This window comes from Pseudoalteromonas sp. P1-25 (assembly GCF_001401805.1).
In the GTDB taxonomy this organism is placed as follows: domain Bacteria; phylum Pseudomonadota; class Gammaproteobacteria; order Enterobacterales; family Alteromonadaceae; genus Pseudoalteromonas.
Map to the genome: position 1 here is coordinate 1 of NZ_LKDW01000013.1, position 56,917 is coordinate 56,917.

Annotated in this window: 62 protein-coding genes (1 of these 62 cut by a window edge); 19 read left to right on the plus strand and 43 right to left on the minus strand. The window is 41.9% G+C overall.

What is annotated here, in order from left to right; genetic code table 11:
* Positions 1-439: 439 nt before the first annotated feature.
* From rplQ to AN393_RS09880, 18 genes are all read right to left on the minus strand, one after another.
* Positions 440-841 carry a 50S ribosomal protein L17 gene (gene rplQ / locus AN393_RS09795; RefSeq protein WP_004589197.1) on the minus strand — a complete coding sequence of 134 codons (402 nt, stop codon included), beginning with the start codon at positions 839-841 and terminating at the stop codon, positions 440-442.
* Between the two features lie 39 nt (positions 842-880).
* Complete coding sequence (locus tag AN393_RS09800) at positions 881-1,867, minus strand: DNA-directed RNA polymerase subunit alpha (RefSeq protein ID WP_004589198.1); 987 nt, start codon at positions 1,865-1,867, stop codon at positions 881-883.
* Between the two features lie 24 nt (positions 1,868-1,891).
* Entirely contained in the window at positions 1,892-2,512 is a 621-nt protein-coding gene (gene rpsD / locus AN393_RS09805) for a 30S ribosomal protein S4 (RefSeq protein WP_002959461.1), read from the minus strand.
* Positions 2,513-2,533: 21 nt separating this feature from the next.
* On the minus strand, positions 2,534-2,920 hold the full coding sequence (rpsK, locus tag AN393_RS09810) for a 30S ribosomal protein S11 (RefSeq protein WP_002959471.1): 387 nt from the start codon (positions 2,918-2,920) through the stop codon (positions 2,534-2,536).
* A gap of 12 nt (positions 2,921-2,932) precedes the next feature.
* On the minus strand, positions 2,933-3,289 hold the full coding sequence (rpsM, locus tag AN393_RS09815; protein ID WP_004589200.1) for a 30S ribosomal protein S13: 357 nt from the start codon (positions 3,287-3,289) through the stop codon (positions 2,933-2,935).
* 125 nt (positions 3,290-3,414) lie between these two features.
* Positions 3,415-3,528 (minus strand): 50S ribosomal protein L36, encoded by a 114-nt coding sequence (rpmJ, locus tag AN393_RS09820; RefSeq protein ID WP_002959476.1) that lies wholly within the window; start codon positions 3,526-3,528, stop codon positions 3,415-3,417.
* 22 nt (positions 3,529-3,550) lie between these two features.
* Positions 3,551-4,879 (minus strand): preprotein translocase subunit SecY, encoded by a 1,329-nt coding sequence (gene secY / locus AN393_RS09825; RefSeq protein WP_055015418.1) that lies wholly within the window; start codon positions 4,877-4,879, stop codon positions 3,551-3,553.
* 10 nt (positions 4,880-4,889) lie between these two features.
* The gene (gene rplO, locus AN393_RS09830) at positions 4,890-5,324 is read right to left on the minus strand and encodes a 50S ribosomal protein L15 (protein ID WP_004589202.1); all 435 of its coding nucleotides are present in this window, start codon (positions 5,322-5,324) and stop codon (positions 4,890-4,892) included.
* A gap of 4 nt (positions 5,325-5,328) precedes the next feature.
* On the minus strand, positions 5,329-5,511 hold the full coding sequence (rpmD, locus tag AN393_RS09835) for a 50S ribosomal protein L30 (RefSeq protein ID WP_004589203.1): 183 nt from the start codon (positions 5,509-5,511) through the stop codon (positions 5,329-5,331).
* A 2-nt stretch (positions 5,512-5,513) separates the two neighbouring features.
* Positions 5,514-6,020, minus strand: a complete 507-nt coding sequence (rpsE, locus tag AN393_RS09840; RefSeq protein ID WP_004589204.1) for a 30S ribosomal protein S5 — start codon at positions 6,018-6,020, stop codon at positions 5,514-5,516.
* 9 nt (positions 6,021-6,029) lie between these two features.
* The gene (gene rplR, locus AN393_RS09845; protein WP_004589205.1) at positions 6,030-6,380 is read right to left on the minus strand and encodes a 50S ribosomal protein L18; all 351 of its coding nucleotides are present in this window, start codon (positions 6,378-6,380) and stop codon (positions 6,030-6,032) included.
* Positions 6,381-6,389: 9 nt separating this feature from the next.
* Positions 6,390-6,923: a 50S ribosomal protein L6 gene (gene rplF / locus AN393_RS09850; protein ID WP_055015419.1), complete on the minus strand. Its 534-nt coding sequence runs from the start codon at positions 6,921-6,923 to the stop codon at positions 6,390-6,392.
* Positions 6,924-6,936: 13 nt separating this feature from the next.
* On the minus strand, positions 6,937-7,329 hold the full coding sequence (rpsH, locus tag AN393_RS09855; protein WP_004589207.1) for a 30S ribosomal protein S8: 393 nt from the start codon (positions 7,327-7,329) through the stop codon (positions 6,937-6,939).
* A 21-nt stretch (positions 7,330-7,350) separates the two neighbouring features.
* Positions 7,351-7,656 carry a 30S ribosomal protein S14 gene (gene rpsN, locus AN393_RS09860; protein WP_004589208.1) on the minus strand — a complete coding sequence of 102 codons (306 nt, stop codon included), beginning with the start codon at positions 7,654-7,656 and terminating at the stop codon, positions 7,351-7,353.
* 10 nt (positions 7,657-7,666) lie between these two features.
* Positions 7,667-8,206 (minus strand): 50S ribosomal protein L5, encoded by a 540-nt coding sequence (rplE, locus tag AN393_RS09865; protein ID WP_010392500.1) that lies wholly within the window; start codon positions 8,204-8,206, stop codon positions 7,667-7,669.
* A 16-nt stretch (positions 8,207-8,222) separates the two neighbouring features.
* Positions 8,223-8,537 (minus strand): 50S ribosomal protein L24, encoded by a 315-nt coding sequence (rplX, locus tag AN393_RS09870; RefSeq protein ID WP_004589210.1) that lies wholly within the window; start codon positions 8,535-8,537, stop codon positions 8,223-8,225.
* Positions 8,538-8,547: 10 nt separating this feature from the next.
* Positions 8,548-8,916, minus strand: a complete 369-nt coding sequence (rplN, locus tag AN393_RS09875) for a 50S ribosomal protein L14 (protein WP_004589211.1) — start codon at positions 8,914-8,916, stop codon at positions 8,548-8,550.
* Between the two features lie 279 nt (positions 8,917-9,195).
* Positions 9,196-11,166: an AsmA family protein gene (locus tag AN393_RS09880; RefSeq protein ID WP_055017953.1), complete on the minus strand. Its 1,971-nt coding sequence runs from the start codon at positions 11,164-11,166 to the stop codon at positions 9,196-9,198.
* A 311-nt stretch (positions 11,167-11,477) separates the two neighbouring features.
* On the opposite strand from AN393_RS09880, the gene AN393_RS09885 reads away from it, so the two are divergent.
* Together AN393_RS09885 and AN393_RS09890 are read left to right on the plus strand one after the other, a co-directional pair.
* The gene (locus AN393_RS09885; RefSeq protein ID WP_055015421.1) at positions 11,478-12,641 is read left to right on the plus strand and encodes a hypothetical protein; all 1,164 of its coding nucleotides are present in this window, start codon (positions 11,478-11,480) and stop codon (positions 12,639-12,641) included.
* Positions 12,642-12,920: 279 nt separating this feature from the next.
* Entirely contained in the window at positions 12,921-13,607 is a 687-nt protein-coding gene (locus AN393_RS09890) for a TorF family putative porin (protein WP_055017994.1), read from the plus strand.
* Between the two features lie 400 nt (positions 13,608-14,007).
* Here the strand turns inward: AN393_RS09890 and AN393_RS09895 are convergent, their stop codons facing one another.
* A complete protein-coding gene (locus AN393_RS09895; RefSeq protein ID WP_055017954.1) occupies positions 14,008-17,586 on the minus strand; it encodes a M1 family aminopeptidase in 3,579 nt (1,192 codons plus the stop codon).
* Between the two features lie 9 nt (positions 17,587-17,595).
* Positions 17,596-18,477, minus strand: coding sequence for an ABC transporter ATP-binding protein (locus AN393_RS09900; RefSeq protein ID WP_055017995.1), 882 nt, complete (start codon positions 18,475-18,477; stop codon positions 17,596-17,598).
* A 179-nt stretch (positions 18,478-18,656) separates the two neighbouring features.
* On the opposite strand from AN393_RS09900, the gene AN393_RS09905 reads away from it, so the two are divergent.
* Complete coding sequence (locus AN393_RS09905; protein ID WP_055017996.1) at positions 18,657-19,334, plus strand: nitroreductase family protein; 678 nt, start codon at positions 18,657-18,659, stop codon at positions 19,332-19,334.
* 6 nt (positions 19,335-19,340) lie between these two features.
* Here AN393_RS09905 and AN393_RS09910 read toward each other — a convergent pair whose 3' ends face one another.
* Positions 19,341-19,649 carry a helix-turn-helix transcriptional regulator gene (locus tag AN393_RS09910; protein ID WP_055017955.1) on the minus strand — a complete coding sequence of 103 codons (309 nt, stop codon included), beginning with the start codon at positions 19,647-19,649 and terminating at the stop codon, positions 19,341-19,343.
* A 98-nt stretch (positions 19,650-19,747) separates the two neighbouring features.
* Between AN393_RS09910 and AN393_RS09915 the strand changes: the two genes are divergently transcribed.
* From AN393_RS09915 to AN393_RS09925, 3 genes are all read left to right on the plus strand, one after another.
* Positions 19,748-19,936 carry a DUF2892 domain-containing protein gene (locus tag AN393_RS09915; RefSeq protein ID WP_055017956.1) on the plus strand — a complete coding sequence of 63 codons (189 nt, stop codon included), beginning with the start codon at positions 19,748-19,750 and terminating at the stop codon, positions 19,934-19,936.
* Positions 19,936-20,280, plus strand: coding sequence for a rhodanese-like domain-containing protein (locus tag AN393_RS09920; protein WP_055017957.1), 345 nt, complete (start codon positions 19,936-19,938; stop codon positions 20,278-20,280). Before AN393_RS09915 ends, AN393_RS09920 begins: the two co-directional genes overlap by 1 nt.
* A gap of 66 nt (positions 20,281-20,346) precedes the next feature.
* Entirely contained in the window at positions 20,347-22,125 is a 1,779-nt protein-coding gene (locus AN393_RS09925) for an alkaline phosphatase (RefSeq protein WP_055017958.1), read from the plus strand.
* Here the strand turns inward: AN393_RS09925 and AN393_RS09930 are convergent.
* Positions 22,122-22,661 (minus strand): PH domain-containing protein, encoded by a 540-nt coding sequence (locus AN393_RS09930; protein WP_055017959.1) that lies wholly within the window; start codon positions 22,659-22,661, stop codon positions 22,122-22,124. The genes AN393_RS09925 and AN393_RS09930 overlap by 4 nt on opposite strands.
* A gap of 231 nt (positions 22,662-22,892) precedes the next feature.
* Here AN393_RS09930 and AN393_RS09935 point away from each other — a divergent pair, with 231 nt between their 5' ends.
* On the plus strand, positions 22,893-23,642 hold the full coding sequence (locus tag AN393_RS09935; RefSeq protein WP_055017960.1) for a MipA/OmpV family protein: 750 nt from the start codon (positions 22,893-22,895) through the stop codon (positions 23,640-23,642).
* Positions 23,643-23,665: 23 nt separating this feature from the next.
* Here AN393_RS09935 and AN393_RS09940 read toward each other — a convergent pair whose 3' ends face one another.
* From AN393_RS09940 to AN393_RS09950, 3 genes are all read right to left on the minus strand, one after another.
* Positions 23,666-24,283 carry a LysE family translocator gene (locus AN393_RS09940; protein ID WP_055015430.1) on the minus strand — a complete coding sequence of 206 codons (618 nt, stop codon included), beginning with the start codon at positions 24,281-24,283 and terminating at the stop codon, positions 23,666-23,668.
* Positions 24,284-24,466, minus strand: a complete 183-nt coding sequence (locus AN393_RS09945) for a hypothetical protein (RefSeq protein WP_055017961.1) — start codon at positions 24,464-24,466, stop codon at positions 24,284-24,286. It lies immediately after the preceding gene.
* A gap of 119 nt (positions 24,467-24,585) precedes the next feature.
* A complete protein-coding gene (locus AN393_RS09950; protein ID WP_055017962.1) occupies positions 24,586-24,984 on the minus strand; it encodes a DUF3224 domain-containing protein in 399 nt (132 codons plus the stop codon).
* 91 nt (positions 24,985-25,075) lie between these two features.
* On the opposite strand from AN393_RS09950, the gene AN393_RS09955 reads away from it, so the two are divergent.
* On the plus strand, positions 25,076-26,854 hold the full coding sequence (locus AN393_RS09955) for an ABC transporter transmembrane domain-containing protein (RefSeq protein ID WP_055015433.1): 1,779 nt from the start codon (positions 25,076-25,078) through the stop codon (positions 26,852-26,854).
* On the opposite strand, the gene AN393_RS09960 is transcribed toward AN393_RS09955, so the two are convergent.
* A complete protein-coding gene (locus AN393_RS09960; protein ID WP_004587548.1) occupies positions 26,851-27,483 on the minus strand; it encodes an OmpA family protein in 633 nt (210 codons plus the stop codon). The two genes, AN393_RS09955 and AN393_RS09960, sit on opposite strands and share 4 nt — an antisense overlap.
* Before the next feature lie 214 nt (positions 27,484-27,697).
* Here AN393_RS09960 and chrA point away from each other — a divergent pair, with 214 nt between their 5' ends.
* Positions 27,698-28,849, plus strand: coding sequence for a chromate efflux transporter (gene chrA / locus AN393_RS09965; protein ID WP_055017997.1), 1,152 nt, complete (start codon positions 27,698-27,700; stop codon positions 28,847-28,849).
* Here the strand turns inward: chrA and AN393_RS09970 are convergent.
* The 4 genes from AN393_RS09970 to speA all read right to left on the minus strand — a co-directional run bounded on the left by AN393_RS09970 (position 28,821) and on the right by speA (position 33,832).
* Positions 28,821-30,065 (minus strand): mechanosensitive ion channel family protein, encoded by a 1,245-nt coding sequence (locus tag AN393_RS09970; RefSeq protein WP_055015434.1) that lies wholly within the window; start codon positions 30,063-30,065, stop codon positions 28,821-28,823. The genes chrA and AN393_RS09970 overlap by 29 nt on opposite strands.
* Complete coding sequence (locus AN393_RS09975) at positions 30,062-30,982, minus strand: acetyltransferase (RefSeq protein WP_055015435.1); 921 nt, start codon at positions 30,980-30,982, stop codon at positions 30,062-30,064. Before AN393_RS09975 ends, AN393_RS09970 begins: the two co-directional genes overlap by 4 nt.
* A 26-nt stretch (positions 30,983-31,008) precedes the next feature.
* Positions 31,009-31,887: an acyltransferase gene (locus AN393_RS09980; RefSeq protein WP_055015436.1), complete on the minus strand. Its 879-nt coding sequence runs from the start codon at positions 31,885-31,887 to the stop codon at positions 31,009-31,011.
* A gap of 64 nt (positions 31,888-31,951) precedes the next feature.
* Complete coding sequence (gene speA / locus AN393_RS09985; RefSeq protein ID WP_055015437.1) at positions 31,952-33,832, minus strand: biosynthetic arginine decarboxylase; 1,881 nt, start codon at positions 33,830-33,832, stop codon at positions 31,952-31,954.
* Between the two features lie 197 nt (positions 33,833-34,029).
* Between speA and speE the strand changes: the two genes are divergently transcribed.
* Positions 34,030-34,893 (plus strand): polyamine aminopropyltransferase, encoded by an 864-nt coding sequence (gene speE, locus AN393_RS09990; RefSeq protein WP_055015438.1) that lies wholly within the window; start codon positions 34,030-34,032, stop codon positions 34,891-34,893.
* A 59-nt stretch (positions 34,894-34,952) separates the two neighbouring features.
* On the opposite strand, the gene AN393_RS09995 is transcribed toward speE, so the two are convergent.
* Both AN393_RS09995 and AN393_RS10000 read right to left on the minus strand, forming a co-directional pair.
* Positions 34,953-36,179 carry a hypothetical protein gene (locus tag AN393_RS09995; RefSeq protein WP_055015439.1) on the minus strand — a complete coding sequence of 409 codons (1,227 nt, stop codon included), beginning with the start codon at positions 36,177-36,179 and terminating at the stop codon, positions 34,953-34,955.
* The gene (locus tag AN393_RS10000; protein ID WP_055015440.1) at positions 36,169-36,792 is read right to left on the minus strand and encodes a methylamine utilization protein; all 624 of its coding nucleotides are present in this window, start codon (positions 36,790-36,792) and stop codon (positions 36,169-36,171) included. The genes AN393_RS09995 and AN393_RS10000 overlap by 11 nt, the downstream gene beginning before the upstream one ends.
* A gap of 159 nt (positions 36,793-36,951) precedes the next feature.
* Here AN393_RS10000 and AN393_RS10005 point away from each other — a divergent pair, with 159 nt between their 5' ends.
* On the plus strand, positions 36,952-38,994 hold the full coding sequence (locus tag AN393_RS10005) for a glycoside hydrolase family 97 protein (protein WP_055017963.1): 2,043 nt from the start codon (positions 36,952-36,954) through the stop codon (positions 38,992-38,994).
* 45 nt (positions 38,995-39,039) lie between these two features.
* Here AN393_RS10005 and envZ read toward each other — a convergent pair whose 3' ends face one another.
* Together envZ and ompR are read right to left on the minus strand one after the other, a co-directional pair.
* Positions 39,040-40,356: a two-component system sensor histidine kinase EnvZ gene (gene envZ / locus AN393_RS10010; protein ID WP_055015442.1), complete on the minus strand. Its 1,317-nt coding sequence runs from the start codon at positions 40,354-40,356 to the stop codon at positions 39,040-39,042.
* A 5-nt stretch (positions 40,357-40,361) separates the two neighbouring features.
* A complete protein-coding gene (gene ompR / locus AN393_RS10015) occupies positions 40,362-41,081 on the minus strand; it encodes a two-component system response regulator OmpR (protein WP_055015443.1) in 720 nt (239 codons plus the stop codon).
* Between the two features lie 185 nt (positions 41,082-41,266).
* Here ompR and greB point away from each other — a divergent pair, with 185 nt between their 5' ends.
* From greB to AN393_RS10035, 4 genes are all read left to right on the plus strand, one after another.
* The gene (gene greB, locus AN393_RS10020) at positions 41,267-41,740 is read left to right on the plus strand and encodes a transcription elongation factor GreB (protein ID WP_055015444.1); all 474 of its coding nucleotides are present in this window, start codon (positions 41,267-41,269) and stop codon (positions 41,738-41,740) included.
* Positions 41,741-41,872: 132 nt separating this feature from the next.
* Entirely contained in the window at positions 41,873-42,184 is a 312-nt protein-coding gene (locus AN393_RS10025) for a hypothetical protein (RefSeq protein ID WP_055015445.1), read from the plus strand.
* A 50-nt stretch (positions 42,185-42,234) separates the two neighbouring features.
* Complete coding sequence (locus AN393_RS10030) at positions 42,235-42,816, plus strand: CBS domain-containing protein (protein WP_055015446.1); 582 nt, start codon at positions 42,235-42,237, stop codon at positions 42,814-42,816.
* A gap of 211 nt (positions 42,817-43,027) precedes the next feature.
* Positions 43,028-45,349: a Tex family protein gene (locus AN393_RS10035; RefSeq protein ID WP_055017964.1), complete on the plus strand. Its 2,322-nt coding sequence runs from the start codon at positions 43,028-43,030 to the stop codon at positions 45,347-45,349.
* Between the two features lie 245 nt (positions 45,350-45,594).
* Here the strand turns inward: AN393_RS10035 and AN393_RS10040 are convergent, their stop codons facing one another.
* The 3 genes from AN393_RS10040 to bioH all read right to left on the minus strand — a co-directional run bounded on the left by AN393_RS10040 (position 45,595) and on the right by bioH (position 47,596).
* Entirely contained in the window at positions 45,595-46,455 is an 861-nt protein-coding gene (locus tag AN393_RS10040) for a putative metalloprotease CJM1_0395 family protein (protein WP_055015448.1), read from the minus strand.
* 5 nt (positions 46,456-46,460) lie between these two features.
* Positions 46,461-46,769 carry a hypothetical protein gene (locus tag AN393_RS10045; protein WP_055017965.1) on the minus strand — a complete coding sequence of 103 codons (309 nt, stop codon included), beginning with the start codon at positions 46,767-46,769 and terminating at the stop codon, positions 46,461-46,463.
* Between the two features lie 89 nt (positions 46,770-46,858).
* Complete coding sequence (bioH, locus tag AN393_RS10050) at positions 46,859-47,596, minus strand: pimeloyl-ACP methyl ester esterase BioH (protein ID WP_055017966.1); 738 nt, start codon at positions 47,594-47,596, stop codon at positions 46,859-46,861.
* A gap of 73 nt (positions 47,597-47,669) precedes the next feature.
* Between bioH and AN393_RS10055 the strand changes: the two genes are divergently transcribed.
* The gene (locus AN393_RS10055; RefSeq protein ID WP_055017967.1) at positions 47,670-48,347 is read left to right on the plus strand and encodes a ComF family protein; all 678 of its coding nucleotides are present in this window, start codon (positions 47,670-47,672) and stop codon (positions 48,345-48,347) included.
* A gap of 8 nt (positions 48,348-48,355) precedes the next feature.
* On the opposite strand, the gene AN393_RS10060 is transcribed toward AN393_RS10055, so the two are convergent.
* A complete protein-coding gene (locus AN393_RS10060; RefSeq protein WP_055017998.1) occupies positions 48,356-50,911 on the minus strand; it encodes a M14 metallopeptidase family protein in 2,556 nt (851 codons plus the stop codon).
* A 146-nt stretch (positions 50,912-51,057) separates the two neighbouring features.
* Here AN393_RS10060 and nfuA point away from each other — a divergent pair, with 146 nt between their 5' ends.
* Positions 51,058-51,633 carry a Fe-S biogenesis protein NfuA gene (gene nfuA, locus AN393_RS10065; RefSeq protein ID WP_055015452.1) on the plus strand — a complete coding sequence of 192 codons (576 nt, stop codon included), beginning with the start codon at positions 51,058-51,060 and terminating at the stop codon, positions 51,631-51,633.
* A 6-nt stretch (positions 51,634-51,639) separates the two neighbouring features.
* Positions 51,640-51,909 carry a hypothetical protein gene (locus AN393_RS10070; protein WP_029774191.1) on the plus strand — a complete coding sequence of 90 codons (270 nt, stop codon included), beginning with the start codon at positions 51,640-51,642 and terminating at the stop codon, positions 51,907-51,909.
* A gap of 9 nt (positions 51,910-51,918) precedes the next feature.
* On the opposite strand, the gene AN393_RS10075 is transcribed toward AN393_RS10070, so the two are convergent.
* Positions 51,919-53,190 (minus strand): MATE family efflux transporter, encoded by a 1,272-nt coding sequence (locus tag AN393_RS10075; protein WP_055017968.1) that lies wholly within the window; start codon positions 53,188-53,190, stop codon positions 51,919-51,921.
* Between the two features lie 42 nt (positions 53,191-53,232).
* On the opposite strand from AN393_RS10075, the gene AN393_RS10080 reads away from it, so the two are divergent.
* A complete protein-coding gene (locus tag AN393_RS10080; RefSeq protein WP_055017999.1) occupies positions 53,233-54,258 on the plus strand; it encodes a polysaccharide deacetylase family protein in 1,026 nt (341 codons plus the stop codon).
* 22 nt (positions 54,259-54,280) lie between these two features.
* On the opposite strand, the gene AN393_RS10085 is transcribed toward AN393_RS10080, so the two are convergent.
* The 4 genes in view from AN393_RS10085 to AN393_RS10100 are tightly spaced (at most 60 nt apart) and all read right to left on the minus strand, a layout consistent with a single transcriptional unit that may run on beyond the window.
* The gene (locus AN393_RS10085; protein WP_055017969.1) at positions 54,281-55,312 is read right to left on the minus strand and encodes a chemotaxis response regulator protein-glutamate methylesterase; all 1,032 of its coding nucleotides are present in this window, start codon (positions 55,310-55,312) and stop codon (positions 54,281-54,283) included.
* Between the two features lie 8 nt (positions 55,313-55,320).
* Positions 55,321-55,944, minus strand: coding sequence for a chemoreceptor glutamine deamidase CheD (cheD, locus tag AN393_RS10090; protein WP_055017970.1), 624 nt, complete (start codon positions 55,942-55,944; stop codon positions 55,321-55,323).
* Positions 55,928-56,758 carry a protein-glutamate O-methyltransferase CheR gene (locus AN393_RS10095; RefSeq protein WP_055017971.1) on the minus strand — a complete coding sequence of 277 codons (831 nt, stop codon included), beginning with the start codon at positions 56,756-56,758 and terminating at the stop codon, positions 55,928-55,930. Before AN393_RS10095 ends, cheD begins: the two co-directional genes overlap by 17 nt.
* A gap of 60 nt (positions 56,759-56,818) precedes the next feature.
* Positions 56,819-56,917, minus strand: the end of a protein-coding gene (locus tag AN393_RS10100; RefSeq protein ID WP_055015509.1) for a methyl-accepting chemotaxis protein. The gene runs 2,607 nt beyond the window's last position; only the last 99 of its 2,706 coding nucleotides appear in the window; its start codon lies off the right edge, out of view; it ends in the stop codon at positions 56,819-56,821.

Below are 56,917 nucleotides of genomic sequence, written 5' to 3' on the forward strand. Positions count from 1 at the left end.
CTTGCTTGCCTCGCTAAGCGTTGCCTGCTCTGCCGTCTCAGTGGGGTCGCATTATAGGGAGATCCGAAAACAGATCAACCCTTTTTTTAAGAAAACTTAAAATAAATGACTGTTCGCTGCGTATTTGAGCTAAACGCTCAAAAACACAACTAAAAGTAGCCTTTATTTAGATGATAGTAGTGCTTTTATGTAAATGAATGCTGTGATTGCGCTTATTTATAACTTACCCATTAAGTAAAGCTCTATAATAAGTTTATAAGTACTATTAAAGCTTACTAGATAGGCCCATTCATTTCTTAAGCTAAAAATTCTTAAAATTGATAAGTAGATAAGTAGATAAGTAGATAAGTAGATAGAATAACTCAAACAATTTGTTTATCAAATCTTTGGTATTAAAAAGCCGAGCATAAGCTCGGCTTTTTGGTGTCTCTTTAAAGACTTACTCTGCAGACTGCGCGTCTTCTTGAACTTCTTCGTTAGTCGCTGGGCGACCCACTAGTTCAATATAAGCCATTGGTGCATTATCACCAGCACGGAAGCCACACTTAAGAATACGAGTGTAACCACCTGGACGGTCTGTATTACGAGGACCGATTTCGCTGAACAATTTACCAACTACTTCATTATCACGCGTGCGAGCAAACGCTAAACGGCGATTTGCTACACTGTCAGTCTTAGCCAGTGTGATTAAAGGTTCAATTACACGGCGTAACTCTTTCGCTTTAGGCAAAGTAGTTTTGATGATTTCATGTTTCACCAAAGAACCTGCCATATTGCTGAACATCGCTTTACGATGGCTACTGTTACGGTTTAATTGACGACCACTCTTACGATGGCGCATGACCCTATCCTTCTAACTAAACTAATATAGTGATTTAGATTATTCAGCTAGGCTTGCAGGCGGCCAATTTTCTAGGCGCATGCCTAGAGAAAGACCACGTGAAGCTAGCACGTCTTTTATTTCAGTTAGAGACTTCTTACCTAGATTAGGCGTTTTAAGAAGCTCAACTTCAGTGCGCTGAACTAAATCACCGATATATTGAATTTGCTCGGCTTTCAAACAGTTTGCTGAACGTACTGTTAGTTCAAGATCATCAACTGGACGAAGTAGAATAGGATCGAATTCTGGCTTCTCTTCTTTCTCTTCTGGCTCAGTTACATCACGTAAATCTACGAATGCATCTAATTGCTCAGCTAAGATAGTAGACGCACGGCGGATCGCTTCTTCAGGATCTAAAGTGCCGTTTGTTTCCATATCAATGATTAACTTGTCTAAGTCTGTACGTTGCTCAACACGGGCTGATTCAACCGAGTACGCAATACGTTCAACTGGGCTGAATGATGCATCAAGCAGCAATCGACCAATTGGACGCTCATCGTCATCAGAGGATAAACGACTAGATGCCGGCACATAACCACGACCACGCTCAACACGAATACGCATGCTGATCTCGCTGCTATCTGTCGTTAAATGACAAATAACGTGATCTGGATTAGCAATTGTTACATCGCCATCGTGCTGAATATCAGCCGCAGTCACAGGGCCTACACCAGATTTAGTCAGGGTCAGAAAAACTTCATCTTTGCCTTCTAACGTTACTGCTAGACCTTTTAGGTTTAGTAGTATTTCAATGATGTCTTCTTGTACGCCTTCTTTCGCGCTGTACTCATGCAATACACCGTCGATTTCAACTTCAGTTACTGCACATCCAGGCATAGATGATAACAGTATACGGCGTAAGGCATTACCCAGAGTATGACCAAAGCCACGCTCTAGTGGTTCTAAAACTACTTTAGAACGCGTTGGGTTGATAGCGTCGATATCGACTAACCTTGGTTTTAGAAATTCTGTAACAGAACCCTGCATTTTATCCTCTCTTAACTCTTAACTTTACTTAGAGTAAAGTTCGACGATTAGTTGTTCATTAATGTCCGCAGACAGATCTGAACGCTCAGGTAGGCGCTTAAAGCTACCTTCCAATTTCTTACCGTCAACTTCAACCCAAGTCGGCTTTTCACGTTGCTCAGCCAACTCTAGAGCAGCGATGATACGTGCTTGTGTTTTAGACTTCTCACGGATTACTACAGTATCTTCTGGAGTAATTACGTATGAAGGAATATTCACAACACGACCATTAACTAAAATCGCTTTGTGGCTTACTAACTGACGTGCTTCAGCGCGTGTGCTAGCAAAACCCATGCGATATACAACATTGTCTAAACGTTGCTCTAAAAGCTGTAACAAGTTTTCACCTGTATTACCTTTAAGGCGAGCAGCTTCTTTGTAGTAATTACGGAATTGCTTTTCTAATACACCGTAGATACGACGTACTTTTTGCTTTTCACGTAATTGTAAACCGTAATCAGATAAGCGACCTTTACGAGCGCCGTGCTGACCAGGTGCAGTCTCAAGTTTACACTTAGAGTCGATAGCTCTTACGCCGCTCTTAAGGAACAGGTCAGTACCTTCACGACGACTCAGCTTGAGCTTAGGGCCCAAATATCTTGCCATGTTATTTCTCCTAACCTATTGTTAAACGCGACGTTTCTTCGGTGGACGACAACCATTATGTGGTATTGGCGTCACGTCAGTAATGTTGGTGATACGGTAACCAGCAGCATTCAAAGCACGTACAGCAGATTCACGACCTGGACCTGGACCTTTAATGAAAACTTCTAGATTTTTTAAACCGTATTCTTGAGCAGCAGTACCTGCACGCTCTGCAGCAACCTGAGCAGCAAATGGTGTAGATTTACGTGAACCACGGAAACCTGAACCACCGGCAGTTGCCCATGATAATGCATTACCTTGACGGTCGGTAATTGTTACAATAGTGTTGTTGAAAGACGCATGAACATGAGCCATACCATCAGCAACTTGCTTTTTAACCTTTTTACGACGAATTGGTGTCTTAGCCATAATACTATCCCCTTATCGCTTAATAGGCTTACGAGGACCCTTACGGGTACGCGCATTAGTCTTTGTTCTTTGACCACGTAGTGGTAAAGAGCGACGGTGACGTAGGCCACGGAAACAACCAAGGTCCATAAGGCGCTTGATATTTAGAGTAACTTCACGACGAAGGTCACCTTCTACAGTGTACTTGCCAACTGCATCACGCAGTACGTCAAGAGTTTCGTCTGAAAGTTCACCGATTTTTGTGGTCTCGGCGATACCAGTCGCTTCTAAGATAGCCTTAGAGCGAGTCTTACCTATGCCATAAATTGCTGTTAAACCAATAACTGCATGTTTATGATCAGGGACGTTAATGCCAGCGATACGGGCCACTAACACATCTCCTATATTTGAATTTGGTAATCAAAAGTTTGAAAAGCCCGTAAGGATACTCAAACGAAGACCAAATCACAACTAAAAACACAGGCCGAGAAATCTCAGCCTGCACGACTGTTTACTTAGCCTTGCCTTTGCTTATGCTTAGGCTCACTGCAAATTACGCGTACTACACCAGCACGTTTAATAACTTTACAGTTACGGCATATTTTCTTAACGGAAGCACGTACTTTCATTGCTCAACTCCGTAAACTGACCTTATCGGCCGTAGCCTTTAAGGTTCGCTTTTTTCAGCACAGAATCATACTGATGTGACATCAGGTGAGTCTGTACTTGTGCCATAAAGTCCATGATTACTACAACGATAATCAAAATTGATGTACCGCCGAAATAGAATGGCGTTTGCCATGCCATAGTCATGAATTCGGGCACCAGACAGATAAAGGTTATATACAAAGCACCTGCCAATGTCAGGCGTGTCATCACTTTATCAATGTATTTAGATGTCTGCTCACCTGGACGAATACCTGGGATAAATGCGCCAGATTTCTTCAGGTTGTCTGCTGTTTCACGCGGGTTAAAAACCAACGCTGTGTAGAAAAAGCAGAAGAAGATGATAGCTGCAGCTAATACCATCGCATACAAAGGTTGACCAGGAGTCAACGTTGTTGCAATAGCTTGTAGCACATCAGCGACCGGACCTTCACCCTGGCCGAACCAGCTTGCAATTGTACCAGGGAACAGAATTATACTGCTAGCAAAGATTGGTGGAATAACACCCGCCATATTTACTTTTAGTGGTAAATGCGTGCTTTGAGCAGCAAATACTTGACGACCTTGTTGGCGTTTAGCGTAGTTAACAACGATACGACGTTGTCCTCGTTCGAAAAACACTACAAGATAAGTAACAGCGAATACTATAACCGCAACCATCAACAGTACAAAAACATTCAAATCACCTTGGCGCGCCATTTCGGCTGTCGAACCAATAGCAGACGGCAGGTTAGCTACAATACCAACAAATATTAGAACTGAGATACCGTTACCGATACCACGTTCAGTTATTTGCTCGCCCAACCACATTAGGAACATAGTACCTGTAACCAAACTCACCACAGCGGTGAAGTAGAAACCGATACCAGGGTTAACAACTAACCCTTCCATCATGCCCGGTAAGCTAGTCGCAATACCGATTGATTGGATAGTAGCAAGCACAAGCGTGCCATAGCGTGTGTACTGGCTAATTTTTTTACGCCCTTGCTCGCCTTCTTTCTTAAGCTCTATAAACGGAGGATACATATGCGTTAATAGTTGCGTAATAATCGAAGCCGAGATATACGGCATAATACCCAGTGCTAACACTGAAGCTCGCTCAAGCGCACCACCGCTAAACATGTTGAACATCTCAACAATGGTGCCCTTTTGTTGCTCGAAGAAATCGGCAAGTACAGCGGCGTCAATCCCAGGGATTGGCACAAATGAACCTAGACGGTAAATAATGATAGCACCTAAAACAAATAGTAATCGACGCTTCAATTCCGAAAGTCCACTTTGTGCACTTTGTGTATCTTGACCTGGTTTAGCCATCAGTACTTCCTTAGTCTTCTACCTTGCCTCCGGCAGCTTCAATAGCTTCGCGAGCACCTTTAGAAGCCTTAAGGCCTTTAACGGTAACAGCGCGTGAAACTTCGCCAGATTTAACAACTTTAACGAACAGAACGTTCTTTTTAACTAGACCAGCTGCTTGTAACGCGTTTAGGTCTACCACATCGCCTTCAACTTTAGCGATTTCAAAAAGGTTTACTTCTGCAGATACTAACGATTTGCGTGAAGTGAAACCAAATTTAGGTAGACGACGTTGCATAGGCATTTGACCGCCCTCAAAACCAACGCGTACTTTACCGCCAGAACGTGATTTTTGACCTTTGTGACCACGGCCACCAGTCTTACCAAGACCAGAACCGATACCACGACCAACACGTTTTGGAGCAGTTTTAGAACCTGCAGCAGGTGAAAGTGTATTCAAATGCATGAAATTAACCCTCTACCTTTACCATGTAAGAAACTCGGTTGATCATACCACGTACACATGCTGTGTCTTCTAACTCAACAGTGTGGTTGATACGACGTAAACCAAGACCGCGTAATGTAGCTTTATGCTTCGGTAAACGACCGATAGAGCTCTTTACTTGTGTTACTTTTACAGTTTTATTTGCCATGGTTACCCCAGAATTTCGTCTACGCGCAGACCACGTTTAGCAGCGATTGACTCTGGAGAGTTCATGTTCTCTAGAGCTTGAATCGTTGCACGTACTACGTTGATCGGGTTGGTAGAACCGTAACATTTAGAAAGTACGTTCTGCACACCAGTAACTTCTAGTACTGCACGCATAGCACCACCTGCGATGATACCAGTACCTTCTGATGCTGGTTTCATGAACACTTGTGAGCCAGCATGACGTCCTTTAACAGGATGCTGTAATGTGTTGCCATTTAGGTCTACATTGATCATGTTGCGACGTGCTTTTTCCATTGCTTTTTGAATAGCAGCTGGAACTTCACGTGCTTTACCATAACCAAAACCTACTTTACCTGCGCCATCACCAACTACAGTTAGTGCAGTGAAGCTAAAGATACGACCACCTTTAACTACTTTAGACACACGGTTTACCGCGATTAGCTTTTCAGCTAAATCAGGCTGTTGTTGCTTTGCTTCTACGTTAGCCATTGTCTACTCCTAGAATTGCAAACCGGCTTCACGCGCAGCATCAGCTAGCGCCTTCACACGGCCGTGATATTTAAAGCCACTGCGATCAAAAGCAATCTTTTCGATGCCTTTGTCAGCCGCACGTTCTGCAACCGCTTTACCAACTGCTTGTGCAGCTGAAACGTTGCCTGTGCCTTTAACTGTTTCGCTAATAGCTTTCTCAACAGTAGAAGCAGCAGCCAGTACAGTACCCTCAGCATTAACTACTTGAGCGTAAATGTGACGTGGCGTGCGGTGGATAACAAGACGCGTTGTGCCTTGTTCAATATAATTTCTACGAGTGCGTTTAGCACGACGTAGACGAGCTGTTTTTTTATCCATCGTCTTACCTTACTTCTTCTTAGCCTCTTTACGGCGTACATTCTCATCTGCGTAACGAACACCTTTACCTTTGTAAGGCTCAGGTTTACGGTATGCACGAATGTTAGCAGCTGTTTGACCAACTAACTGCTTATCTACGCCCTTAACTAGAACTTCTGTTTGGCTTGGAGTTTCAATCGTAATTCCTTCAGGAACTTCGAAATTAACTGGGTGCGAGAAACCAAGTGTTAAGTCTAAAACTTTACCCTTAGCTGCTGCACGGTAACCAACACCTACTAACTGAAGTTTCTTCTCGTAACCTTCATGCGTACCAACAACCATGTTGTTGATAAGAGCGCGAGCAGTACCTGCTTGTGCCCATGCATTAGCTACGCCTTCACGAGGTAAAGTTGTAATAACGTTGTCATTAATTTGTACTTCAACTGCATCGTTGATAGTACGCGTTAATTCACCGTTTTTGCCTTTAACTGTGATGTCCTGGCCTTTTAATGTAACTTCTACACCGGCAGGAACATTGATTGGTGCCTTTGCTATGCGAGACATAGTTCCCCTCCGATTAAGCTACAAAGCCAATGATTTCACCACCAACACCAGCACTACGTGCTGCGCGGTCTGTCATTAGGCCTTTAGAAGTTGATACGATAGCGATACCAAGACCACCCATTACCTTCGGTAATTCGTCACGTTTCTTATAGATACGTAGACCAGGGCGGCTAACACGCTGGATATTTTCAATTACAGCTTTGCCTTCGAAGTATTTCAACTCGATAGAAAGCTCAGGTTTCGCTTCGCTGTTTACTGCGAAATCTGCGATGTAACCTTCGTCTTTTAATACTTTAGCTACTGCTACTTTCAGCTTTGAAGTTGGCATCGTTACTGATACTTTCTTCGCTGATTGACCGTTACGGATACGTGTGAACAAATCCGCGATAGGATCTTGCAAGCTCATAGTCTTACTCCCGTGATACTATTACCAGCTAGCCTTTTTAAGGCCAGGAATTTCACCGCGCATAGCTGCTTCGCGAACTTTAATACGGCTCATGCCGAATTTGCGAAGGAAACCATGTGGGCGGCCCGTAATGTTACAACGATTACGTTGACGTGCAGGGCTAGAATCACGTGGTAAAGCTTGAAGCTTAAGTACCGCGTCCCAACGATCATCTTCAGATGCGTTAACATCGCTGATGATAGCTTTTAGTGCTGCACGCTTTTCAGCGTACTGAGCAACTAGTTTAGTGCGCTTTGCTTCGCGCGCTTTCATAGAATTCTTTGCCATAACCCTACCCTTATTTCTTGAATGGGAAGTTAAACGCTTCTAACAACGCACGGCCTTCCTCATCAGATTTCGCAGAAGTTGTGATTGTGATATCCATACCGCGTACACGGTCTACTTTATCGTAATCAATTTCTGGGAAGATGATTTGTTCACGTACGCCCATGCTGTAGTTACCACGTCCATCAAAAGACTTAGCACTCACACCACGGAAGTCACGGATACGTGGGATAGCGATTGATACCAAACGCTCAAAAAAGTCCCACATACGCTCGCCGCGTAAGGTTACTTTACAGCCAATTGGGTAGCCTTCACGCACTTTAAAGCCAGCAACAGATTTGCGTGCTTTAGTGATTAAAGGTTTCTGACCAGAGATAGCTTCTAGATCCGCTACAGCGTTATCTAAAATCTTCTTGTCAGCTAGGGCTTCGCCCACGCCCATATTTAATGTGATCTTTTCGATCTGAGGGACTTGCATGACAGAGCTGAAACCAAACTTCTCTTGAAGCTCAGCAACTACTTTGTCTTTATATACTTCATGCAGTTTCGCCATCATTCTACTCCAACTATTAGATAGTTTTACCAGTAGATTTAAAGATACGTAATTTCTTACCATCTTCAATCTTGAAACCTACACGATCTGCTTTACTCGTTTCCGAGTTGTAGATCGCAACGTTTGATACGTCGATAGACGCTTCTTTCTCAACAATGCCGCCAGCTTGGTTCAATTGTGGAACCGGCTTTTGGTGTTTCTTGATTAAGTTAATGCCTTCGACAAATACTCGACCAGACTCGGTAACAACTGAAAGCACTTTGCCGCGCTTACCTTTGTCTTTACCTGCTAGTACGATTACTTCGTCATCACGACGGATTTTTGCTGCCATGATAGACTCCTTACAGTACTTCTGGGGCTAGTGAAACAATTTTCATGAACTTGTCATTACGAAGCTCACGAGTCACAGGGCCGAAGATACGAGTACCAATTGGCTGCAAGTTATCATTTAAGATAACAGCCGCATTGCTATCGAAACGGATCAGAGAACCGTCCGGACGACGAACGCCTTTTTTGGTACGCACAACTACCGCGTTTTTAACATCACCTTTCTTCACTTTACCGCGAGGAATAGCTTCTTTCACAGAAACTTTAATGATATCGCCAACTGCCGCATAGCGACGGTGTGAACCACCAAGGACTTTTATACACTGCACTTTGCGAGCGCCGCTGTTATCAGCAACTTCCAGCTGAGTTTGCATTTGGATCATGTTAATGACCTCCGGTGTAGTAATTACAACTTGCCTTAAATTTGTTTAAAATCAAGGCACTTCGATTAAATCCCACTCTAAAAACAACGGAGTTGTCTCTTAAGGGCGGGCAATTGTACCAGCATTGGCTAGTGAGTGGTAGGTTATTTTTTAATTAATTTGAGTGAAGGCCAGATTAAAACTGAGTAAAAACCGCTATGTAGCTATTTTACAAGTGGTTATAAAACAACCAAGGCGCTAATAGCGCCTTAATTATTTATTTGTGGTTGCTTATTAGCTTTAGCCAAATAAGCCTTTTAGTTTATCTTTAACCTTGTCCTTGGCTTTCTCTTTTGCTTTTTCTTTGGCATCGTCTAGCTTTTGCTTTGCTTTATCTTTAAGTGCATTGCTTACATCTAGCTTAAAGCCAACGTCATGGAATGGGCCTTTTATTCGCAGTGGGATTTTAAAGCCCGTGCTGTCATCTGTAGTGCCTTGTCCTTCAATTGAATCAACAATGCCGGTCACTAACCGATAATCAACATTGGTTTTAGGCAAATCTACATCGCCCTCACCTGTAATACGAATAAGTGGGCTCATCAGGGATAGGTCGTTATTATGTCCCACGCCATTCGTAAAATTAAAGCTACCGGTGAGCGCAGAAAAATCTGTTTGCTCAGATTCTTCAAAGCCTGTATCTAGCCCTTCGCTTACCGCGCCCAAGTTACCTGTAATAAGCTCTTTACCCTTACGAACCATTTCAGCGACGTTTGCGCCCTTAACAGCCCCATCAGCAAATTCAAAACCAACCTTGCCGTTTAATCCATCAATAAAGGTTTTTTGACTTTGACCAGTCGTAGTTAAGTTCCAATTTAATGACCCTTTACCCATAAGTTTATCAAAGCCAGCTGCATCTGTGAGTAGTGGCTGCGCATCTATGTCGGTTAAATCAAAATTTGTGCTTATTTTATAAGGCGTTTGCTGGGCATTTATGTTGATAACCCCTTTACCTGTGCCCTCATAGGCTTTAAAGCTATCTAAACTTAATTTAGCAACGCTGTTGTTTAAGTCGACTGTAAATTGATTCGCACCGAGCTTAATATCATTCGCTTTTAAACCGCTTGAACGAATAACTACGTTAGCATTAAGTGCATTTAATGCGCTTAAATCAATTTTAGTATCGTCCCAAACAATCGGCTGTGCGGCTTTAGGTTCTTCGCTTTGCGGCGCTTGTTGCTTGGCTACTGCCTCCGGTAAGTATGGATTTAGATCAAGCATACCTAGGTCTATGTCGGCATTAACCGCTAGTTTATTTCCTAAGTTAACTTCACTTTTACCTTTAATCTCTAATTCATCTAGGGTAGCAATCAGCTCTTCTAGGTTAAACGTATCATTTATAAGGTGCATTTTGCCGTTTACGCTAAACGCATTAAATGCATTTTCTTTGGCGTTTAAGTCTACTCCCTGCCAAATTGCTAGCTCTTTAACAGAATCACCACTGAGCGCTAACTCACCTTTTATATCTTTTCCTTGTTGCGCAATACTGCCGTTAAAAGTAAGGTCGACCAAGCGAGAGTCTACGCTTTGAGTAACCTCAAACATCGCCCCTTCAATAGCCTTTGCTGGCGTATCAAGTTTTACATCTAGCTCAAAGCGCTCTTGCATATATGTAATGCCGCCTTTGATCTCTAATGTTTTACGCAGTGATGGTAATAAAATAGCCAGCTCTAGGTCACTAATTTGCTGTTTAGCGCCAGTTTGCCCATCTAGGTAAGTAAATGTACCACCGTAAATAGCCACTTCACCTAGCTCTATATCAAAATTCTCTGGTAGCTTAACAGCCCCACCAGATTGAGTTTGCTCTTGCGGCTGCGCTGCTACAGCATCAAACAACTGCCAGTTAGCTTTACCGTTTTTATCAGTTTCTAATAAAATATTGGGTTCGTTAATAACAAACTTATCAAGTTTAAACTCACCACCAAATAACGATAACCAGGGTATATGCACAGCTAATTGCTCCATACTGGCCATGTCGTCGCGCGAGCCTGTCTGCATATTTGCAAAGTGCACATCGTTAAGCTCTAACTTTAATGCAGGAAATACACTAAGCGTTTTATCACCTTTAATAGTAAGTGTGCGCCCTGTTGTTTTTTCAACCTGTTCAGATACTTTATTAAAAATAGTATCAGTTGGAATTAAAAACGGAGCGGCAATAATTAACGCAATACAAAGTAAGAGTATTACACCAACAATTTTGAGTAAGGTCTTCATGATCATCCTTTCAAACGTGCAAATAATGTTCTTATCATAGCGAGTGTTAGCTTTAAAATCATTGTCGTTGCGACAAAAAAGCTGTTTATTGTAATTTATTTAATTTGAGATGAATTTATGCTTAAAAGTAAACTTTGCGAAATTGGTGACTAAAAGTAAAGCTCATCAAATTTAAATCTAGCCAAGTATTAAACCCTACAACATTGCATCCCTTGAATTGTTAGGTATGATGCACGGCCCTGTTGCTATTGGCGTATTTGCGCTAAAATAAAGCAGCTAAAAAATGTATCTACTCGGAGACTCTACAAGGCATGAAAAAACTGCTAATTTCACCGTCAAAAATGGCGCTAGGCGAACAAGAAAGTCAAATTTACCAAAACATCTTGAAGCAAGCTTCAGAACTAAGCCTAAACCTAATGGCCGTGAAAGTAGAAAACCACCCAGAGGATTTTTTAGGCTGGTGTTATGAGCTACTAAGTGCAAGTAAAGACCGCATAAATTACGACTTACTAGAGCCAAAACAGCTACCCGTTTTAAAAAAGCTGCACGATCAGCTAACCTCTGCAATTAGCTTTTTACAGCTTAAAACACTACGTGTAGCACCTTGGCCTGTTATTAGTATGTTTGTAGAGCAACATAAAGAACTTATTGCACTGGAAGAACAGCTTCGCCTTACCACGTATTTGCACACCATTCGTGAGCAAGCATTAAAAGACATGATCCCAGAGGATTTACTGGCATTTAGTGGTAAACACACTGCTACGCTCGATCCAAGCACCTATAACTTTGATGTTGAATGGTTTGCATCAACAAAAAGTGCAAAAGGTTTTCATCAAATGCTAGCCGACTTACCTGGCGCGTTTGACGATGCACTTGCTAACATTCCGCTTGAAGGAGATGTGAGCGAAGCTGATTACCAACAGTTTGTTGTTGCTTATTTACTTGCCTTTAACGGTAGCGATGAAAAACCTACCCTTGCCCCTGCTACACGTTTATTAGCAATGCGCCGCCCAGATGTATTTACGCCAATTAGTAATAGCCGTCTTGATGCATTATGCGCAGCTTTAGGTATTACAAAACTAAACAATCGCGACTTTGAGCGCTACTGGCAAGATATAGTACAAAGCATTCATGCTATGTCGTGGTTTAAAATGGCTAATGGCAGCAATGAACTAGAAGAGCAACTGGTCAGTATAAAAGCATTACTACCGTGCTTTTTTTACTATGCAGATGCCAGCACGGCCGACAATTCAAATTATATTAAGTTATTAAACAAACCTAAACGCAGCACAACAAGTGCGGGAAAACCACAACGTAGAGGCAAAGAGTCAGCCGAAATACTTGTAGACCGCGCACTTGCAGCCGATGACATTCCTGAGCATATTCGTAGCAAACGCGACTCTATTATTAGCGAAGTACAAAAAGGGCGCGGAGTAAACGAAACAATTAGTCTCATGCGCACTATATTTGGCTAAATTCACCTAACCTAACTGTATTTTTCTGGTGCAGTTAGGTTAAATTATGCACCAGCAGTGTGCGTTTCTTTACTATCACCCTAATTACCTCCTTTTTCGAAAATCCTTTAACACCTTGTTATAAAAGAACAAAAAACCAGTTTCAACCAAATAATTTTGAGCTGGCACATACAGTGCAATTCTATTTCCAGTTAAACAATAAAACGCCGCTAGCCAAAGGGTTGCCAATAAGAGAATAAAAACCTAGGCGGTAAAAAAATCATACAACGGGAAATGGACATGCTAAAACTAAAAAAAACTATCGCAATTAGCGCAATCGCTTTATTAGGTGCTACATCTTTAACATCAACAGCCGTGCATGCAGAGGTAACCGCAAACGCAGCGGCTACGTCTAACTACTTATGGCGTGGACAAGAGCAAACTGGGGGCGATGCTGCTATTTCTGGCGGTATTGATTACGCTAACGAGTCGGGCTTTTATGCAGGCACTTGGGTCTCAAATGCATCTTGGGCCGATGAAATGACGTATGAGCTAGACCTATACGCTGGCTTTGGCGGTGATATTAATGAGACAGTTAGCTACGATGTAGGTTACATTTATTACGCTTACCCAGATGCAGCTTCTGAGGCAGATGCTGATTTCTCTGAGATTTACGGTAGCATTAGTGTAGAAGGTTTTACTTTTGGTGCTGCAGTACTTGCTACTTCAGCTGCTGACGGTGATGGTACTGACTTTGGCGATTCGCTATACCTAAATGCCGATTACAGCTTTGCTGTTGGCAGTAATGGCACTGAGGTTGCGCTGCACTTAGGCCACTACTCTGGCGACTTTATAGGCGATGATAATATTATTGATTATGGTATCTCTGTATCAAAAGATGGTTTTACTTTTGGCGTATCTGACACCGACATGGATGAGTCAGATGTTAAAGTTTACGTAGGTTACGCGGTAGACTTTACGCTTTAAAACAAAATGTGTTACTTGCTGCAACACTAAGGGCCTTTTGGCCCTTTTCTCGTTTAGGGCAGCCTAAATACCCATAACGCCCTCTAAGTTTAGAACTAATGCGCTCTTCCATGTGCACCAGTTAATCAATCACTACCACCATGCTGTTAAATCATTTACCCGTAATGCCAACTCGCTTAATTGACTAATTTACTCTGAAGCAAGAGAAACGTGGCGAAACCTAGCCAAAGTAAGCTATTTAGTTGCTCTAAATCTGAGGCTTTAACGCAGCCAGCTACTACGTTTAGCCTTGAAGTAATTAAGTATTATTGAGGGTTAGTGTTATACACATTAGCTAAAACAAAAAAGGCCGCACTAAATGCGGCCTTTCAGTTAATCGTTAATCTTTAATCTTTAATCTTTAAAACTTAGCTAGGTTGTTTTTACTGTCTTTATCAACAAGCTTAATGTACGGGTCTACCCCTGCGTACACTGGTTTTTCTTTTACTTTTAGCTCAATAGTATTAGTACCAGAGACTATTTGATGCTTTTGCGAGTAAATAACAAAGTCTTCAGCAAGTAGGTTTTCAGGGTCATCGCTAAACAATGCAATATCAATTAGCTCATCGAGTGGTTGCTCGGTTTCTTCACCTTGCCCATCGGCATGCTGCTTAGTTGCTTCAACGCTCAGTGTTACTGTATAAAAACCTTCGCTATCAACATCATCTGTAACCGACACTGCTTTCATTTCAAGCTCATAAAGCGTTATATATTTAAACTGATCATCAATAAAACGCTGCTCAGCTTGTGTTGCATCTCGCTTTAAATAACTAAGTAAATCAAGTGTGGTTGGGTATGGCGTTGCTTGGTACCTAAACTCATTCAAAAATGCTTTAAGTGCGGCATTTAAGCGTTTTTCACCTAAGCGGTCATACAAAGCCATCATTACAACCGAGCCTTTATTATAGTGAAGGTATTGTTGAGCCTGCGTTTTATACAGCGGCATTTCTTCAAAGGCTTCGCCTGTGCGGCCCATTAAGTATTTGTCTAACTCGTACTTTAAAAATTTACGAAGTTTCTCGGCGCCAAAGCGTTTTTTTAGCACCATAAGTGCGCTGTATTGGGAGAGCGATTCAGAAATAACAGCACTACCCTCTACATTAGCTCCCGATACTTGATGCCCCCACCATTGGTGCGCAACTTCATGTGCGGTTACATAGTAAGGTAGGTCAACTTTACTCTCATCTCTTAGGTCTGTAATAAAGCCAATACTTTCTGAGTAAGGCACCGTATTGGCAAAACTTTGCGCAAACGAGCGGTACTTAGGAAACTCAATAATACGTAACTGCTTATGCTGATATGGCCCAAAGGCTTGCGTGTAGTAATCTATTGAATCTTGTACCGACTCAATCATACGGTCAACATTCCATGCATGATCTTTATGGTAGTACACCTCAATATTTATACCGTTATGCTCAACCTTTTTGCTTTCAAGCTCTGCCGAAAGCACAGAATAAAAGTTTAAAATGGGGGCATCCATTTCATAAACAAAAGTACGTCGTCCGTCTTTTACACTCTCGCTTTTTAAGTAGCCTGGTGTAATAGCAAATTGCGACTCATCGGTGGTTACCGTTGCCTTGTAGTTTATAAACCCATTAGCAGGACCAAACTCATTTTGCGTATAAAAACGGCTATCTTCTAGTTTATGTGCACGTTCAAGTTCGGGTAAGTCGTGCTTACGGCGCTCATATTTGTCGGCAATTTGAAAATACTTTTGATAACCAAAACGCGGTAGTAATTCTCTATTATTTATAAAAGTACCGTTATGCACAAGCTGAGTATCCGATCTTCTATCAACAAAACCGTCGTGTTCACGAATAACAGACAGCTCTCCTTCGCGCACTTCGTTAGGCATTAGTGGTTGTTCAAACTCAAACCATACCATGCCAAAATCGGTTAAACGCTCAACTATTTTCCCACCTGCAATTTTTACATCCCAGCTTTTAGCGTGGCTAGGCTCGTTAATTAACACACGGGTTATTGGCTCATTTGCGGTATTGGTAAGCTTAATTTTAGCCACGGCATTTAAAGCACGCTTTTTAGGGTAAAGATCAATGTGTAAATCAACATCAGTTATTATAGGCAGTGGCAAATCTTTGTATTGTGAAAACTCTTGCTCATACCTTACTTGTAGTGCTTCGATCTCATCACTTGTTACAAACTCGTTGATTACACGGGTGTTGTAATAAATGTTATAGCCTGCGCCCACAAATACCAATAAACTTATAACCGCTGCAATCTGGCCTTTTAAAGACATGTTGTAACGCACTAAAGATAAACGAGTCCGCAATGTTTGCGACGGGCCACGATGCCATAAAGCAAAGCCTACAATAGCTAAAAACACACTCAATGCACCCCAATATAGGGTATACCACTGCGCGCCTGGTAAAAAATGCCCGTAACCGTTTATATCAGAATACGGTACGCTGCTGCTTTGTGAAAAATGATACATATGATGCTCAAACCCGTAAGCACCCATTACCATTTGAGCAATGTAATACAGAATAAATAAACCCATACCTATGTATTTATTAGGGCTAATTATTTGTAAAAAGAACGCCAAAATAGCCATCATAATTAAAGGTAGTAATGTAAGGTAGCCTAACCTAAATAAGTACTGGCCAAGCTCTAGATTAAATTGCCCCTTAAAAAGTTGCACTGCAATGGTAAACATCATGCCTACTAAATAAAGGCCACAGACTGCAATGATTAACGCAATAATTTTAGATACCCAAAACACACTGTTATGCACCGGGAAGCTGTCAACAATATCGCCCATACCACTGTGGCGTTCTCGCCAAACCAGTTCTGCGCTGTAATAAGCAATAATAATAAACATAAATATAGCGGAGGCGTTTTGAATAATGCCCACCATGTTTTGTGTGAGCGGCCAATCTGTTGTGCCATATGCGCCAATAGGCGCAAAAAGTGGTGCGAGTAACGTAATAATACTGACACCCGCTAAAATCATAAAAGGAGCACTTAATATAACCTGCTTGAGCTCAAATAAGCTGCGCATTACTAATTGCGATTGCGTATTGACCCCTTTTGACTTGTAGTTTTTTGCGCTGCTAATAAGTGCTGCTTGTTTATTTTTTACAAACGTAGAAACAGCAAATTGCTTTTTCTGCTTTTTAGTGACTACGCGATTACCTAACTTTCCGAGGCCAAAAAACATCGCTAAGCTTAGTGCTACCCATAAAATACGGTTAATTAAAAAATCGCCCGAAAGCGTTAACACTTCCGTATTTTTATCACTTACAGTCCAGTAACGGGTTAAGTCAATTAACGACCCTGTGCCAAATGGGTCTGCGTAAACAACAATATTTCTAAACGCTAAATCATCAAAATAGATACTCGCCAATTGGTAACTTATGTAGATCACCACGGCCGTTACATATACCGCCATCATAGTTTTAAAATAAACCGCCACACTATTAAAAATAGCACTGAGGACCAATAAACTTGGCACGGCTAAATATAAAAAAGGCGCAGCGTAATATATAAACTTATTAGGGCCTACTAGCTCACTATCAAGCCAGCCAACCAACAAACCAAATTGAGATCCTAAAAACACGCCTAATGGCACAGTTAAAAAAACAACGAGCACAACCAAGTAAGCACCAAAAAAGCGCCCTGATTGATAAGCAAGCGGGTTAACGGGCTTACTAAACACCAGCTCATCCATTTTGGTCTCACTATTGCGAATCGCAGAGCTTGCAACAAAGTTAACCACTAAAAACATAGCAAGCGTACAAAAGGTAACCGTTAAAACCATAATGGTATAAGGCGAGTTCATATGAACATTCGCCCCGCCTAACGGAAACTTACTACTGGAGCTTATAAAAAATGCCATAAAAAAGAAGATTAATGAGGTCACATAAAACGAAGGCTGACGCACAAAATAGCGCAGCTCAAACGCGAGCATATTAAAAAACATAGCGCCCCCTTATGCTACTTGGCTATTACGGTGATTAAGCAACGTAGAAAAGTACACGTCTTCTAGGTTTGCACTGCTGAGCTCAAAACCTTCAGGGGCCTGTTCGGCTAATACGTGTAATATAGTTTGCCCAGCAAATAAGCGTTTTGAAATAACAGGCAGTTGCGGTTCAAGCTCTAGTGCTTCTTCTTGGCTCATGGCTTTGCGCCATATTTGGCCTTGGAGTTTATCGGTAAGGGCAATTGGGTTGCCCTCTAATAGTATTTTTCCGCCTGCCAGTACGGCCATGTTTGGGCAAAGCTCTGCTACATCTTCAACAATGTGGGTCGATAATATAACGACTTTTTGCTCGCCCAAGCTTACTAACAAGTTATGAAAACGATTTCGCTCCTCAGGGTCTAGCCCTGCGGTGGGTTCATCAACAATTAGTAAGTCGGGATCGCCTAGCAAGGCTTGTGCAATACCAAAACGCTGGCGCATACCGCCTGAAAAGCCACTTACCGCTTTTGAGCGATGTTGATACAAATTAGTATGTGCAAGCAAGCCTTCCACCGACTCTTTACGCTCGCCTTTATTATGAATGCCCTTTAAAACAGCCATATGATCTAGCAAGTCGTAAGCACTAACGCGAGGGTAAACACCAAAATCTTGCGGTAGATAACCCAAACGTTGACGTAGAGCCTGTGGGTCTTTAAAAACATCAATACCATCAAAAGTAATTGAGCCCGCATCGGCAGATTGCAACGTTGAAATAGTACGCATTAGGGAAGATTTACCCGCGCCATTTGGCCCAAGCAGTCCAAACATCCCTTTTCCTATAGATAAATCAACACCTTGTAGTGCATGTACGCCATTATCGTAGGTTTTAGATAACCCTGTTATTGATAGCATTTTTACTTCCTTGAATTTTAATAGTTTTTTTATTGCGCTTTTATACCACATTAAAAAAAGGAACATAAGTTACACCACGGTTAATTTTGTAACAATAAATAAACAAAGGATATTGCTTGCCTCGCATTTATTCAGTCGGTATAAAAACCAAACACACACTTTATAAGAAGCGTAAAGCCATGCAAAAACATCAAAGCCAACCACTAAACGATTTTATAGAATACCCTCACGATGAAATGCTAAAGCGGGCAAACGAATTTTTACAAACTAGTCAGCGCCGCCATAGTATTCGCAGCTTTAGCGACCGACCAGTCCCTAAAAATATAATTGAAGCATGTATAAAAGCAGCAGGCACCGCGCCTAGCGGAGCAAACCACCAACCCTGGCATTTTGTGGCTATAAATAGTAGCGATGTAAAAAAACAAATAAGAGAGGCCGCCGAAAAACTAGAGCGTTCTTTTTACGAAGGCAGAGCGGGAGAAGAGTGGCTTGATGCGCTAAAACCATTAGGTACCGACGCCAATAAACCTTATTTAGAACACGCGCCTTGGCTTATTGCTGTGTTTAGTCAAAAAAAAGGCGGTGTGAATACGGATGATAAAAACACCAATTATTATGTGCATGAATCAGTAGGGCTGGCGACTGGTTTTTTGATACAAGCTCTGCACCGTAGTGGTTTAGCAACACTGACTCATACTCCAAAACCAATGAGCTTTTTAACCGATATATGTAAGCGCGACAAAGACAACGAACGCCCTTACATGTTACTTATTGCAGGCTACCCAAGTGACGATGCAACTGTACCTTCCCATGCACTTGATAAAAAGTCGCTTGATGAGATTGCCACTTTTATTTAAAGCAAACTACTCAGCCGTACTTTGCTTACAAAACCACTCGTAAAGTAACGTAATAATCGACTCAACTTTTGGGTCGATTAACGAATAATAAATAGTATGCCCATCGCGGCGGGTTGCCACTAGCTGGGCTTTACGTAAACTCGCTAAATGCTGAGATAAAGCAGACTGTGCCAACGGAACATTTTGATTTAACTCTCCTACACTTTGTTCACCTTGTAATAAACTGCATAAAATCATTAAACGGTTTTTATTTGCCATCAATTTTAAAAATTGCTCTGCCTGCTGAGCGTTTACTGCAAGTTGTTCAATATTCATTGTGATGCTTAGTTATTTTGCGTGTTTTAATTATAGACTTTTATATTAGTAAGTTCTAATATAATTAACATTAGAAAATACTAATATTAAGGTCATCCATGAAAATAAGTGACGCCATACTCTTAATTGGCGGTAGTGCCGTTACAATCTCTGGGCTTTTAAGCTACTTTGTTGATAGTAACTTTCAATTTTTAACGTTATTCATTGGCATTAACCTCGTGCAATCAGCCTTCACTAAGTGGTGCCCGTTAATGTCTTTTTTGCGAAAAAGAGGATTTACAGACTAATGCTTACATCAATTCCTGATTTACTAAAAATTATCACACCTAACCAACGCCGTATTGATGCAGCGCAAGCAAAGCAAGAGCTTGAACAAAATAAAGGGCTGCTTATTGATGTGCGAGAACCTGCAGAGCATGCTACAAAAGCAGCTACTGGCGCTATAAATATTCCACGTGGATTACTCGAGATGAAACTGATGGAAATAGAAAAAGACGCAGGGCGCCCTATTTACTTACATTGTGCCAGCGGTGCCCGCGCCACATTAGGCGCAGAAGCGCTAACCCGCGTTGGATACAAAAACGTAACGGTTATAACCTGTAACGCAACGCAAGTAAGTGAAGTTTTTTAACGGCTTCATAAAAAAGTAACCTAAATTGCCTACACTTTGCTTTTTACACTTAACAGGTACAAAGCAATGGCATTTACACGGAGAAGTTTTTTAAAAGCATCGGCAGCAGGATTTGGCACTGCCGTATTATCACTTGGTTTAACAGGTTGCAGGCTTGATGATAATGACGACACACCTGTTAGCTTTGATCACGGTGTCGCCAGCGGCGACCCGCTTAGCGATAGCTTAATTATTTGGACCCGTGTAACCCCACTCGATGTAACAACTAAATCATTAAAAGTACAGTGGCAAGCTGCCACGGATAAAGGCTTTACTAATATTGTGCACGATGGTGAAGCAAACATAAATGACACCACCGACTTTACCCTTAAAGTTGATTTACAAGGGCTCGATGCCAATACCGTTTATTACTATCGTTTTAATGCACACGGTAAAACTTCCCCTGTCGGGCAAGGTAAAACACTTCATGATGGTGAAATTGATCAAGTGAAGCTAGCCGTTGTATCGTGCGCAAATTACCCTGCAGGGTATTTTCATGTGTATGGCGAAATTGCTAAGCAAAGCGATTTGGATGCAGTACTGCACTTAGGTGATTACATATACGAATATAGCAATACTGGCTATGCAACCGAAGACGCAGCACAATTAGACCGACTCCTCCCCCTTGATAACAGCAGTGAAATTATAGCGCTTACCGATTACAGAAAGCGCTATGCAAATTATCGTCTCGATGCCGACTTACAAGCAGCCCACAGCCAGTGTGCATTTATAACAGTATGGGACGACCACGAAATAACCAACGATACATGGCGCGAAGGCGCAGAGAACCATAACGAAGGTGAAGGTGAGTTTAGCCAACGTAAGCTTAATGCGCTACAGGCTTACTTTGAGTGGATGCCAATTCGTAATGTAGCCGATAAAGAACGGATTTACCGCCGCTTTGAGTTTGGTAACTTAGTTTCTTTATACATGCTAGATACCCGTGTATTAGCGCGTGATGAGCAGCTTAACTATAGTGACTTTGACCTAACCTCGCCTGCCGGGCAAAGCGCATTTGCTGCAGCAATAAGCGCGAGCGACCGTGCATTATTAGGCAATGAGCAACTTACTTGGCTCAGCGATGCCATCACTACATCAAGCACTCAGTGGCAAGTATTAGGGCAGCAAGTGTTGATGACCAAAATGCACTTACCTGTAGAGGTAATGCTGCTACTAGCCAGCTTACAAAGTACACAAGCAAATGGTGGCGACCCCAGTGCTTTACTCGCACAAGCCAATGTATTATTTGCTGAACTGGCGCAAATTAAAGGCCGAGTAATAGCGGGTGACCCAAGTGTAACAGAGGCAGAACTAGCCCGTGTTCAAACCACCATACCGTATAACCTTGATGCGTGGGATGGTTACGCCTACGAGCGAGAGGTGTTATTAGGCACCGCTATTGCAGCACAAAAAAACCTAGTAGTTTTAGCCGGAGATACTCATAACGGCTGGGCAGGAGAGCTTAAAACTGATGCCAATAACCCTATTGCAGCCTCGCAAAATGCCGGGGTAGAATTTGCAACGGCATCGGTTTCATCTCCTGGGCTTGAAAAGTATTTAGCGCTAAACACACAAGATGCGCAAACCGTAGCGCAAATAGAGCAAGTAATTGCCTTATTAATTGATGACCTTGCTTATAATAATTTAGTGGAGCGCGGCTATTTAACCGTTACATTCACACCTACAAAAGCCAGTGCTAAATGGAACTATATAAGCACAATTAAAGCGCGCGAATATCAGGTTGTAGAAAGCCGTAGTAAAGAGCTAAGCATGCTGGCGGGCGAGGCTCAATTACAAAGCGCTTAACGCTTCGCCTCTAAGCTAGCCAAACGCGTATCTATGCGCTCTACTACCTCAACTAAGCGAGCAAGTAATGCTTGGTTGAGGTGATCTTCAGCAAGCTCTTGTACTTTAGGTGCTTGCGCCACTAGGTTATCTTTTTGCTCAAGTATGGCTTCTCTAAACTCACTGGCATTTTCAACACCCAGTAATGATACCAATGCACCATGACTCGACTGTCCTGCAGTTTCAAAGCTTAACCGATATAAGCCAAAAAAACGCATAAGCGGCCCTTGGCTCAGCCCAACATCGGTTATTTTTTCAAGCGGTATCGATTTTTCTTCTTTAAATAAAATACCGCGTTTAACCACCAACTTTTGCGTGAGTAATTGCGCCGACATAGCGGCCAATATTTTACCTGCCACCAGCCAAACAATAATTAACACCACAGGTATAAGTGGAATGGTCACTAATGCAACGGCACTAAAAAAGCATGCCATGGTCATCCAGTATTGTTTCACTTTGGGATCAAAGCTGGCACTTTTTAAAATAGGGTTGCTCATTTTTTTATCCTCATTCCCATTTTATTAATCTAATCAAACGTATGCCTTTATTTAACTTACGTGACCAACGGCTTCAATGCAATTTAGCCACTAACATTCAAATAAACTTTTACACACTCTCTTACAAACACCAACAGTAAATATAGCTACACTAAAGCCTATTAGTTTTGAGATGCACTTTAATTGTCTCAGCAATTTACCTTTTTACTTATTTAACACCTAAGGCTTTTAATGAACACTTATATTAAAAACTCAATACGGATATTGGTTGGCACTCTTACACTTTGCAGTATTGCTGTACAAGCTGAGTCGCAGTTTTCTTTAGGGGGCGGCGTTATTTCTACCAGCTCACCTTATGCCGGCACAGACAGTGAAACGCTATTTTTACCTATTATTACCTACGAAGGTGAAAGGCTTAGTTTTAAAGGTTTGTCACTTGATTATAAATTAGTGGAGCAGCAAGGTTTTAACTGGTCATTAGCTTTAGAGCCAGGTGATAACTTTGATACATCAGATTCAGACCTTGCAGCCATAAAAGCCTTATACGATAGAAAGCTATCTCTCTACGCAGGCACTAAGATTAGCTACTCTGCAGGTTTTGGTAAAATAAGCGCCAGTGCGACTTATGATGTAATTGGCCACGGCGATGGCGCTAAATTTAAAACCAATTACAGTTACCCTATTAAATTATCTAAACAACTAATGCTCGTTCCTTCTGTGGGTGTTGAGCTAAATAGCAGTGATGTCTCTAACTACTATTATGGTGTAGCACAGGGCGAATCTACTACCTATGCGCCTTACGAACTTAGCTCTACGGTTAACTACAATGCGGGTTTATTTTTAATGTATTACATTAATAAAAACTGGAACGTAAATGCCATGGTTAACTATAAGCAGCTCGATTCTGATATTGAAGACTCACCCATTATTGATACCGATAGCACTACGACTGTTATGATGTCGGTTAACTATCGTTTTTAATATTATTAGCGTGTGACAAATTATCACACGCTAATAATTACTCGTATCGCAAGGGCAATAAATACGACTCCCAGTATTTTATCAAGCCACGGACTTTGCTTGGTAAAACCAAAGCGATTTTTTGAAACCTCTGTCAGTAACGCGACCAGCAAATACCAGCCGGTATCAATTACAAACACGGTTAAACACATAATTATACCCACGTTTAAAGTAAGTAGCTGAGGGTCTATAAATTGCGAGAACAAGGCTAAAAAGAAAATAGCGAGCTTGGGGTTTAAAAACGCAATAGCAAAGCCATCTTGTAAAGCTTGGCCAGCACTTACTTCACTTTTTTGTACTTCAAGTTCGTTATTGCTGGGTTTTGCTAGCAATATTTTTATACCTAAATATGCCAAATAGGCTGCGCCTAAATACACCAGTATTTGATAAACAGTCGGAAACTGCATCATTAAAGCGCCTAGCCCTAATAACGATGCACCTGCGTATAACCCAACACCTGTACCATGGCTGAGCGCGGCAAGCATTCCGTTTTTCATACTGCCGTTAAGTGAGTGCTTTAAAACCACCGCTAAACTTGGCCCTGGCGACATTGCGCCCATCATACAAATAGCCGCTAGGCTTAACCATACTGTAAATGTCATTTAAAACTCTTCATTTTCAATAAGTAATGTATAACCATGCACTTTCCCATAAAAGCCTGTCAATGGCACTGCGTTTACTACTTTCCAGCCATCTTGGTTTAATTCCTGTATGCGGTCATTCAGTGCGGCTATATCTACGCCACCCAAAAAACGGGTCTTTCTAAATTCGATTACTTTTTGCATTTTAATCCTTGTGTATCTTATACCAATTCGCTATTTAGTTGTTCTAAATGAGAATTTTTTAACGCAGGTAGCGACACGTTTAAGCCCGCAAAATGATTAAGTAATATTGCGGATTGGTATTATAAGGTGTATTCAAAATCGTAGTGGTGAATCCCTTGCTCAATACGTATTTTCATACTGCCCGTTAACCCTTCTAACTCATGAGTGCCTGAGTCGGGAATGACATTTAAAATTAGGCTGTCTTGACCTTTATCCATTGTACCAAAATGCTGTAGTACAAAGCTGCCTTTTTTACCTTCAAGCTCGCCTATTACTTGCTCTATGGCAACATAACCAGCACTGCCCTGCGTAGGAGTCATGGCGCTTAGCATTTCGCCTTGGCTGGTGGCATTTAAGCTACCTTTAAATGTTTTATCTATCGACATACGCCCTAAATTAACGCCGTTTTGGCCGCTTGCGTAGCCTTCTATAGGGGCTAGGTTTACATTAAATTCTCCACTTACGGTTGCAGTAGTCATAACGTTTCCTTATTGATGCTAATGTTTAAAAGTATTGATTTTTATTATCTTAGTGCCATATCTATACCTTAACCTTTAAAAAGAATCCACTATGTCAAAAACAAGCCCTAAGCCCGAAAAAGCCGCTTTTAGTAGTTTATTACCTATTTTTGCGTTTATTAAACCGTATAAATGGATTGTAGTGGCGGCACTTGGCGCCCTTTTAGTCACTGCTGGCGTTAACTTATCATTAGGGCAAGGCGTTAAATTTGTCATAGATCATGGTTTTATTGCAGGCTCCCAAGCCCAGTTACAACACGCTGTATTAGTGCTTATTGGTTTAATTAGTTTATTAGCCCTGGGCACCTTTAGCCGCTTTTATTTAATGTCGTGGATTGGCGAACGTGTTAGTAACGATATTCGCAAAGCGGTGTTTAATCGCATTGTTACCTTGCACCCAAGCTACTTTGAAGAAAACCGCAGTGGCGAGCTGATGTCGCGTTTAACAACCGACACCACCTTGCTGCAATCGATTATTGGCTCATCGTTTTCTATGGCACTGCGTAGCGCATTAATGTTGGTGGGCGGCTTAGTAATGCTGTTAGTGACTAACTTAAAGCTGACGCTCGTAGTTGTTGCTTGTGTGCCGCTGGTATTAGTGCCGATGATGGTATTTGGCAAAAAGGTTCGCAAACTTGCAAGTTCTAGCCAAGATGCAATAGCCGACATAAGCACCTATGCCGGCGAGATCATTCAAAATATTAAGGTAGTACAAAGCTATAGCCACGAACAGCGTGAGCAACAAGCCTTTGCACTTGAAACAGAAAAAGCCTTTAGCGTTGCCAAAAGTCGTATTAAACAGCGTTCTTTTTTAATTGCTGCGGTCATATTTTTAACCTTTAGTGCGATTAGCGTAATGCTCTGGGTGGGCGGTAGTGACGTACTGGCGGGCACTATGACCGGGGGTGAACTGGGTGCGTTTGTGTTTTATGCTATAATGGTGGCTATGTCGGTGGCAACCGTTGCAGAGGTTTACGGCGAGCTTCAACGAGCTGCTGGGGCGGCAGCGCGCCTACTTGAATTACTGGCCGTTAATAGTGAAATTAAAAATCCAGAAAACCCGCAAGACGCTCAACTACAAAATAATGCAGGTTTGCCTGCAATCTCGCTTGAAAATATTAGCTTTAATTATCCGTCTCGCCCTGATGTCAGTGCACTTAACAAAATAAGCTTAAGCATTTCGCAAGGTCAAACAGTGGCTATTGTTGGCCCCTCTGGCGCTGGTAAAACAACTTTATTTGAGCTACTTCAGCGCTTTTACGACCCAGCTCATGGCGCGATTAAATTTCATGACGTAAATATTAAAGACATATCGCTTACCACCCTGAGGAACAAAATGGGCACGGTGGCGCAAAACCCTATTTTATTTAGCTCAGATGTAATGCATAACATTCGTTACGGCAACCCAAACGCCACTGACGAGCAAGTTTATGCCGCCGCAAAACATGCCCACGCTGATGAATTTATTAAACAATTACCACAAGGTTATAACAGCTTTTTAGGTGAGCAAGGCGTAAGGCTATCGGGTGGACAAAAGCAGCGTATTGTATTGGCACGCGCTATTTTAAAAGACCCAGAAATACTGCTTTTAGATGAAGCAACCAGTGCACTCGATGCGCAAAGTGAGCACCACGTACAAGCCGCGCTTGAGCACTTAATGCAAAATCGCACAACGTTAATTATTGCCCATAGGCTGGCAACGGTTAAACATGCCGATGTGATTGTAGTTATGGAAAATGGGGAAATAAAAGCAACGGGGAGCCACCAGCAATTGCTAGCGAGCTCCCCTTTGTATCAGCGTCTTTGTGAATTGCAGTTCAACAAACACTAACCTTCTGTGTTTGGCACTATTTGAATTTCTACACGGCGGTTTTGAGCTCGGCCGTTGGCGCTATCGTTAGTGGCTATTGGGCGGGTTTCGCCGTAGCCTGTAGTGCTAATACGTGCAGCCATAATTTGCTGGTTCACTAAGTAATTTTTAACGCTTTGCGCACGCTCACGCGATAGGTTCATGTTGTAGCTATCTTTACCTGTGCTATCTGTGTGACCTTCTACGCTTAAGTAGGTTTTTTCGTACTTGTTCATTACTTTAGCAATAGCGTTTAGAGTATCGTTAAAACCTGATGAAATATAAGATTGGTCTGTCGCAAAGGTAATGTTAGATGGCATAACTAAACGTAAGTTATCGCCTTCACGTACAACTTCCACACCAGAGCCTGCTAGTTCATCACGAAACGCTTCTTCTTGCTTATCCATGTAATCACCTACAGCAGCACCGGCTAGTGCGCCAATAGCTGCACCAATAAAGATACGCTTGTCTTTATGATTACCCGTTGCTTTACCTAATACGCCACCTGCGGCGGCACCAATTGCGGCACCCTTGCCTGTGTTGTTCATTTCGCAACCACTTAGCAATACAGCTACTACGGTTACGCTTAAAAGTGATTTAGTTAAAGTCATGTGATGTCCTATTCATTAAGAATTATAAAGCGAGTATGCAAATACATGTATGAACAAACTATGAAGAGCATGTTAAAAGCAGTTCGCTTTATACCAATCCACTTAATTAAGTGGATTGGTATTATTTGTAGATTACGAATTAATGTATGCAATTAATAAAAGTGTCATACTCCTTTGTGACAATTTAATGAACCTTAAGGAGGATATGAGCTCAATGTTAGTCGCTATTTTTAGACAGTTTTTTTTACTTGGCTGCATGAGTTTTGGTGGCCCTGCCGCACATTTAGGCTATTTTAAACGCCACTTTGTAGATACATTAAATTGGTTAACCGATACTCGCTATGCCCAATTAATTAGTTTAAGCCAAGCATTGCCAGGGCCAGGCTCTAGCCAAGTTGGGTTTGCTATAGGCGTAGAACGAGCAGGCCTATTAGGGGGTATTACCGCATTTATTGCATTCACCCTCCCTTCTTTTTTAATCATGTTATTACTAGCTGTAAGTGCACATCAATTTGACGCTGTTTATTTTGCGGTTATTGCGGGATTAAAGTTATTTGCAGTGGTTATTGTGGCCGATGCCACGTTGGGCATGGCTAAAAGCTTTTGTACTAATTATGTTTTAAAGCTATTAGCATTACTAAGCACATTGGTGCTAATACTTATACCTATGCTGAGCACACAAATAGCTATTTTAGTTATTGCAGCCACCGTTGGCGCTATTTGGCCTATGCTCAAACTTGCTCAATCAAGTACCCCTAGTAGTAATAAAAGTAAGGTAAATTGGATTGCTTTAAGCATATTTGTACTCTTACTAGCTGTTAGCTTTATACCTTTAGGTCAAAATACCAATGTGTTTGCTGCTTTTTATCAGGCCGGTGCAATGGTGTTTGGTGGCGGACACGTTGTATTGCCAATACTACAAGCGGGCTTACCCACACTAAGCGACGATCAATTTTTAAGTGCATATGCCAGTGCTCAAGCAATTCCAGGCCCCATGTTTACAATAGCCACTTACCTAGGCGCGCAACTCACTACAGAGCAGCCATTAATAGGGGCCATAGTTGCAACCCTACTTATTTTTACACCGGGCTTTTTATTAATGCTGGCGTTTCAAAAAAGCTGGTTAAATTTGGCTAACAAACCTCGCTTTGCAAGCTCTATTGCGGCGCTTAACGCAGCCGTAGTGGGCTTTTTAGCGGCGGCGTTGTACTCACCTATTTGGACATCGGCCGTCCACAATCTATGGCAGGTTGCACTGGTTATTGCCGCTTTTGCATGGCTAAGAATGAAAAAGCCACCGATTTGGTGGCTATTAGCTTTATTTATTAGTGTGGGCCTTACTCAGTACTATTTGCCATTACTTTAAAAGTTGGCTTGTCGGTTTGCTGTGCATTAGGTGGGCTTAGTTGCCCGCTAACACTTTGATACGCTCTTAGGCCAAATACAGGCAACACTGCCAATAAGTGATCCATAATTTCGGCTTGTAAATGCTCGTAAGATATCCAGCGTTTATCTTCACTAAAGCAGTAAAACTCAATCGGCAAGCCATGGTTCATTGGTTGTAGCTCACGCACCATAAGCGTAAGTGAGGTATTTATTTTATTATGCTGCTTTAAATAGCCCTCGGCGTAGCGGCGAAACAAGCCTAAGTTAGAGACCGGATCAGGCAACGAGGCAACACGTATATATTCGTGCAGTGGTATTGCTGCATCTATTTGTTTTCTAAATTCATCACTCACTAAACAAATGCTATGCATGTCTATATTAAGCGAGCGCTTAATGCGTCGGCCACCAGACTCTTGCATTCCGCGCCAGTTTTTGAACGAGCCCGCTACCAACATATAAGTAGGAATAGTGGTAATGGTGTTATCCCAGTTACGCACTTTTACGGTGTTTAGGCCTAAATCTATTACTTCACCGTCGGCACCGTAGTTTTCTACTTGAATCCAATCACCGTAAGTAACTAATCGGTTTGCCGCAATTTGGATACTGGCTACAAAACCTAAAATAGTGTCTTTAAATACTAATAAAGTAACGGCGGCTATGGCACCAAAACCAGAGAGAATATAAGTAGGTGATTTTTCAAGCACTATGCTTACAATTAATATTGCACACACAATAAAAGTAATAAGCTTAACAACCTGCAATAGCCCCTGTATTGGCACTTCACGAGCAAAATCTAGCTGGTTATAAATGGCCCCAGCAATACTTACAATGCTGCTAAAAATAAAGCCTACATAAATAATTAATATACCTTGACCAATGGTTTTTAGTATTTCTGCACTGAGTTCATTAACAGGGTAAACACTGTCGAAGGTTGCTAAAAAAAGCACGCTACATAACATACCTGCTATGCGCTTATTCAATTTGGTGAGCAGCGGCGAAAGTAAGCCTATACGTTCAGGAGATAACTTAGTCACCACTTTTTGAATGCCCGGCAGCATTAATCGGCGAGTAAATAAATACACCACCAGCAAAGAAAGCACACCAATAGAGGCTGCAGTAATTGCACTTAAAAAATCTGCGTCGGGTACTTTTTCAAACCAAGGAGCAATTAACTCCTGCAGGTGGGTATTGGTCATAGTGTTTCTACTTCCTTACTAATGTGTGGCTCAGGTAAATCGTGTTGAGCATAAATACTGGTAAGTTGCGCGTCTTTAGCAACCCATAGCTCATTAACGTACTTTTGAAAACTGCTTCTAAATGCTTTGTCGTGTTGGTAACTACCTAACATCTGCTGGTTAATAGCCAACACATCAATAGAAACATAAATCGAATCAAGCTCGCCCTTTAAAATATTGCGACAAACATGGCTTGTGCTGCCGCTGTACACCACACTGGTATTTAACATGGCATCAAATTGCTCGCCTAGTACCTCAAGAGCGAAAGCAATACCACCTGCTTTGGGCTTTAATAAGTACTTAAACGGGCTTTGCTGTTGTGCATGTTTAGCAGGTGTGTAGCGGGTGCCCTCTACAAAATTGATAATGGTGGTGGGGTTATCTCTAAAGTTACGGCAACTGTGTTTGGTGCGCTCAACGTCTAACCCTTTTAATTTGGGGTTTTTAGCCAGCTGGGCTTTAGTAACGCGCTTCATAAAAGGCATACCCATAGCCCATGCGCCAGAGCCAATGAATGGTACGTACTTTAATTCATCTTTTAAAAAAAACTTTGGAGCTGGTAATACATTAATTGAACTAAGCACTACAATATCTAACCAGCTCATATGATTACAAATTAGTAAGTACCAACTTTGCGAGTTTACATCGCCGTTAATATTGATGTTTATATTAGCGCAGCCAAGCCATAAACCAAGCCTATTGCCATTACACCAGCCTCGGTACAGGCTGTGCAGCATAGCGTTAATTATAGATAAAGGCAGTAAAAGCTTTATTAGACCTAGTAGTAAAACTAAGGAGCCAAAAATAATTAAATTTGAAAAAAACACGCAGCCTACAATTAAGCCATTGAGCCAATTTGGTAACCACTTTTTTAGCATAATTGTAAGCCCATTTTGTTGCCTTATTATTTATGGTTTTGTTCGAGCTGCTGAATTGTTTGCTCTTTTTCTTCCCATAAACGGTTTAGTTCGCTTTGAAAGCCCACTCTAAACTCAGAGTCGCCAGTGTAATCACCAATCAACTCCTCGCTTACAGGGCGAATGTCTACATGCACATTAATTTGCTTCACTTTGCCACCGGCAAAGTCCATAAACGTAGGTATGCCATCGGGGTAATGGATTGTTACATTCACCACTTTAGAGATTTGCTCACCCATGGCTTGCATTACAAATGCAATCCCACCTGCTTTTGGTTTTAATAAATGTGGAAAAGGGCTGTTTTGACGTGCGTGTTTTTGCGTAGTAAAACGTGTACCTTCTACAAAGTTAACAATGCTTACTGGCATTTCTTTAAATTTTTCGCAGGCTTTACGGGTGGTTTCTATGTCCTTACCACGTAGCTTTGGGTTCTTTTTTAGCTGTGCTTTACTGGTACGGGTCATAAATGGAAAGTCGAGCGCCCACCAGCACACACCTAAAATTGGCACGTAAATAAGCTCTTTTTTTAAAAAAAAGTTTAAAAAAGGTATTTTTCGATTAAATACACGCTGCAGCACTAATATATCTACCCAGCTTTGATGATTAGCAATTACTAAGTACCAGTCTTTTAATTTGGTTTCTTCAAGTCCAGTCACATTAATTTTAGTTGGCGTGAATAAGCGTTGGTTAATGCTATTAACCGACACCCAAATAGTGGCACACTGCTTAGCAACCCAGCTTAAAAACTTTTGCATAGGTTTGATAGGGATTAATTTTAATAGCCCACAAATAAAAATAGGTAAAAACCAAATAAGTGTGTTTATTGTGTAAAGTAAAATACTAAATACACTACGAATTACTGACATTTATTTCTATTCCTTTAAACAATGCGCAGCAAACAACCGCGCTTTTAACACTGAGTATGTAAAGTTAATCTTCAAAGTAAGTATAACCTTCAAGGCCGGCATTTAGTTCAGCTAAATAGCCTGCTTTACACTGCTCAGACACTGCTAGCTTGTTGACCAATAGTTCAAAGTTTTGTGCCAAAATGGCGCTATCATAGTCAACAAACTTTAATACATCCTTAACGCTATCACCTTTTATAGCATTGGTTAACACATAGCCCTCATCGTTTAGCTCTACATGTACTGAATCTGTGTCGCCAAATAGGTTATGTAGGTCACCTAAAATTTCTTGGTAGGCCCCTACCATAAACATAGCTATATGGTATTGCTCACCGTGTTGGTATTCAGGTATAGGTAAACTGGTCTCTATGCCTGCACCCTCTACGTACTCACGGATTTGTCCGTCAGAATCACAGGTAATATCTTGAATAATCGCACGCTGTGTAAGTGGCTTATCTAGGTTTTCGATTGGCATAACCGGGAACAACTGCTCAATGCCCCATACATCAGGTAACGACTGAAACAGTGAAAAGTTAACAAATAGTTTGTCGGCTAACTTTTCGTGTAAATCGTCAAGTACCTCGCGGTGCGCACGCGCGTTATCGCTAAGTGATGCTCGCACTCGGTGCAAAATAGTAAAATATAACTGCTCTATTTTCGCCCACTCTAGCATGCTTACTAATCCATGCACGTATTGGTCATGGGCTTCGCTAAATAAGTGCATTGCATCGTGGTAAATCTCTAGCGCCATACGCGGGTTTAAACGCTGTAAACACTGCCACATTTCATCAAGTACTAACGCGCTATTTTGAAGTGGCGGCTCAGGGTTTGCATGATTGGGCGCTTTTTCTACGTCTATCACATCGGTAATTAACACCGCGTGGTGCGCTGTTAAAGCACGCCCTGATTCGGTAATAATGGCAGGGTGCGTTAAACTATGCTGATCGCACACCTCAGCAAAAGCGTTAACCACATTACGTGCGTATTCTTCAACGGTATAGTTCATCGAGCACGCACTACGTGAGCCTGAGCCTTCGTAATCTACGCCTAAGCCACCGCCTACATCAACGGTATTGAGCGGTACACCTAGCTGAGTAAGTTCAGCAAAGTGGCGTGCACATTCGCGCAGGGCGCGGTGTATGTCGCGTATATTGGCAATTTGGGAGCCAATATGAAAATGCACCATTTGCATTAAATGCAATTTATTATGCTTTTTAAGCACCTCAACAGCACTAAGCACTTGCCCTGCGGTTAAACCAAATTTACCTTTTTCGCCCCCGGTATTTTGCCATTTTCCTTTACCCACCGAGTTTAAGCGAATGCGTATACCAATGGCTGGCTCTATGCCAAGGTTATCTATTTCCTCAAGTAAAGTAGTGAGTTCTGATAATTTTTCGACTACTATTTTAACACTGTGCCCCATAGCTTGACCAATACAAGCTAAACGTAAAAATTCACTGTCCTTATAGCCATTGCACACAATAGTAATGGGTTTATCAGCTATGCCTAAAATTGCCATTAGCTCGGGTTTTGAGCCAGCCTCAAGGCCAACTAAACCACTTGGGTGCGCCAATAGCTTGCTTACCACAGAGCGCTGCTGATTAACCTTTATTGGGTATACACACGTATACTTGCCTTTGTACTCGCGGTTGCTTTGAGCAAGCGTAAATGCATTAGTGAGCGTATCTACGCGGTTTTTTAAAATATCGGTAAAGCGAACTAATACCGGTAAGGTTAAACCTTGCTGCTTAAATTGTTCTGTGAGCTGCGTTAAAGAAATCGCATTTTTAGATTGGTCGCCATCTGGGTAAGCAACCAGCTCGCCTTGTGCGTTAATATCAAAATAGCCATCGCTCCAATGAGCAACATTATATGTAGCGCGTGCTGTTTCTAAACCCCAACTCATGGCAACTCTTCTTTAATCAATTAGCTATAAAGGCGCATTTTAATACGTCACTATCCCCTACGCTAACAAAAATTGAACTTTAACTCGATACTGGCTAACTTTATTGGCTAAGCAGTTAAAATTTCATTGAGCAAAACGCAAAGCGCTGGCAAAATTGCCCCCTTTTCATACTCAACTTAAAAAGTGTAAAAGCAACTATGGCAAATTTAGATCAAAGTAAGTGGTTTACAGAAATTAGCGACCGTGATGGTAGCGCATTTTCATTGCGTATTAACAAAAAGTTGGATGAAAAACAGTCTCCTTTTCAAAAGGTAGAAATGTTCGAAACCACAGACTTTGGTAATTTAATGATCATCGATGGTTGCACCATGGTTAGCACTCGTGAAAACTTTTTTTATCATGAGATGATCAGCCACCCTGCACTTTTAGCGCACCCAAATCCTAAAAACGTGGTCATTATTGGCGGTGGCGATTGCGGTACATTACGTGAAGTTTTAAAACACCCAGGTGTAGAAACCGTAACGCAAATAGATATAGACGAAGTAGTAACGCAAATGTCGTTAAAATACTTCCCAGAGCTTTGTGCGTCTAACAACGATACACGCGCAACCGTTATGTTTGGTGATGGCATTAAATACATGCGCGAAGCTGCGAGCGAGTCTATTGATGTTGTTATTGTTGATGGCACAGACCCAGTAGGCCCAGGCGAGGGGTTATTTAACCACGCGTTTTACACGAGCTGCTTAAATGCACTTCGCCCGGGCGGTATTTTAGTGCAGCAAAGCGAATCACCATTAATGCATATGCCACTATTAGTAGAAATGCGTGAGGCTATGTTAAGTGTAGGCTTTAACGATTTACAAACACTGCCATTTCCACAGCCAATTTACCCAAGCGGTTTATGGTCGGTAACGCTTGCTCGTAAATCACAAGCATTTTATGGCTTTAGAGAAGCCGATGCAGAGCAAGTTGCACAGCAAAGCGAATACTACAACAGCGGTATTCATCATGGCGCACTTGCTACACCAAACTTTATGAAACGCGCATTTGATAAAAAATAAACACTAAGGGAGCCTATAAAGCTCCCTTTTTTAACATCTATTTTTTAAAATCGCCTTAGTTAAAAGCGCCATTGTGCGTTAGCCATAAGTTGCTGCTGCGATATTCGCTGAGCAAACCCACTACCCGGCCTATTTTGTACAAAGCTATGCAGCGCTGAACCCTCAACACCTATTTGTACCGTATCGGTTAATTGGTAACGCCACGTAGCTGTTAAGCCTTCGCCGTGGCTGGCGTTAGGGTCAAACGCGGTGGTGTCATCGTCATCTACTTTAAAATAGTCATACCTAAGCGATAACCTATGCTTACCCGCCTTATGGCTAAGCATTAAATAATGGCTAAAAAAACGGTTATAAATAAGCTTATTAGCGCCCATTTCAGTTTTACCATCGAGTAGCTGGGCAATAAAACGGGTTTTTCCTGTCAATTTATATAACCACGCTAAGCTGCTAAAACGAGTATGCCAAGCGTATTGACCGGTTGTGCGATTAAAAATGCTCGGATCGGCGTTATTATCATAATAATAAAACCTAAACTGCGAGCGCTTTAAATAATCCCAATGCACACCGGCGTAATAGCCAAAACGACCATCAACTTCTTCAAAAGGCAGTACTTGGTTAGCTTGCCAGCGTAATTCGTCGCTATTTAATGCCGCAATAGGTGCAAATTGTACACTTTCGTTAAAGGTTGTTTGCCTATCGTGCAATGCAAATCCGCGCCACGAAAGTAACGTCCCTGTTGGGTCGTTTCCTTTGTAAATAGCAGCACTCACACTAAAGCTGTGCTTAGAATTAAAACGTTTTCCGGGGCGCTTAATACTAAGCTCACCACCGACAGTGCGAAGTTCTTCGCCTATCCAGCTATTAATGGCCGAGTTTGTATAGTTATAGGGTGAAGTCCAGCCTATATCGGGGTTTTCTAGCGACATACTAGGATAAAACCCACCGAGCTTTACATGCCATTTATAACGGCTGTTTACTAACGGCTGATACTGTAAATACGCTTGGCTTAAACCTAAAGTAGTTTTCGGCTCTTGATTGGCATTAACAACGGCATGTGCGCGCCAAGCACTACTTAATTCGGCCTTAAAGTCTATAATTCCTTGCGATAACAAAATGCTATCACTGCTATCCCCATGGCGATATAAACCAATACCGCCATCTTGAAAGCTTTGTGTATCATCGCTTGCAACCGCACGTACCTGAATAAGCCCATTAACTTGCGAAAAAGCCGGTAGGCTCATAAAAAGTAAACTAAGTATTACTGTATTTTTGCGCTTAATAGTCATCGAATTCATCCGTAGCAAAGTCTATTTGCTCGGCTATGGCCTGCTTTACGGTGTAGTGTATAGGTGACTCGCTCACATTAACGCTGTGGGTTTCTACGTTGCTTATATCGCTAAAGCCAGAATGCCATACGCTCATGCTGTATTGCCCATTAGGGGCAGTTAAATTAACCACACCGTTGTCGTCGGTAATTGCAAAAACGGTGCTATCAACCACCACAATATAGCCTAGCATCCAGTCATGAATATTACAGCCAAGTTCAACCACCCCTGTTTGATCAAACGTTATGGGCGCTTTAGGTTGCTCTTTGTAAAGTTTCAACTCAAAGGTTTTAGCTTTAGAAAACGAATAAACATGGTGCATAATAGAGTCGGCATTAGGAAACTCTACCTTTGCATTTTGCGGAACCACTAACGTATGCGGCGTAAACTCGCGGTTTTTTTGGCTCATTGCATAGGTTTTACTTGCTTGGTTACTAGCTTCAATGGGCGCTCCGCTTAGCCACACTACCGCATTTGCTAAAGGCTGATTATTGGCATTTTTTATAGTTATTGTTGTTGCTGCTACGCAAGTACTCATACTTAGCAGTAATATACTGAGTAAGGGTTTTATCATGGGGCTAATCGCTATTATCAATTTGTTTACATTATAGACCGATTAAACCGTTAAATTCTTTCTATTTTTTAAAACATTGAATACGTATGTAGACAGTCGTATTAACAACTCAGTGCCATTATCCTTAAAGGTCACCACCGACTCATCAAAGGACACACAATGAGAACATCCGCACTTTTACTACTGGCGTTTGCTGGCAATAGCTTTGCACAAACCGCTGTAGTTGAATCACCTAATTCACAAATAAAAGTGACTATTTCAGATGAAAATAGCACACCCAGCTACGCTATTAGCTTTAAAAACAAACCCGCTATAAACGCATCGCGCCTGGGTTTTGAATTTAAAACCCAAGCGGCATTTAGCGATGGTTTTAAAATTACCCATGTTAAGCAGCAAAGCGTAAATACCCAGTGGCAACAACCTTGGGGCGAGCGACAAACGGTTACTGATAAACACAACGAAGTTGCGGTTACGTTTACAAAAAACGAGCCTAATGGGGCAGCCTACACAGTGCGCTTTAGAGCTTTTGATAGTGGCGTTGGGTTTAGATACGAAGTGCCAAAACAAGCAGGCTTTGAGCAAACACACATTACCAAAGAGCTCACCGAGTTTGTCATTAACAATAACAACAATGCCACCGCCTGGTGGATACCCGCCCGCGGTTGGAACCGATACGAATACGTTTACAACACGACCGCATTAAATGACGTCCCCCTTGCGCATACGCCGTTCACCTTAAAAACCAATGACGGTACCCATATAAGCATTCATGAAGCAGCCTTAGTTGATTACGCAGGTATGGTGCTTAATCAGCGCCGCCCAGGCACTTTTAATGCCGATTTAACACCGTGGTCAGACGGCATTGCTGTTAAAAAGCAAGGGGCGTTTAATACCCCTTGGCGCACCATTCAAATTGCCGACAGCGCGGTTGGCTTAGTCAATTCAGACATAATATTAAATTTAAACGAGCCTAATAAACTCGGTGATGTATCGTGGGTAAAACCTGGTAAATACGTGGGTATTTGGTGGGGCATGCATATAAACACGCAAACCTGGGGCAGCGGCGAAAAGCACGGTGCCACCACACAAACCACCAAATACTACATGGACTTTGCCGCAGAATATGGCTTTGATGGCGTACTAGTAGAAGGCTGGAACATAGGTTGGGACGGTGACTGGTTTTTTAATGGCGATGTATTTAGTTTTACACAACCCTACGACGACTTTGATATAGCGGCCCTTACTCAATATGGCAAACAAAAAGGCGTGCAGTTAATTGGCCACCACGAAACATCGGGTAATGTAAGTAACTATCGCGACCAAATGGACGAGGCCTTTGCCCTTTACGAAAAATCAAATGTAAGCCAAGTTAAAACGGGTTATGTGGCCGACGGCGGTAATATAAAGCGCATAGACGAAAACGGCATTGCCCGTCATGAGTGGCACGATGGCCAATTTATGGTTAACGAGTACCTGTACAACGTAAAGCTGGCTGCTAAACATAAAATTAGTATTAACACCCACGAGCCAATAAAAGACACCGGCCTGCGTCGTACCTACCCAAATTGGATTGCCCGCGAAGGGGCACGCGGCCAAGAGTTTAATGCATGGGGCACGCCACCTAACCCACCAGAGCATATTCCTATGCTGGCGTTTACCCGTATGCTGGCAGGGCCTATGGACTTTACCCCAGGTATTTTTGATATGAGTTTTAATGGCTTAGGCGATAATACAAACCGCCCGCAAACAACGCTTGCCAAGCAGCTTGCACTGTATGTAGTGCTATATAGTCCGATTCAAATGGCCGCCGACTTACCTAAAAACTATTTAGCTAAGCCTGATGCATTTCAATTTATTCAAGACGTACCCACCGATTGGCAGCAAAGCATTGCGCTTGATGGCGAAGTGGGCGATTTTATTGTATTTGCCCGTAAAGAGCGCAAACGCGATAAATACTCAGGAAACGACTGGTATTTAGGCGCCGTAACCGATGAAAAAGCCCGTACTATTGAGGTAAAACTCGACTTTTTAGAAAAGGGTAAAAAGTTTGAAGCGCAGATATACCAAGACGGTAAAAACGCTGAATGGAAAAACAATCCGTACGATTTAGATATCGAAAAGCGCATAGTTAGCGCAAACGACAAGCTAACGTTAAAACTAGCAACAAGTGGTGGTACAGCAATCCGCTTTAAAGCACTTTAAGTTTTAACGCTATTAAAGTTATTAAAATAGCCAACTCTGCACAGCTTACTGTGCAGAGTTTTGTATTTTTATCGGTAAATAAATTTGTGCACTTAGGCCACCCTCTGGGCGGTTTTCAAGCTTAACTTTACCATCGTGCATATCAATAATACGCTTAATAATGGCAAGGCCTAAACCACTACCTTCGCTGCCACGCGCTGCATCTCCTTGCTTAAAGGGCTCGAACACCGATTCAAGTTCGCTTTCTGGAATGCCTGGCCCGTTATCGTTTACCGCTATCACAACGTATTTTTTGTTTGAATTAAAGTAGCTTAAAACTTCTATGTCGCCGTCAGAATAACGCAGCGCATTTTCAATCATGTTAGTAATTACACGTTTAATAGCCACACTGCTTAACGGAACAAGTCCCACGCTAGGGTTACCTTTAAAGGTAATAACACGCTGATGTTTAAGCTCACAATTAACCACTTCAGACACGAGTGCGTTTATATCTTCGCAAACAAGCTCATCTGTTTTGTGGTGGCGTAAATACTCAATAAATTGATCGATAATGCCGTTCATATCTTCAATATCGTATATGATGCCCTCGCGAAGGTAGTCATCCTCATCGCTCATCATTTCGGTTGCAAGACGAATACGAGTTAGCGGGGTACGTAAATCATGAGAAACACCAGCCATGAGTAAACGGCGGTCGTTTTCAAGAGCGGCAATGCCACGCGACATCTGGTTAAATGCACGGGTCACTTCGATTACTTCACTGGAGCCCTCTTCTTCAAGCTTAGAGCTAAAATCGCCCTTACCTACTTTCATAGCAGCTTGCTGCAACGCCTTTAATGGCCGGTTCAAGTGCCTCGCAAATAGCCAGCCGCCTAATACACTTAAAAAACCAATACTTGATAAGTAAAAGGTTAAAAATTCGAGATTGTTTTCTTGATACCCGCTAAGCGGTACTTTTACCCAATACCCCGGCGCTTGCGGCGCTTCTACCCAATAAATCAGTGGGTCGGTTTGGCTAATGCGCACCCGCGCCGAGCCATTTAATTGCTCAGACATACTACGCGACAGCATCGAGTACTCTCGGGTTTGACCAAGCCCTTGGCGCATTGCCTCGCGCTGCGTCATCACTTCTATACCAGTAATTTCAAAAAATTTTTCAGATACTTCGTCGTTTATTTCTACGCCATCTTCCCAGTCTATAAACACCGTTTTAATTTGCTTTGCAAGCATAAGGTTTACTTGCTCTATGGTCGGTTTTACAACGTAAAAGCTTACCGTAACATAGGACACTATTTGGTTAATTAGCAGTAAAGCGGCCACTAAAAATACAGTTTGTCCAAACGCACTTCGCGGAAAAAATCCCATATAAACTACTTTTCACCGTCAGGAACAAACACATAACCTAAACCCCAAACCGTTTGAATATAGCGCGGGTTGGCGGCATCTACTTCAATCATGCGGCGAAGTCGCGAAACCTGCACGTCTATACTGCGCTCAAGGGCGCTGTAATCCCGCCCTCGAGCAAGGTTCATTAGTTTATCACGGCTCAGTGGCTCGCGCGGGTGCGATACAAGGGCTTTAAGCACGGCAAATTCTCCGCTGGTGAGCGAAATGGTTTTATCGCCTTCACTCATTTCACGGGTGGCTAAGTTAAGTGTAAATTGGCCAAACACAATAAGGTTTTCTTCTGCTGCGGGTGCGCCCGGCACTTCTTTAGCACGGCGACGTAAAATAGCTTTAATGCGAGCCAGTAATTCGCGCGGATTAAACGGTTTAGGGATGTAGTCATCTGCGCCTAGCTCCAAACCAATAATACGGTCGACCTCATCGCCTTTTGCTGTCAGCATCACAATAGGAATTTCGTTTTCTTTTTGGCGTAGCCGGCGGCAAATTGATAAGCCATCTTCGCCTGGTAGCATTAAATCAAGCACCATTAAGTGAAAGTTTTCTCGCTCAATGAGTCTATCCATTTGCTCTGAGTTTGCGGCGGTTCTAACAATAAACCCCTGCTCTACTAAATAACGCTCTAGTAAGCTGCGCAGGCGCATATCGTCATCAACAACTAATACTTTTGTGGTTTCGTGTCCCATTGTTTGTTTCTTATTTTTATCTCCAATTAATAGTTAATATAAATGAAAAACTTAATAATCAAAATCTAATTGCGCGCTTAGATTGTTACTGAACATTTCAAAGCTTAATTTAATAAATTTTACACTCGACAAATTTTAGCAAGTTTAATAACGTGCACAGCATTAGAGTTAATGAATAAAAGCCGATGAAAACAAATTTAATAACCCGCGAAGGTTACATACAATTACAGCAAGAGCACGACCATTTATGGAACGTTAAACGCCCTGAAGTCACTAAAATAGTAAGTTGGGCGGCAAGCCTTGGCGATCGCTCAGAAAACGCAGATTATCAATACAATAAGCGCTTACTGCGCCAAATTGATCGCCGCGTTCGGTATTTGCGAAAACGCCTACCCGATTTAAAAATTATTGATTACTCACCGCAGCAAGACGGTAAAGTATTTTTTGGTGCATGGGTAGAAATAGAAAACGAACAAGGCGAGATAAAAAAATTTAGAATTGTGGGGCCTGATGAAATATACGACCGCAAAGACTACATATCAATTGACTCACCTATGGCGCGCGCCCTAATAAAAAAACAAGTAGATGATGATTTTGAGGTACCTACACCACAAGGTAAAAAAGAATGGTATGTAAATAGTATTGAATATCAAAAATAATCCCCCATAACATTATTAATAGGGAATGACATTGATTCAGATCAGCTAAATTTTTTATTGTGTAATATATCTCATTAGGATATATATTAAGTTCGCAGGTTTATTTTTAACCTGATTTTTAAGGTAATGGCTATGTCAAACTTAGTACAGCGCATATGTAGTAATGCCGTATTGTTTGCACTTTTAATGAGTGTGAGTTTGACGCTGCACGCCAATACCACCGAAGTAAGTATAGATAACGCCAGTGTATCTAATCATTTTATCGCTTGTGAATTTCCTGACCAAGCCCCCCCCGACATTGACTTAGATTCTCATGTTAATGCATTTGCTATTAGGTTGTTTCAACCGCTACCTAATGTAGTTTCATCTTTTTACCAAAGTACAAACCTAAACCGTCCTTTTAGTACGGCATATCAACGTGGTCCACCTAGCTATTTAATTTAATTCACAATTTTACTTTTTGATTAAATTTTATAACGAATAAGGTGACTACCATGTCTAACTTTAAAGAATTGCGTACCCAAAATATTTCTAATGCTGTTATTGCAAGCACGTTTGAAGAGCAACAAGCCGCTATTGATTTAACGTCTCCGGCATTAACCGTAATCAATAACTTTACCCAAAAAACGCCTATTCGCGCTCCATACGACACAACAATTAACGATGCGCTTAAACAGGTGTTAGCAGAGCATTCTGACTATGTATTGGTAACTGATGAGGCGCAAAAATTAATTGGTATTGTTTCAAGTGCCGACTTACAAAGCGCTAAAATTACAGCCATTGCACAGCGGTTAAATACCACTCGCAATGAAGTGAGCCTTCGCTACATTATGACACCTATTAGCCAACTTAGTGGTGTAAGTATGCAAAGCCTAAGCTATGCAAGTATTGGCGATGCACTGCAAACAATGGAACATCAAGGCAGTATGTTTTTATTAGCAACAACCACTAATAACGAAATATGCGGTTTAATTTCGGCGCGTCAAATAGCTAAAACGTTACATATTCCGGTACATATTACCCCTATTGCTCACACGTTTAGTGATGTTTTAGAAAGTGTAGAGCACCCTCACTAAAGCGCGCTTTTTCACTTTGTCAGCTCAGCCAAGCCAACCATCTTAAAGCAAGCAAAATTGCTTGCTTTAAGAGCTTTTTATTACAACCTGCTGTGATATTATTCAACTAATAAATACCTACCAAACTCATTAAATAGCAACTTTAATAAGCTGGGTATAACAGTACCAGAGGGATTTTCTGGTTTTATTTTTTGTATTAAAAGGTTTATGCATGAGCGATATCTCTGCACGTTTAGCCACTGAGCTAAATGCACAACAGCAACAAGTTGTTGCTGCTACAAAATTACTTGATGAGGGCGCAACGGTTCCTTTTATTGCGCGTTACCGTAAAGAAATTACCGGTGGATTAGACGACACGCAATTACGCCTTTTAGAGCAACGTTTGTCGTATTTACGCGAGCTTGAAGAGCGCCGCAGCTTTATTTTATCAACCATCGAATCACAAAATAAATTAACGCCAGCGCTAAGTGCCGATATTACCAGCTCGCAAAGCAAAACTGAGCTTGAAGATTTATACCTTCCTTATAAAGCGAAGCGCCGTACCAAAGGTCAAATAGCTATTGAAGCAGGCCTTGAGCCACTTGCCGATGCGCTATTTAACGATGCAAACTTAGACCCTGAGCAACACGCACAGCAGTATATTAATGCCGACCAAGGTATTACAGATACCAAAGCAGCCCTTGATGGTGCTAAATTTATTTTAATGGAACGCTTTGCAGAAGATGCTAAGTTATTAGCAAAATTTAGAAGCCACATTAGCCAACACGGCGCCATACAAAGCACACTTATTGACGGTCAAGAGCAAGCGGGTAGCAAATACCGCGACTACTTTGATCATCAAGAACCTCTTAAAAAGGTCCCTTCGCACCGTGCACTTGCTATGTTACGCGCACGAAACGAGGGTATTTTACAGCTAAGTGTTAACCCAGAACCAAGCAGCGAAAATGCAGCCCAGCTATGCGCACAAATGATTGCTGATCACTACCGCTTAGACGTGAAATATAAAGCAGCTAGCGCATGGTTGTTAAGCGTTGTGCAATGGGCTTGGAAAATAAAGCTTGGCCTACACTTAGAAAATGAATTTTTAGCAGCCATGCGAGAAAAAGCCGAAACCGGCGCTATAGATGTATTTGCTAAAAACTTAAAAGACTTACTTATGGCCGCGCCTGCTGGGCCACGAACCACGCTTGGCCTCGATCCTGGGTTACGTACTGGCTGTAAAATTGCCGTAGTTGATGGCACAGGTAAATTGCTTACAACGCAAACTATTTTCCCCCACGCGCCACAAAATCACTGGGAAAAATCGTTGCGTACATTAGAGCAATTATGTCGCCAGCATAAAGTAGAGCTTATTGCGATTGGTAACGGAACCGCATCACGCGAGTCTGACAAGCTAGTAGGCGAACTTATTAAGGCTAATGCTGAGCTTAAATTAAATAAAATTATGGTAAGCGAAGCCGGTGCATCTGTTTATTCTGCGTCTGAATTTGCAGCGAATGAATTTCCTGATTTAGATGTGTCTTTACGTGGCGCGGTATCTATTGCGCGTCGCCTGCAAGATCCACTTGCCGAGCTTGTTAAAATTGAGCCAAAATCAATTGGTGTAGGCCAATACCAGCACGATGTATCGCAAAGCCAATTGGGTCAAACACTGACCGCAGTGGTAGAAGACTGTGTAAACTCTGTGGGTGTTGATTTAAATATGGCGTCGGTGCCGCTCCTTACTCGCGTGTCGGGGTTAAATAAAACCTTAGCGCAAAATATAGTAAATTACCGCGACACTAACGGCACGTTTACTAAACGTAGCGAACTTAAAAAAGTTGAGCGTTTAGGACCAAAAGCGTTTGAGCAAGCTGCAGGCTTTTTGCGAATTAATAACGGGAAAGATCCACTTGATAACTCATCTGTTCACCCTGAGGCTTATCCTGTTGTTAAACTTATTTGTGAGCGTAACAACCTTGATGTAAATAGCTTAATTGGCAACAGCGAGTTTTTAAATAAACTGGTTGCTAATGACTACACCGACGAGAAGTTTGGCTTACCTACTGTAACCGACATCATTAAAGAGCTAGATAAACCTGGGCGCGATCCTCGTCCTGAGTTTAAAACTGCTGAATTTAAAGCCGGCGTAGAAAAAATCACAGACTTAAAACCTGGAATGATTTTGGAAGGTGTGGTTTCTAATGTAGCTAACTTTGGTGCGTTTGTTGATGTAGGTGTACACCAAGATGGTCTAGTGCATATTTCGGCAATTACTAATAAGTTTATCTCTGATCCTCGCGAAGTAGTAAAAGCCGGTGACATTGTAAAAGTAAAAGTGGTTGAGGTAGATGCCCCACGTAAGCGTATTAGCTTTACTATGCGCTTAGATGATGAAATAGACACAAGCAATAAACCCGCTGCTGCGCCGCAAAAGCAACGCAGTAACCAAGGCCAGCAACCGCGTGCAGCAAAACCAAAGCGCGATAACGGTAACGCCATGATGGGTAATGCCTTTGCCGATGCATTTGCTAATGCAAAAGTAAAAAAATAATACCAATCCGTATAATTAAGTGATTTATTTTAGGGTGGATAAACATGTTGATAGCAAAGCAAAAAATTCGCTATTTAGTTGTTCTAAATGAGAATTTTTTAACGCAGATAGCGACACGTTTAGCCCCTGAAAATGATTAAATATTAATGCGGATTTGTATAATCCCCTTTTGCTATAAGAGGTGATGTCTTCTTAAACTAAAAAGCCGCTCATTGAGCGGCTTTTTTAATTATGCTTAACTAGTTTTAACCAAACGCAGAAAAACCACTCTCGTTTTGTGGCGAGCTAGTCATTTGATAAAAATTAGCAATACGGCCAGCTCGAGCGTCTACTTCAGGATCGCGTGATTGCTCTGTATTTGTATCGCTTTGAGACTCAGCGGTGCTGGTTTCGTTTATTGATAACGCACTTTGTGGCTCTTGTGCTCGCGCTTCATCGTCAGCAGGGGCTGATAACTCAGCTTGTGCTGCGGCCATTTTTTGGGTTGCATCAGCCGCGATTGCCCTGTCGGCACTTGATGGCTCTGCTGGGGCAAGTGCGGCTGCACGTACCGTTTGCATTTTCTCTATAGTGGCTTGCGGATCGTCGGGGATTACAGATACATCAATTTGTACCTCACCGCCTACCGCGTAATTAGTGCCATCTGGTCCACGTTGGTATTCATAGCTTGGCGAGCCTGCATACTGCCCACCCACCGATGCATGAGCTTGCTCATGCACACGCACTTCAGTGTCGCGCGCTTTAAGCTCTTTAATTTGCTGCTGTTCTATTTCAAGCTGTTGCTGCTCTTGTTCTTCCTCGGAGGTGTCTGCGCTTGCTTGTTGATTTTGTTGCTGTTCGTTATTTGAATCTTCGCTGCCTTGCTGACGCTGCTCAACAGTTTGCTCATCACTCAGCTTACCGGTTGCATCGTACGTGGCGGGGTCTGCACTTGTTGGCAGCTTTGCTTTATCAGCATCACTTTGCGCTTTGGTTTCTGTGTTACTGGCACTATTAGGGGCAGGGGCAGGAATAACGTCGCGCAGTTGGTTGTCACGCCGAGCGGTTTCCGTATAAACATTGGCGGTGTTTATATTGATAGACGGAAATGGCGTGACAATATTCATAACGTTTAAGCTTTAATATCGATTAGCGTACCAAGCACTTCATCAGCCGTTTGAATAGATTGCGTGTTTGCTTTGGCATTAAATTCTTCGACTTTTAAATTAACAAGCGCTTCGTCAACTCGAGCGGGTTGTGCAACAGGCGCTGTTACAGCTTCATCTGAACTCGCTGCTGTTAACTGGCGCTGTTGGGCTAGCTGTGTATCGTCTTGCTCTTCAATGGTGGCACGGTTTATCTCTGCGCTTGCTCGCTCTATACCTTGGCTTGCACGGTTAAACCCTTCTACACCACTATTAAATACTGAACCAATAGCCATGCTGTACCTCCAAAAAATAAATATTGTTTAATTATCGCTCACTTTATGGGCAAAATAAAGCTTTAAACAGGACCTTTCTTTAGGCTATTTTAAAGCATTGATTTAACGACAGATAAAAACTCTCTTTTATGAGAAATAAACGGCGCGTGCGAAGCTTTGTCTAGTACTTCGTATTCAAACTCTGTATTTAGTGCTGCCATTTTATTAATTGCTTTGTAAGGTACCAGCGCATCTAAACGACCAAATATCGCTTTTATAGGCACTGGGCAATGTGTAAATACGTCGCGCAAATCATCATTTTGTAAAATGCTTAAACCCGCACTTAACGCCTCACTTTCTGGGGCGTTATACTGGTTTAACAATTGCTTTAGCTGTTTTATATCATCGCGTGCCGACTCGCTCCCCATAGCCTGAATAGCTAAAAAGCGCTCTATGGTTTTTTCTCGGTGATTAACTAATTGCTCTTTAAATTGCTCAAGCACGCTGGCTTTTATGCCAGGCCACTCATCTGCCTCGGCGAAAAAAGGGGTTGAGGCAACTAAAATAACTTTTGAAACTTTTTCAGGCCAATGCTTTGCAATATACAATGCAAACAACCCTCCTAGCGACCAACCCATTACAATAGAGCTAGGGCTAAGTTGCTCGCTTACGATTTCAGCCGCATCGTGAAAATTATAAGGGCTTGGGCAGCTATTGCTGTTGCCAAAGCCAGGCAGGTCAATACTGCGCACCGAGCCACTGTATAAAAACGTTAATTCTGGCTGCACTAATTGCCATACGCCTTGATTCATACCCCAACCATGTAATAAAACTAACTCGCTTTGCATATTTGCCTAACCTTAACCAAACTTAGCTCCATCATAACGGTTAATAACGCGAAAGCAACGCAAGGAGCTGCCAATGCAGCACACATTCTTTAACTGGCTGTTTCCCTCTTACTGCTTGCAGTGTCAGGGGGTTGTTAGTACTCAAGAGGCTCTGTGTAACTATTGTTTGGCAGATTTAAACGTATTTGATTTGAATAAGCACAGCAATTTATTACACCGCCCTGATATTGTAGAAATATTTCCAAATTGCGAATTTGATAAGCTCTTTGCCTGCGCTTTTTACCAACCCCCTTTTGAGCACTGGCTTAAACGCCTCAAATTTAATAATCAAATTCATTATAAAAAAGCACTGCAACAAGTAATTAAATGCCAACTTGCTCTATTTTTTGAAAATTTAGCTACCCAGCCCGACATTTTTATCATTCTACCCTTGCATCAACGCCGTTTTTTAACACGAGGGTTTAATCAGGTCAGTCAAGTATGGCAGCCTTGTTTAGCCAAACACGCTTGCATTAGTAATGCGCTTACACGAAATAAAGCCACGCAAGCACAGTCCCGACTATCTAAAACCAAACGGATTCAAAATGTAAAAAATGCCTTTGTATGTACACAAGATATGAGCGGAAAAACAGTGGCAATAGTCGATGATGTAATGACCACAGGCGCAACGCTCAACGCAGCTACCCGAGTATTAAAGGAAGCGGGCGCTAAACAAGTGTGGGCTTTTGTTACTTGTTTAACGCCACTTTAACAGTGTACTTAATCGCCTCTCACTCTAAATGTATGGCCAAAAAATAACGCATTACTGAGTAATCGACTTGTGCCGTACCAGTATCCTCTAAAAACGGGGTTATCGGTCATCGCAATAACACTGCCACGCCCGTATGAGTGAGCAATCATGGCTGCTGCACCGGCAATTTGCTGCTCATTTACGCCATCGGTAAACCCTGCTAGTAGTGGTTTTTGTGGGTAAGTGAGTATGTTTACAAACGGTGCGGATGATTTTTCTAATAACCAGGTGCTATTTTTAAATACTGGCAATGTTTCGCGATTAAGCGAAAATGTAAGTGGATGCGTGGTGTCCACATCGGTATTAAAAATAGCGCCGGCTATGCGTTGTCGCCCTGCTAAATGGTCTTTATCTGCGTAATTTAACCCTTGAGTATTAAAAGCGCTGGCTACATCTTGCCTAGATAAATAATTAGCTTTAAGTAATTGCTGATCGGCTAAAAATTTAGCGCCGCCTTTGTGGCCCCAAATTACGCCGCCTTTTCTTACCCAGCTTTTAATGGCAACTTTATCACTATCAGGTAAGCCCGAGTAATTGCCATTCGCTAGTACAATGTGACTGTAATTATTTAAGTCCAGGCTACCTAAGCGCTCCATTTCTACTATGGTCGGAGAAATACCGACAAAGCGGTCTAGGTAATACCAAACTTCGCCTGCTTCGTATTGGCTTACACCTTTACCGCCCACAAGCAGTACTTTTGGCTCGTTTAATACTGCCATAGTGCGCGACCCTAAATCGGCGCCTTTACTAGTAAGACCGGTGGTAATAGGCTTTATCGCAATACCAAATTGGGTTTGCGCATCGTTTAAAATAGCCACCCAATCAGGATTCGTTTGCAACCCAGCAGGAACAATAATACTGCCAGGTGCAAAGTCTATTTCGGTGGTGCTGCTTTTAGCTGTTAATGCGCTTAACGCTACACGCGCTTTAATGCCTTGCTTTAGCAAGCTATTTAACATTTTAGGTGCTAAGTAATCATCCCAGGCAAAACCAAATGCATAACTTTGCTTTAACGCAGCAAATGATGGTTTAACGGCTTTTTGCCATGCAGTACTTGCAACCTCTAAACCCCAACTACTTTTTACTTTTGCAAACTCTAAATTAAACGCATGGGCAAGGGTCCAACCCGATACATCGTAAAATGTGTTGTCGGCAAAGCTTTTTTGCTCGCTAAAAATAGCCTTAACTAATCTAAATTGAGGTTGTGCCAGCGGGACAAAGTAACTATTTGTAGAAAAGTTTTTACCATTGGCTTTTAGCGTTTTGGTAAGTGGGTAAGCATTTATTTGATGCTGCTTTAACAGGTTTAAAAATAGCTTAATGCGGGTGCTGTCTTTAGCACCCTCAACCACATAGCCTTCAAAACTTTCATCATGTGCTAAATCAATTGCTTGGTTATAAAATTTTGCCTGATAGGTTAATAGCGCCTCACGGTTATCTACCGCTGCTTTAAAGGTTGATAGGCTGGTTAATAACTGATTTTTAATAGTAAAAGGAAAGGTAAGCGTACCGTTTATGGTGTCTTGTACATGCCCACGTGAGCTTGCTTGCTCAAATAAAATACCTATACCGCCGTTTACATCGGGGTAGGTTGAACCCTTGCCGTAATAAAAGTCGTCAAAGCTTTCTTCGGTAAAATAAAGGGCATTATTTTTGTCTAAGGTTTTAGCATGGTAATTGGCTATAGCTTTAGTAAGCGTTACGTTTTCATCTGGGGTGATTGGGTGCTTGCGACTAGCAATACCAGGTTGAAAAAAGTAGCTGCTGTTAGGGCCCATTTCATGAAAGTCGGTAAGAATATTTGGCTTCCATTGATGAAATTTAGCAATGCGTGCTCGCGACTCTGGGTGTTGTAGCAATAACCAATCGCGGTTTAAATCAAACCAATAGTGATTTGTACGGCTACTTGGCCAGCTTTCTACGTGTTCACGCGTTTTTGGGTCGCTTGATAAGTTCATCCCCCGATTACTATTAGCCCAATTGGCAAAGCGAGCCGAGCCATCGGGGTTAAGTGAAGGGTCGAGCAAAATAACGGTATTATTTAATAGCTTTTCTATTTCTGGGCCTTGCGCTGCAGCAAGGTAATACGCAACCAATAAAGCGGCATTGCTGCCTGATGACTCATTGCCGTGCACACTGTATCCCATCCAAACTACAGCAGGCTCATTTTGTGTGTTTTTAGCTTGCTCACTGTTTGTTAAACGGGCTAAATGCGCTTGGCGAATTTGCTCTAAATTAGCGAGTTTTTCAGCGCTACTAATACTTAGCATCACAAGCGGACGTTGCTCGTGTGTGCGCCCTATTACTTCAAAATTTATACGATTACTTTTTTGCGCTAGAATTTCCATATAACGCACAAGTTGGTCGTGCCTTACATGCCACTCACCTACTTCGTAACCAAGTACGTCTTGTGGGGTGGGTATTGTTTTATCAAACTCTACATCTTGTTCAAAATAATACGAAAGTGGTTTTGCCATACTTGAAAAGCTAAGCATTACCACCATTATAGTTACTATCCAGCGCATATAAATCACTCTAAAAATGTTTGTTATTTGCACGCTAGCATTGCTTAAAATAGATGCCAACTTTTTACGCTCAACACTAGCCGCAACACGATGAGCGGAGTATGATATGCAGTATCCGAGTAATTTAGTCAAGTATAGACGGTTTTATGATTTCTATTTCCGAAACAGCACAAGCGCATTTTGCTAAACTTTTAGCAGATCAAGCACAACAAACTAATATTCGTGTGTTTGTTGTAAACCCTGGTACATCACAAGCGGAATGTGGTGTTTCTTATTGCCCAGAAGACGCCGTAGAAGACAGCGATATTCGTCTTAACTTTAATGGTTTTGATGCCGTAGTAGATACAGAAAGCGCCCCTTTTTTAGAGGAAGCTGAAATTGATTTTGTTACCGACAAAATGGGCACTCAGTTAACGTTAAAAGCGCCTAATGCAAAGGCACGTAAACTAGGCGATAACGCATCACTAAATGAGCGTGTTCAACACATGCTTGAGACCGAAGTAAACCCACAGCTAGCTAACCATGGTGGCCAAGTAAGCTTAGTTGAAGTAACCGCTGAAGGTATTGCTGTACTTCAATTTGGTGGTGGCTGTAATGGCTGTTCTATGATCGATGTAACCCTAAAAGAGGGCATCGAGAAAGAAATGGTTGCTAAATTTGATGAAATCACCGGTGTTGCCGATATTACCGAGCACCAAGCGGGCGATCACTCTTATTACTAAGCAATAATGTTAAAGCCGCTTATTTATCGCTTAGGGAGCAACCCTAAGTTGAGTTTAACGCGCTTTTTTCGCGGCTTAGCACTGTTTGTGCTAGCCGTGATATTTATAGCCCTTGGCTACTACACTCATTTTAGTTTGCAAATTATAGGCGTGGTTATTTTAATCCCGGCATTATTTTTTGCTGCATGGGGGTATAGCGGTATTTTTGCCAATCGTTTCTCACAAGTTTTAAAAGATATGGGGCCAAAAGATCACGACCCCGACCTATGGAAATGACGCGTTTGCTTAATCGAGTAGCTGATTCGTTGCTTTTAACTGCAAGTACTTAATAATTAACGTAACGCCGCGCATAAACATAAAGCAACTCATGGCCAGCCATAATGCATTATTTTGCCACTCTATAAACACCCAAAACACCCCAAAAAAGCCAACAGCAGCTGAAAGAATCATACTGTTACGCATATTTTTTGCCCGTGTAAGCCCTACAAATACGCCATCAAACAAAAAGCAGCTCATTGCTAACATAGGCAATACGATTACCCACGGTAAGTAATTTGTCGCCGCTTCTATCACTTCGGGCACATTAGTTAAAAGCTTAATAATAGCGCTACCAAACACAGCAAAAAATACGCTGTACAACACGCCAAAAAGCATTCCCCAAAACACACTTATTTTTACCCATAACCTGATATTATTAACGCTTTGCTGGCCTTTTGCTTGGCCAACTTTGGCTTCGCTTGCATAGGCAATGCCATCAAGCGCAAAGCTTACTAACATTAAAAAGTTAAGTAATACTGCATTTGCTGCAAGCGTTGTTTCGCCTAAGCGCGCACCATAAAAAGTCATAAAGCTAAAGCACAGTTGCAAAATTAAAGAGCGAATAAATATATCTCTATTTAAACTAAGTAGCTCTGTCATTTTGCTGATACTAAGCCAGTTTGGCACGCTTAGCGCCACGCCTTGCCTTTTTGCGAGCTTAATCACTAGTAACAACGCAAAAGCCAACGCACAGTAATCTGCAATTAACGACGCCCATGCTGCTCCCGCTACTGCCCAGTCTAAATACACCACAAAATATATATCGAGCACTATGTTGGTAATATTGGTCACTAGCAGCAAGTAAAATGGCCCACGTCCATAATGTACGCCAAGCATCCACCCTAGCAGCACTAAATTACACAGTGCGGCAGGGGCACTAAATATACGAATACTAAAATACTGATATGCTTGCGCTAAAACCTCGCTATTTGCGCCTGACAAAAAAGAGATTGCTTGTTTTATCAAGGGGGAGAAAGCAATAAGCGCTAACGCCACAAACGCAGCCAGCAATAAGCTGCGTTTTAAAAGCGCAGCCAACTGTGTTAAGTTATTTTGCCCGTATGCTTGGGCTACTAACCCTGTGGTACTCATACGCAGAAAACCGGCGAGCCAAAATAAAATAGAAATAACCGTTGAGCCAAGTGCAATCCCCGCTAAGTAATGTGCACTACCTAAGTGGCCGATAACAGCAGTATCAACAATTCCTAACAGTGGGACAGTAATATTTGATAATATCATTGGTCCCGCTAGCAACAGCAAGCTTTTATGGTGTGCCTTATTATGTTTAAGAAATTGTTTCATTTAGTTTTAATTACTCTCATTTGTTTTTCAGTACGTGCTCATGCGGCAGTTATTCTACAGTATCACCATGTAAGCGAAACCCTTCCGGCTGTGACCAGTGTAAGCGCAAATACCTTTACCAAGCACATGAACTATTTAAAAGAACACAATTTTAATGTTATAGCGCTAAATGAGCTAATAAACGCTATACAACAGGGCAAAAACTTACCTGAGAAAACAGTCGCTATCACCTTTGACGATGGTTATAACAATAACTACGAACAAGCAGCGCCAATTTTAGAAAAATTTGGCTATCCCTATACTATTTTTGTAAACCCTACCCTTATTGATGAAGGCAAAGGCTACGTAATGGGGTGGGAAAAATTAAAAGAGCTCGCTGGCAAGGGAGCGTTAATTGCAAATCATACAGCCCAACATGACTACCTGCATATCAAGCTAAAAAATGAGAGCGATGCGCAATGGCGGGCTCGTATAAAACAAGATATTTTGCACTCGCAACAACGCATTAAAGAAGAAATAGGTCACGATTACAAATACCTTGCTTACCCGTATGGCGAGTTTAACAACACACTACAAGAGCTTGTAAAAGAACTTGGCTTTGTTGGTATAGGCCAACACTCAGGTGCGGTTAATAGTAATTCTAATTTTACACGTTTGCCCCGTTTTCCAGCCTCTGGCTTTTATAGTAAATTAGATACGTTAATCACAAAATTAAACTCACGAGCGTTTAATATAAAAAATCTAGTCTACCAAGACAGTGTAACCTCGCAAAATCCACCAACACTGAGTATTGAGTTTGAAATGGGCGATTTTCATAAAAGTCAGTTTGCGTGCTATGTATCAAGTGTAGGGCAGGCGAAATTAACGTGGATAAACGACACGACTGTAAAAATTGACTCGCCAAAGGCGCTAAATAAAGGTCGCTCACGCTTTAATTGTACCGCGCCTTCTATCAAGCATGCTGGTAGTTACTATTGGTTTTCACAACCGTGGGTTATTCAGTAGTAATTACAAGCTATAACTCGCCTTACACCTTTATAGCTTGATGCAATAAGCGCTGCGTTACTTTATCAAGCGCAACAATTTCATTAGCGGCACCTAAATCTACTGCCGCTTTGGGCATTCCCCACACCACAGAAGAAAACTCATCCTGGGCAATGGTGTAACCCCCCGCTTGTTTAATACTTAGTAAGCCCTTTGCGCCATCGCTTCCCATACCGGTGAGCAGCGCTGCCACAATGTTTTTTGCGCCGCACTCAAGTAACGAGTTAAATAATACATCTACCGCCGGTTTATGGCGGTTCACCGGTTCAGAATCATCAAGTTCGCAATATAAACTCACCCCTCTTTTTTTTATGCTTAAATGCAAACCACCTGGGGCTATATACGCACACCCTGCACTAAGCTTGTCACCGTGCTGCGCTTCTTTTACGTTAATAGCACAAGTGCGGTCCATACGCTGCGCAAACGAGGTACTAAATACCGGAGGAATATGCTGAGTGATCACAATTGGCGGGCTATTTACTGGCATTTTTATAAGGACTTCTTTTATTGCTTCTGTGCCCCCTGTCGAAGCCCCAATAGCAATAACTTTGTTTAATAAAAATTGTGCATTGGTGGGCAAAGGCTCGCTCACTGTCGTGGCTTTTTTAAAGCTTCTTACCCTTGCACCTGCCGCCACACGCACTTTTTGCTGCACGACATACGCATATTGACTCATTTGCTGCTTAACATTCACAGTCGGCTTGGCAATAAAGTCCACCGCACCAAGCTCAAGCGCTTCTAAGGTGATAGGTGAGCCTTGCTGGGTTAATGTAGAAATCATCACAACGGGCATAGGTCTTAAGCGCATTAGGTTTCTTAAAAAACTAATGCCGTCCATTTTTGGCATTTCTACATCGAGGGTAAGCACATCTGGATTGAGCAATTTAATCATTTCTCGTGCTTGGTAAGGGTCTTCGGCACAGCCAACAACCTCGATATCGCTCGCCTGAGATAGTATTTCGCTCAGCAAACGCCTTATCAGTGGTGAATCATCGATTATCAGAACTTTAACCATTGCGGCTCCTAAAACAGCTCTATGTTAGTCTCGGTGGCTTTATCTTGTTGCTTAAGGTTTTGCAGGTAGCGCACTTCGCGTTTTTCAATTGTATTGTTATGCAAATTCTTCAGCTTTTTTACGTGGACTTTGCCCGTATGCGGATGAAAAAAAATTTTTCGAGGCCACGGCCCCCCCATATCTTGTGCTACAAGATTAAGCGACTCTTCCTGAATATACGCATTGGCGAAGCTAATATTCCCTATCCCTATGTCGGTCATGGCGCTAATTATTTTTCCGCCACCAAAGAGCTTTATTTTTAAATTTTTTCGTGCAGCGCCACCTTTTAACACTTCGTTGATCAGGTATTCCATTGCCCAATTTCCGTAGCGACAACTTAAACTATGTGCACTGTTTAACTCTAAACCTTTTTTTACCGGCAGCATAAAATGATTTACGCCTCCTATACCGGATTTTTCATCATATACACACGCGGCTATACATGAGCCTAGCACTGTAGAAATAAGCTCATCATTTTTAGATACATAAAATTCGCCAGGTAATATTTTTGCCACCACACTTGTGCGCCCTGCATCCCAGTAACGTTTTATATGTTCAAACCCTGGGAGCACCGGCCTAAACTGTGCGTGCATTGTGTTGCTTTTGATACATGGTTTTCCCTAAATTTTTAAACTCAGCATGATCTTTTCCCATACTCTCTGAGTGTCCTAAAAACAGATAGCCGCCTCGATTAAGTGCATTTGCATAACGTTTAAACAAAGTATCTTTTGTTTCTTTATCAAAATAAATAACCACGTTACGACATAAAATTACATCAAAATTCCCTTTCATGGGCCACTCTTGTAAAAGGTTAAGGCGTTTAAAAAAAATGTGCTTATTTAGTTGTGGTTTCACTTTATATGTTTGCCCATCTTTGCTTTTTAAAAACCACTTTTTAAGTACATTGTTTTCTAAACCATTTACATTAGCCGCGGTATAAATACCCGCTTGCGCTTTGGCTAATACATTAGAATCTAAATCGGTTGCTAAAATTTTTACATCCCACGAACTTGGGAATAAATCGGCAAGGGTTATTGCTAAGCTGTAAGGCTCTTCGCCTGTAGAGCAACCCGCTGACCATACGCGTACTCGTTTTGTTACTTTGTTAGTGCTAAGTAACTGCGGCACTATGGTGTTTTTTAAAAACTCAAAGTGGTGGGGCTCTCTAAAAAAGGAGGTTAAGTTAGTGGTAATCGCATTAATAAATGCGTCAAACTCAGCCTCTTTATTATTGTGTAAGTACTCTAAATACTGCGAAAAGTTTTTAAGTTTATGCTCTCTTACCCTTCTTGCTAAGCGGGAATACACCATTTCGCGTTTATGATCGCCAAGCACAATTCCGCATGCGTTATAAACCAACGTGGCAATGTCTTTAAAATCTTTATCGGTACATAAAAATTCTTTCATTGTTATACCTTCCCTTGTAAAACTGGCTTGCTGGCATCTTAACTAGCAAGCCAATAGTGGCTAAAACTCTTCCCACTCATCTGCTGAGTCTATAAAGTTTTCGCCTTTGGGCTGGGTATTTTTTAAATAACCGCTGGGTTGACGCGCTGGGGCTTCAGA

Coding starts and splice junctions, on each gene's coding strand:
- AN393_RS09885 (WP_055015421.1), top strand. CDS start 11,478: ATGAAAAAACTGCTAATTTCACCGTCAAAAATGGCGCTAGGCGAACAA.
- ompR (WP_055015443.1), bottom strand. CDS start 41,081: ATGGGACACGAAACCACAAAAGTATTAGTTGTTGATGACGATATGCGC.
- AN393_RS10080 (WP_055017999.1), top strand. CDS start 53,233: ATGTTTAAGAAATTGTTTCATTTAGTTTTAATTACTCTCATTTGTTTT.
- AN393_RS09900 (WP_055017995.1), bottom strand. CDS start 18,477: ATGCTATCAATAACAGGGTTATCTAAAACCTACGATAATGGCGTACAT.
- AN393_RS09935 (WP_055017960.1), top strand. CDS start 22,893: ATGAACACTTATATTAAAAACTCAATACGGATATTGGTTGGCACTCTT.
- greB (WP_055015444.1), top strand. CDS start 41,267: ATGAAAACAAATTTAATAACCCGCGAAGGTTACATACAATTACAGCAA.
- AN393_RS10085 (WP_055017969.1), bottom strand. CDS start 55,312: ATGGTTAAAGTTCTGATAATCGATGATTCACCACTGATAAGGCGTTTG.
- rplQ (WP_004589197.1), bottom strand. CDS start 841: ATGCGCCATCGTAAGAGTGGTCGTCAATTAAACCGTAACAGTAGCCAT.
- rplO (WP_004589202.1), bottom strand. CDS start 5,324: ATGCATTTGAATACACTTTCACCTGCTGCAGGTTCTAAAACTGCTCCA.
- AN393_RS10095 (WP_055017971.1), bottom strand. CDS start 56,758: ATGAAAGAATTTTTATGTACCGATAAAGATTTTAAAGACATTGCCACG.
- AN393_RS10060 (WP_055017998.1), bottom strand. CDS start 50,911: ATGCGCTGGATAGTAACTATAATGGTGGTAATGCTTAGCTTTTCAAGT.
- rplN (WP_004589211.1), bottom strand. CDS start 8,916: ATGATCCAAATGCAAACTCAGCTGGAAGTTGCTGATAACAGCGGCGCT.
- AN393_RS09905 (WP_055017996.1), top strand. CDS start 18,657: ATGCAAAAACATCAAAGCCAACCACTAAACGATTTTATAGAATACCCT.
- rpsH (WP_004589207.1), bottom strand. CDS start 7,329: ATGAGCTTGCAAGATCCTATCGCGGATTTGTTCACACGTATCCGTAAC.
- AN393_RS10025 (WP_055015445.1), top strand. CDS start 41,873: ATGTCAAACTTAGTACAGCGCATATGTAGTAATGCCGTATTGTTTGCA.
- rpsK (WP_002959471.1), bottom strand. CDS start 2,920: ATGGCTAAGACACCAATTCGTCGTAAAAAGGTTAAAAAGCAAGTTGCT.
- nfuA (WP_055015452.1), top strand. CDS start 51,058: ATGATTTCTATTTCCGAAACAGCACAAGCGCATTTTGCTAAACTTTTA.
- speA (WP_055015437.1), bottom strand. CDS start 33,832: ATGAGTTGGGGTTTAGAAACAGCACGCGCTACATATAATGTTGCTCAT.
- AN393_RS09995 (WP_055015439.1), bottom strand. CDS start 36,179: ATGACTATTAAGCGCAAAAATACAGTAATACTTAGTTTACTTTTTATG.
- AN393_RS10000 (WP_055015440.1), bottom strand. CDS start 36,792: ATGATAAAACCCTTACTCAGTATATTACTGCTAAGTATGAGTACTTGC.
- AN393_RS10030 (WP_055015446.1), top strand. CDS start 42,235: ATGTCTAACTTTAAAGAATTGCGTACCCAAAATATTTCTAATGCTGTT.
- AN393_RS10035 (WP_055017964.1), top strand. CDS start 43,028: ATGAGCGATATCTCTGCACGTTTAGCCACTGAGCTAAATGCACAACAG.
- AN393_RS09925 (WP_055017958.1), top strand. CDS start 20,347: ATGGCATTTACACGGAGAAGTTTTTTAAAAGCATCGGCAGCAGGATTT.
- rpsN (WP_004589208.1), bottom strand. CDS start 7,656: ATGGCAAAGAATTCTATGAAAGCGCGCGAAGCAAAGCGCACTAAACTA.
- chrA (WP_055017997.1), top strand. CDS start 27,698: ATGTTAGTCGCTATTTTTAGACAGTTTTTTTTACTTGGCTGCATGAGT.
- AN393_RS09945 (WP_055017961.1), bottom strand. CDS start 24,466: ATGCAAAAAGTAATCGAATTTAGAAAGACCCGTTTTTTGGGTGGCGTA.
- bioH (WP_055017966.1), bottom strand. CDS start 47,596: ATGCAAAGCGAGTTAGTTTTATTACATGGTTGGGGTATGAATCAAGGC.
- AN393_RS09880 (WP_055017953.1), bottom strand. CDS start 11,166: ATGAAGACCTTACTCAAAATTGTTGGTGTAATACTCTTACTTTGTATT.
- AN393_RS09930 (WP_055017959.1), bottom strand. CDS start 22,661: ATGAGCAACCCTATTTTAAAAAGTGCCAGCTTTGATCCCAAAGTGAAA.
- AN393_RS09915 (WP_055017956.1), top strand. CDS start 19,748: ATGAAAATAAGTGACGCCATACTCTTAATTGGCGGTAGTGCCGTTACA.
- secY (WP_055015418.1), bottom strand. CDS start 4,879: ATGGCTAAACCAGGTCAAGATACACAAAGTGCACAAAGTGGACTTTCG.
- AN393_RS09895 (WP_055017954.1), bottom strand. CDS start 17,586: ATGTTTTTTAATATGCTCGCGTTTGAGCTGCGCTATTTTGTGCGTCAG.
- AN393_RS10070 (WP_029774191.1), top strand. CDS start 51,640: ATGTTAAAGCCGCTTATTTATCGCTTAGGGAGCAACCCTAAGTTGAGT.
- AN393_RS09955 (WP_055015433.1), top strand. CDS start 25,076: ATGTCAAAAACAAGCCCTAAGCCCGAAAAAGCCGCTTTTAGTAGTTTA.
- AN393_RS09910 (WP_055017955.1), bottom strand. CDS start 19,649: ATGAATATTGAACAACTTGCAGTAAACGCTCAGCAGGCAGAGCAATTT.
- rplX (WP_004589210.1), bottom strand. CDS start 8,537: ATGGCAGCAAAAATCCGTCGTGATGACGAAGTAATCGTACTAGCAGGT.
- AN393_RS09950 (WP_055017962.1), bottom strand. CDS start 24,984: ATGACTACTGCAACCGTAAGTGGAGAATTTAATGTAAACCTAGCCCCT.
- AN393_RS09970 (WP_055015434.1), bottom strand. CDS start 30,065: ATGACCAATACCCACCTGCAGGAGTTAATTGCTCCTTGGTTTGAAAAA.
- AN393_RS10005 (WP_055017963.1), top strand. CDS start 36,952: ATGAGAACATCCGCACTTTTACTACTGGCGTTTGCTGGCAATAGCTTT.
- AN393_RS09940 (WP_055015430.1), bottom strand. CDS start 24,283: ATGACATTTACAGTATGGTTAAGCCTAGCGGCTATTTGTATGATGGGC.
- envZ (WP_055015442.1), bottom strand. CDS start 40,356: ATGGGATTTTTTCCGCGAAGTGCGTTTGGACAAACTGTATTTTTAGTG.
- rplF (WP_055015419.1), bottom strand. CDS start 6,923: ATGTCTCGCATAGCAAAGGCACCAATCAATGTTCCTGCCGGTGTAGAA.
- speE (WP_055015438.1), top strand. CDS start 34,030: ATGGCAAATTTAGATCAAAGTAAGTGGTTTACAGAAATTAGCGACCGT.
- AN393_RS09890 (WP_055017994.1), top strand. CDS start 12,921: ATGCTAAAACTAAAAAAAACTATCGCAATTAGCGCAATCGCTTTATTA.
- AN393_RS10075 (WP_055017968.1), bottom strand. CDS start 53,190: ATGATATTATCAAATATTACTGTCCCACTGTTAGGAATTGTTGATACT.
- rpmJ (WP_002959476.1), bottom strand. CDS start 3,528: ATGAAAGTACGTGCTTCCGTTAAGAAAATATGCCGTAACTGTAAAGTT.
- rpmD (WP_004589203.1), bottom strand. CDS start 5,511: ATGGCAAATAAAACTGTAAAAGTAACACAAGTAAAGAGCTCTATCGGT.
- rplR (WP_004589205.1), bottom strand. CDS start 6,380: ATGGATAAAAAAACAGCTCGTCTACGTCGTGCTAAACGCACTCGTAGA.
- AN393_RS09980 (WP_055015436.1), bottom strand. CDS start 31,887: ATGTCAGTAATTCGTAGTGTATTTAGTATTTTACTTTACACAATAAAC.
- AN393_RS10040 (WP_055015448.1), bottom strand. CDS start 46,455: ATGAATATTGTCACGCCATTTCCGTCTATCAATATAAACACCGCCAAT.
- rpsD (WP_002959461.1), bottom strand. CDS start 2,512: ATGGCAAGATATTTGGGCCCTAAGCTCAAGCTGAGTCGTCGTGAAGGT.
- AN393_RS09975 (WP_055015435.1), bottom strand. CDS start 30,982: ATGCTAAAAAAGTGGTTACCAAATTGGCTCAATGGCTTAATTGTAGGC.
- AN393_RS10055 (WP_055017967.1), top strand. CDS start 47,670: ATGCAGCACACATTCTTTAACTGGCTGTTTCCCTCTTACTGCTTGCAG.
- AN393_RS10045 (WP_055017965.1), bottom strand. CDS start 46,769: ATGGCTATTGGTTCAGTATTTAATAGTGGTGTAGAAGGGTTTAACCGT.
- rplE (WP_010392500.1), bottom strand. CDS start 8,206: ATGGCGAAACTGCATGAAGTATATAAAGACAAAGTAGTTGCTGAGCTT.
- rpsE (WP_004589204.1), bottom strand. CDS start 6,020: ATGGCTAACGTAGAAGCAAAGCAACAACAGCCTGATTTAGCTGAAAAG.
- AN393_RS09800 (WP_004589198.1), bottom strand. CDS start 1,867: ATGCAGGGTTCTGTTACAGAATTTCTAAAACCAAGGTTAGTCGATATC.
- cheD (WP_055017970.1), bottom strand. CDS start 55,944: ATGCACGCACAGTTTAGGCCGGTGCTCCCAGGGTTTGAACATATAAAA.
- AN393_RS09920 (WP_055017957.1), top strand. CDS start 19,936: ATGCTTACATCAATTCCTGATTTACTAAAAATTATCACACCTAACCAA.
- AN393_RS09960 (WP_004587548.1), bottom strand. CDS start 27,483: ATGACTTTAACTAAATCACTTTTAAGCGTAACCGTAGTAGCTGTATTG.